The sequence below is a fragment of the Pseudomonas rhizozeae genome (assembly GCF_031583775.1).
Classification (GTDB): Bacteria; Pseudomonadota; Gammaproteobacteria; order Pseudomonadales; family Pseudomonadaceae; genus Aquipseudomonas.
The window spans coordinates 1-57671 of sequence record NZ_JAVLSB010000037.1 but is presented as its reverse complement, the minus strand read 5'-3'; the positions used below and the strand labels follow the sequence as shown (position 1 = coordinate 57671).

46 protein-coding genes and 1 riboswitch (1 of these 47 running past the window's edge) are annotated in these 57671 nt (G+C 61.3%); of the genes, 13 read left to right on the top strand and 33 right to left on the bottom strand.

Annotated elements, in window-relative coordinates; translation table 11 throughout:
* The 5 genes from parE to RG836_RS11825 all read right to left on the bottom strand — a co-directional run.
* Window positions 1-1276, bottom strand: partial view of a DNA topoisomerase IV subunit B gene (gene parE / locus RG836_RS11845; protein WP_310845617.1) — the 5' portion only. It extends 629 nt beyond the left edge of the window; only the first 1276 of its 1905 coding nucleotides appear in the window; its start codon is at window positions 1274-1276; its stop codon lies off the left edge, out of view.
* Between the two features lie 42 nt (window positions 1277-1318).
* Window positions 1319-1927, bottom strand: coding sequence for a YqiA/YcfP family alpha/beta fold hydrolase (locus RG836_RS11840; protein WP_310845616.1), 609 nt, complete (start codon window positions 1925-1927; stop codon window positions 1319-1321).
* Window positions 1928-2114: 187 nt separating this feature from the next.
* Window positions 2115-2930: a 3',5'-cyclic-AMP phosphodiesterase gene (gene cpdA, locus RG836_RS11835; RefSeq protein ID WP_409078079.1), complete on the bottom strand. Its 816-nt coding sequence runs from the start codon at window positions 2928-2930 to the stop codon at window positions 2115-2117.
* Window positions 2931-3019: 89 nt separating this feature from the next.
* Window positions 3020-3472: a DUF1249 domain-containing protein gene (locus tag RG836_RS11830; protein ID WP_310845613.1), complete on the bottom strand. Its 453-nt coding sequence runs from the start codon at window positions 3470-3472 to the stop codon at window positions 3020-3022.
* Window positions 3463-4080, bottom strand: a complete 618-nt coding sequence (locus tag RG836_RS11825; protein ID WP_310845612.1) for an NUDIX domain-containing protein — start codon at window positions 4078-4080, stop codon at window positions 3463-3465. The genes RG836_RS11830 and RG836_RS11825 overlap by 10 nt, the downstream gene beginning before the upstream one ends.
* 214 nt (window positions 4081-4294) lie before the next feature.
* Here RG836_RS11825 and RG836_RS11820 point away from each other — a divergent pair, with 214 nt between their 5' ends.
* The gene (locus tag RG836_RS11820) at window positions 4295-5041 is read left to right on the top strand and encodes an RsiV family protein (protein WP_310845611.1); all 747 of its coding nucleotides are present in this window, start codon (window positions 4295-4297) and stop codon (window positions 5039-5041) included.
* On the opposite strand, the gene cytX is transcribed toward RG836_RS11820, so the two are convergent.
* Both cytX and thiC read right to left on the bottom strand, forming a co-directional pair.
* Complete coding sequence (cytX, locus tag RG836_RS11815; RefSeq protein ID WP_310845610.1) at window positions 5010-6302, bottom strand: putative hydroxymethylpyrimidine transporter CytX; 1293 nt, start codon at window positions 6300-6302, stop codon at window positions 5010-5012. The two genes, RG836_RS11820 and cytX, sit on opposite strands and share 32 nt — an antisense overlap.
* Before the next feature lie 129 nt (window positions 6303-6431).
* Window positions 6432-8321: a phosphomethylpyrimidine synthase ThiC gene (thiC, locus tag RG836_RS11810; protein WP_310845609.1), complete on the bottom strand. Its 1890-nt coding sequence runs from the start codon at window positions 8319-8321 to the stop codon at window positions 6432-6434.
* A gap of 149 nt (window positions 8322-8470) precedes the next feature.
* A riboswitch (TPP riboswitch) is annotated at window positions 8471-8576 on the bottom strand.
* 178 nt (window positions 8577-8754) lie between these two features.
* Between thiC and RG836_RS11805 the strand changes: the two genes are divergently transcribed.
* Complete coding sequence (locus RG836_RS11805) at window positions 8755-10188, top strand: TolC family outer membrane protein (RefSeq protein ID WP_310845608.1); 1434 nt, start codon at window positions 8755-8757, stop codon at window positions 10186-10188.
* 52 nt (window positions 10189-10240) lie between these two features.
* Here RG836_RS11805 and waaA read toward each other — a convergent pair whose 3' ends face one another.
* Window positions 10241-11515, bottom strand: coding sequence for a lipid IV(A) 3-deoxy-D-manno-octulosonic acid transferase (gene waaA / locus RG836_RS11800; RefSeq protein WP_310845607.1), 1275 nt, complete (start codon window positions 11513-11515; stop codon window positions 10241-10243).
* A gap of 22 nt (window positions 11516-11537) precedes the next feature.
* Window positions 11538-12425, bottom strand: a complete 888-nt coding sequence (locus RG836_RS11795) for a LysR family transcriptional regulator (RefSeq protein WP_310845606.1) — start codon at window positions 12423-12425, stop codon at window positions 11538-11540.
* A gap of 104 nt (window positions 12426-12529) precedes the next feature.
* On the opposite strand from RG836_RS11795, the gene RG836_RS11790 reads away from it, so the two are divergent.
* The 4 genes from RG836_RS11790 to RG836_RS11775 all read left to right on the top strand — a co-directional run bounded on the left by RG836_RS11790 (window position 12530) and on the right by RG836_RS11775 (window position 16063).
* The gene (locus RG836_RS11790) at window positions 12530-12862 is read left to right on the top strand and encodes a DMT family transporter (protein WP_310845604.1); all 333 of its coding nucleotides are present in this window, start codon (window positions 12530-12532) and stop codon (window positions 12860-12862) included.
* Between the two features lie 214 nt (window positions 12863-13076).
* On the top strand, window positions 13077-14252 hold the full coding sequence (locus RG836_RS11785) for an NAD(P)/FAD-dependent oxidoreductase (protein ID WP_310845603.1): 1176 nt from the start codon (window positions 13077-13079) through the stop codon (window positions 14250-14252).
* Window positions 14249-15061 carry an aldo/keto reductase gene (locus RG836_RS11780; protein WP_310845602.1) on the top strand — a complete coding sequence of 271 codons (813 nt, stop codon included), beginning with the start codon at window positions 14249-14251 and terminating at the stop codon, window positions 15059-15061. The genes RG836_RS11785 and RG836_RS11780 overlap by 4 nt, the downstream gene beginning before the upstream one ends.
* Before the next feature lie 36 nt (window positions 15062-15097).
* Window positions 15098-16063, top strand: coding sequence for a metal ABC transporter ATPase (locus RG836_RS11775; RefSeq protein WP_310845601.1), 966 nt, complete (start codon window positions 15098-15100; stop codon window positions 16061-16063).
* Window positions 16064-16162: 99 nt separating this feature from the next.
* On the opposite strand, the gene hldE is transcribed toward RG836_RS11775, so the two are convergent.
* Window positions 16163-17584, bottom strand: coding sequence for a bifunctional D-glycero-beta-D-manno-heptose-7-phosphate kinase/D-glycero-beta-D-manno-heptose 1-phosphate adenylyltransferase HldE (gene hldE / locus RG836_RS11770; RefSeq protein ID WP_310845600.1), 1422 nt, complete (start codon window positions 17582-17584; stop codon window positions 16163-16165).
* Window positions 17585-17731: 147 nt separating this feature from the next.
* On the bottom strand, window positions 17732-19534 hold the full coding sequence (gene msbA / locus RG836_RS11765) for a lipid A export permease/ATP-binding protein MsbA (protein WP_310845599.1): 1803 nt from the start codon (window positions 19532-19534) through the stop codon (window positions 17732-17734).
* Window positions 19535-19688: 154 nt separating this feature from the next.
* On the opposite strand from msbA, the gene RG836_RS11760 reads away from it, so the two are divergent.
* Together RG836_RS11760 and RG836_RS11755 are read left to right on the top strand one after the other, a co-directional pair.
* Window positions 19689-21554 (top strand): O-antigen ligase family protein, encoded by a 1866-nt coding sequence (locus RG836_RS11760; protein WP_310845597.1) that lies wholly within the window; start codon window positions 19689-19691, stop codon window positions 21552-21554.
* Window positions 21554-22768 (top strand): acyltransferase family protein, encoded by a 1215-nt coding sequence (locus RG836_RS11755; RefSeq protein WP_310845596.1) that lies wholly within the window; start codon window positions 21554-21556, stop codon window positions 22766-22768. Before RG836_RS11760 ends, RG836_RS11755 begins: the two co-directional genes overlap by 1 nt.
* Before the next feature lie 41 nt (window positions 22769-22809).
* Here the strand turns inward: RG836_RS11755 and RG836_RS11750 are convergent, their stop codons facing one another.
* The 17 genes from RG836_RS11750 to glnE all read right to left on the bottom strand — a co-directional run bounded on the left by RG836_RS11750 (window position 22810) and on the right by glnE (window position 43203).
* Complete coding sequence (locus RG836_RS11750) at window positions 22810-23694, bottom strand: glycosyltransferase (RefSeq protein WP_310845595.1); 885 nt, start codon at window positions 23692-23694, stop codon at window positions 22810-22812.
* Window positions 23691-24845, bottom strand: a complete 1155-nt coding sequence (locus RG836_RS11745) for a glycosyltransferase (RefSeq protein ID WP_310845593.1) — start codon at window positions 24843-24845, stop codon at window positions 23691-23693. The genes RG836_RS11750 and RG836_RS11745 overlap by 4 nt, the downstream gene beginning before the upstream one ends.
* Window positions 24842-25726, bottom strand: coding sequence for a DUF6625 family protein (locus tag RG836_RS11740; RefSeq protein ID WP_310845591.1), 885 nt, complete (start codon window positions 25724-25726; stop codon window positions 24842-24844). Before RG836_RS11740 ends, RG836_RS11745 begins: the two co-directional genes overlap by 4 nt.
* Window positions 25727-25780: 54 nt before the next feature.
* Window positions 25781-27214, bottom strand: coding sequence for a PIG-L deacetylase family protein (locus tag RG836_RS11735; protein WP_310845589.1), 1434 nt, complete (start codon window positions 27212-27214; stop codon window positions 25781-25783).
* A gap of 8 nt (window positions 27215-27222) precedes the next feature.
* Entirely contained in the window at window positions 27223-28119 is an 897-nt protein-coding gene (locus RG836_RS11730) for an antimicrobial resistance protein Mig-14 (protein WP_310845588.1), read from the bottom strand.
* Window positions 28119-29249 (bottom strand): glycosyltransferase, encoded by a 1131-nt coding sequence (locus RG836_RS11725; RefSeq protein WP_310845587.1) that lies wholly within the window; start codon window positions 29247-29249, stop codon window positions 28119-28121. Before RG836_RS11725 ends, RG836_RS11730 begins: the two co-directional genes overlap by 1 nt.
* Entirely contained in the window at window positions 29233-30990 is a 1758-nt protein-coding gene (locus RG836_RS11720; RefSeq protein ID WP_310845586.1) for a carbamoyltransferase family protein, read from the bottom strand. Before RG836_RS11720 ends, RG836_RS11725 begins: the two co-directional genes overlap by 17 nt.
* A gap of 228 nt (window positions 30991-31218) precedes the next feature.
* Window positions 31219-32097 (bottom strand): DUF3800 domain-containing protein, encoded by an 879-nt coding sequence (locus tag RG836_RS11715; RefSeq protein WP_310845585.1) that lies wholly within the window; start codon window positions 32095-32097, stop codon window positions 31219-31221.
* A 29-nt stretch (window positions 32098-32126) separates the two neighbouring features.
* A complete protein-coding gene (locus tag RG836_RS11710; RefSeq protein ID WP_310845584.1) occupies window positions 32127-32459 on the bottom strand; it encodes a YceK/YidQ family lipoprotein in 333 nt (110 codons plus the stop codon).
* A 632-nt stretch (window positions 32460-33091) separates the two neighbouring features.
* A complete protein-coding gene (locus RG836_RS11705; RefSeq protein ID WP_310845583.1) occupies window positions 33092-34543 on the bottom strand; it encodes a lipopolysaccharide kinase InaA family protein in 1452 nt (483 codons plus the stop codon).
* Window positions 34543-35295 carry a lipopolysaccharide kinase InaA family protein gene (locus RG836_RS11700; RefSeq protein ID WP_310845582.1) on the bottom strand — a complete coding sequence of 251 codons (753 nt, stop codon included), beginning with the start codon at window positions 35293-35295 and terminating at the stop codon, window positions 34543-34545. Before RG836_RS11700 ends, RG836_RS11705 begins: the two co-directional genes overlap by 1 nt.
* A complete protein-coding gene (locus RG836_RS11695) occupies window positions 35292-36026 on the bottom strand; it encodes a lipopolysaccharide kinase InaA family protein (RefSeq protein ID WP_310845580.1) in 735 nt (244 codons plus the stop codon). Before RG836_RS11695 ends, RG836_RS11700 begins: the two co-directional genes overlap by 4 nt.
* The gene (gene rfaP / locus RG836_RS11690; RefSeq protein WP_310845579.1) at window positions 36026-36832 is read right to left on the bottom strand and encodes a lipopolysaccharide core heptose(I) kinase RfaP; all 807 of its coding nucleotides are present in this window, start codon (window positions 36830-36832) and stop codon (window positions 36026-36028) included. Before rfaP ends, RG836_RS11695 begins: the two co-directional genes overlap by 1 nt.
* Window positions 36829-37953: a glycosyltransferase family 4 protein gene (locus RG836_RS11685; RefSeq protein ID WP_310845578.1), complete on the bottom strand. Its 1125-nt coding sequence runs from the start codon at window positions 37951-37953 to the stop codon at window positions 36829-36831. Before RG836_RS11685 ends, rfaP begins: the two co-directional genes overlap by 4 nt.
* Window positions 37953-39014: a lipopolysaccharide heptosyltransferase I gene (waaC, locus tag RG836_RS11680; protein ID WP_310845808.1), complete on the bottom strand. Its 1062-nt coding sequence runs from the start codon at window positions 39012-39014 to the stop codon at window positions 37953-37955. Before waaC ends, RG836_RS11685 begins: the two co-directional genes overlap by 1 nt.
* Window position 39015: 1 nt before the next feature.
* Window positions 39016-40050 carry a lipopolysaccharide heptosyltransferase II gene (gene waaF / locus RG836_RS11675; protein ID WP_310845576.1) on the bottom strand — a complete coding sequence of 345 codons (1035 nt, stop codon included), beginning with the start codon at window positions 40048-40050 and terminating at the stop codon, window positions 39016-39018.
* A 213-nt stretch (window positions 40051-40263) separates the two neighbouring features.
* On the bottom strand, window positions 40264-43203 hold the full coding sequence (gene glnE, locus RG836_RS11670; protein WP_310845574.1) for a bifunctional [glutamate--ammonia ligase]-adenylyl-L-tyrosine phosphorylase/[glutamate--ammonia-ligase] adenylyltransferase: 2940 nt from the start codon (window positions 43201-43203) through the stop codon (window positions 40264-40266).
* A 382-nt stretch (window positions 43204-43585) separates the two neighbouring features.
* On the opposite strand from glnE, the gene aceE reads away from it, so the two are divergent.
* The 5 genes from aceE to msrA all read left to right on the top strand — a co-directional run bounded on the left by aceE (window position 43586) and on the right by msrA (window position 53607).
* On the top strand, window positions 43586-46234 hold the full coding sequence (gene aceE, locus RG836_RS11665; protein ID WP_310845573.1) for a pyruvate dehydrogenase (acetyl-transferring), homodimeric type: 2649 nt from the start codon (window positions 43586-43588) through the stop codon (window positions 46232-46234).
* 11 nt (window positions 46235-46245) lie between these two features.
* Complete coding sequence (aceF, locus tag RG836_RS11660) at window positions 46246-48192, top strand: dihydrolipoyllysine-residue acetyltransferase (protein ID WP_310845572.1); 1947 nt, start codon at window positions 46246-46248, stop codon at window positions 48190-48192.
* Window positions 48193-48509: 317 nt separating this feature from the next.
* Window positions 48510-49892 carry an alkaline phosphatase D family protein gene (locus RG836_RS11655; RefSeq protein WP_310845571.1) on the top strand — a complete coding sequence of 461 codons (1383 nt, stop codon included), beginning with the start codon at window positions 48510-48512 and terminating at the stop codon, window positions 49890-49892.
* Window positions 49893-50105: 213 nt separating this feature from the next.
* Window positions 50106-52796: a putative bifunctional diguanylate cyclase/phosphodiesterase gene (locus RG836_RS11650; protein ID WP_310845570.1), complete on the top strand. Its 2691-nt coding sequence runs from the start codon at window positions 50106-50108 to the stop codon at window positions 52794-52796.
* 163 nt (window positions 52797-52959) lie between these two features.
* Entirely contained in the window at window positions 52960-53607 is a 648-nt protein-coding gene (gene msrA / locus RG836_RS11645; RefSeq protein ID WP_310845807.1) for a peptide-methionine (S)-S-oxide reductase MsrA, read from the top strand.
* Between the two features lie 83 nt (window positions 53608-53690).
* On the opposite strand, the gene RG836_RS11640 is transcribed toward msrA, so the two are convergent.
* The 5 genes from RG836_RS11640 to RG836_RS11620 all read right to left on the bottom strand — a co-directional run.
* Entirely contained in the window at window positions 53691-54530 is an 840-nt protein-coding gene (locus RG836_RS11640; RefSeq protein WP_310845569.1) for a 23S rRNA (adenine(2030)-N(6))-methyltransferase RlmJ, read from the bottom strand.
* Between the two features lie 241 nt (window positions 54531-54771).
* Window positions 54772-55095, bottom strand: coding sequence for a hypothetical protein (locus tag RG836_RS11635; protein WP_310845568.1), 324 nt, complete (start codon window positions 55093-55095; stop codon window positions 54772-54774).
* A gap of 322 nt (window positions 55096-55417) precedes the next feature.
* The gene (locus RG836_RS11630; protein WP_310845567.1) at window positions 55418-55825 is read right to left on the bottom strand and encodes a hypothetical protein; all 408 of its coding nucleotides are present in this window, start codon (window positions 55823-55825) and stop codon (window positions 55418-55420) included.
* Between the two features lie 82 nt (window positions 55826-55907).
* The gene (locus tag RG836_RS11625) at window positions 55908-56324 is read right to left on the bottom strand and encodes a hypothetical protein (protein ID WP_310845566.1); all 417 of its coding nucleotides are present in this window, start codon (window positions 56322-56324) and stop codon (window positions 55908-55910) included.
* Window positions 56324-57671: RHS repeat domain-containing protein (locus RG836_RS11620; RefSeq protein WP_310845565.1), on the bottom strand; the 1348-nt coding region annotated here is incomplete at its 5' end. The genes RG836_RS11620 and RG836_RS11625, both read right to left, overlap by 1 nt.

The following is a 57671-nucleotide window of genomic DNA, read 5'->3' as shown; positions in this document are numbered from 1 at the left end:
CGGAATCACCTTCCACCAGGAACAGCTCGGACCGCATCGGGTCTTGCCCGGCGCAGTCGGCAAGTTTGCCCGGCAGTGCCGGCCCTGCGGTGATGCGCTTGCGCTCGACCTTTTTGCTGGCTTTCAGGCGCCGGCCGGCGTTGTTGATCGCCAGCTCGGCCAAGAGCATGCCGGTTTCCGGATGCGCGTTGAGCCACAGACTGAAGGCGTCCTTGACCACCCCGGAGACGAACGCCGCAGCCTCACGGGACGACAGGCGCTCTTTGGTCTGGCCGGAGAATTGCGGCTCCTGCATTTTCATCGACAGGACGAAGGCGATGCGTTCCCAGACGTCTTCCGGGGCCAGCTTCACACCGCGCGGCAGCAGACTGCGGAATTCGCAGAACTCACGCATCGCATCGAGCAAACCCTGGCGCAGGCCGTTAACGTGGGTACCGCCCTGGGCTGTGGGGATCAGGTTGACATAGCTTTCCTGGACACTGTCGCCACCTTCAGGCAACCACAGCAGCGCCCAGTCGACCGCTTCTTTATTACCCGCCAGGCTGCCGCAGAACGGCTCGTTGGGCAGGCGTTCGAACTCGCTGACTGCGTCCACCAAGTAGGAACGCAGGCCATCCTCGTAATGCCACTCGACTTTCTCGCCGCTGGCCTTGTCTTCGAAACTGACCAGCAACCCCGGGCACAACACGGCTTTGGCCTTGAGCACATGCTTGAGGCGGCTGATGGAAAATTTTGGTGAATCGAAGTATTTCGGGTCCGGGGCGAAGAACACGCTGGTGCCAGTGTTGCGCTTGCCGACGCTGCCGACCACTTCCAGTTCGGTCTTTTTGTAACCGTCGGCGAAGGTCATCTGGTATTCGTTGCCGTCACGCTTGACGCGCACCCGGACTTCGGTCGACAGGGCGTTGACCACCGAAATACCCACACCGTGCAAACCGCCGGAGAACTGGTAGTTCTTGTTGGAGAACTTGCCGCCGGCGTGCAGCTTGGTGAGGATCAGTTCGACACCCGAGACACCCTCTTCCGGGTGGATGTCCACCGGCATGCCACGGCCGTCATCGCTGACTTCCAGGGAGTGATCGGCGTGCAGGATGACCTGCACCGAGGTGGCGTGGCCGGCCAAGGCTTCGTCGACGCTGTTGTCGATGACTTCCTGGGCGAGGTGGTTCGGCCGACTGGTGTCGGTGTACATGCCGGGGCGTTTGCGCACCGGGTCGAGGCCCGAGAGGACTTCGATGGCGTCGGCGTTATAAGAGCTAGCGCTGGGAGTGGCCATGGGGTCTCGTCGTCAGTCGTTCATGAAATAGGGGGCAACACATCACAATGCGGTGAAATCGATGGCCTGGTACAGATCGGCGCCAATCCCGGCAAAACTCAACAGGGCCGGCAATTGCGCGGCAAAACCCTGGAAACTATGATCGCCGCCGGCCTGGATGCGCAAGGCGCAGGCTCGGTAATACTGCTGGGCGAGGCGATAGTCCAGGGTTTCGTCACCGGTCTGCAACCACACCTGATAGCGCTGCGGGTCCTGGGGGGCCGGCACTTCCAGTTCGGCCAGGGCCGTCACGTGGTCGTGGGTCAATTCCCAGGTCTCATCGGTATACAGGTTTTTTTGTGTCCCGAGGTATCCGTCGAACATCCGGTGCGGACTGACGGCCGGGTTGACCAGCAGCGCCTTGAGACCATGGCGCTCGGCCAAGTGAGTCGCATAGTAGCCGCCGAGTGAGCTGCCGACCAGCAGCGGCCGACCCAACTCGCTGATTGCCAGTTCCAGTTGCGCCAGCGCCTGGCGCGGATGGTGATGCAGCGCCGGCACTCGTAATTGATCGCCCAGGCCCAGCCGCTCCATTACCGCCACCAGCTGACAGGCCTTTTTCGACGCCGGCGCGCTGTTGAAGCCGTGGATATAAAGGATCGAACCGGACATTGCAGCTCCCTGAGCATCGGTAAAGAGGCGGAGTTTACAGGGAGTCGAGGGAATCGGGGATAGCGGTGGGATTTGATGTCGGCTGTGCCGGCCTCATCGCGGGCAAGCCCGCTCCCACAGGGATTTGAAGTGCCTACGCTGGCCCTGTGTGAGAGCGAGCCTGCTCGCGAAGGCCGCGACTCGGTCTTCAGTAACCGTCCGAGCCGTAATCCACGTCGAACTCGAAATCAGTCACCCGCTCCACCCCGGTTTCAATGTCGCCGTTGGCCAGCAACTTCAGCCATCGATACCCCGGCGCCTGAGTGCCGACCTTGAAATCCTGGCTGCCGGGTTCGAACTGGATGCAGGTCGAGGGTGAGGCGATCAAGCGAACGCCGTTGCGTGGGCGGTCGATCTCCTGATGCACATGGCCCCAGAGCACCGCACGTGCCTGGGGAAAGCGATCGAGTACGGCGAACAAGGCTTCTGGATTGCGCAAACCAATCGGCTCCATCCACGCACAACCGATCGGCACCGGGTGATGGTGGAAGCACACAAGGTGATGGCGTTCCGGGGCTTCGCTCAAGGCGCGCACCAGCAATTCCAGCTGTTCTTCCTGCAGATAGCCCGGCACCGAACCCGGCACCGCCGAATCGAGCAAAGTCACACGCCAGTTACCGACGTCCACCACCGGTTCCAAAAAGGCAGTGCCCATTGCCGCTTCAGCCATGATTCGCGGCTCGTCGTGGTTACCGGGAATCCAGCGGGTTGGCACCTCGAACCCGGCGGTCAGGGCACGAAATTGCTGGTAGGACTCCAGCGTGCCGTCCTGGGATAAATCGCCGGTGGCAATCAGCAGGTCGATGTCCGGCTGCTGACGCTGCACCAGTTCGATGACTTTGCGCAGGCTCTGGCGGGTATTCATGCCCAGCAGTTGACCGTCGTCCTCGGCAAACAAGTGACTGTCGGAGAGTTGCACCAGTAGCGCGGCGTCGGTGGTAGTCGGGATGCTCGGCACGGTGATCTCCCTTGATCACGGGAATAACGTCGAAGCCGCGATTATGCTGGGGGACGTGCCAAAGAAGGAAGCCGTGAACCGGACACAGTTCACAACTAACGTACGACTTCGTACTCGTGGCCCAACGCCAGGCAATGGCTCAACCACTCGCCGAGGAACATGTTCAACTGGGCTTTTTCATCGGGCTGGTGCATCGACGCGTTGGGATACGGGTAGATGCCGCGAAAGCGCCGAGCGTGTTCGGCGCTGACCACTTCGGCCATGCGCGCGTCGTGGTAAACCTGCACTTCCAGTTGTGGCACCGGCAACCACGGCAGGCTGTGTTCCTGACGCACTTGCAGGGTGGTGGTGTACGGACAGGCTTGCAGCACTTCCAGGGCCAGCACGCCGAGCATCTGTTCGCCTTGGGTCACCGCAATGCGCCGCGCCGCCGGCTCGCTGCGCATGTCGGGCAACAATCGCATCAGGCGCGCGTAATTGGCCTCGCACGAGGCTTGCAGCCCCACCAGGTCGACCCGGTAGCGATCGCGCAACTTGTTTACGACCATAACCCCCTCACTTCCACGCGATTCAATGCCAGCCATTGCAAGGCAATGATGCTGGCCGCGTTGGCAATTCTTCCGTCGCGCACGGCTTGCAAGGCATCTTCGAACGCCCAGACCGTAACGCGGATATCTTCTGCTTCTTCCTCCAGGCCGTGCAGCCCGCCCACGCCGGTGCTATCACAACGCCCCAGGTACAAATGCACGAATTCGTTGCTGCCGCCCGGCGACGGGAAATATTGGGTCAATGGCCATAACGCCGAGAACACCAGCCCAGCTTCCTCCTGCGCCTCGCGGTGAGCAACTGCTTCCGGTTGTTCGTCCTTGTCGATCAGACCGGCGACCAGTTCCACCAGCCACGGGTTGTCGGCCTTGCCCATGGCGCCGACGCGAAACTGCTCGATCAGCACCACTTCGTCGCGCTGCGGATCGTAAGGCAACACGCATACGGCGTCGTGGCGGACAAACAATTCACGATTGATTTCGCGGCTCATGCCTCCGCTGAACAGTTCGTGGCGCAGGTGCAGGCGATCGAGCTTGTAGAAGCCCTGGTAGCACTGTTCGCGGCGCACGATCTCCACGGCGGTCGGCTTGGCGTTGGCAACATCAGTCATGGGCACCCTCGTTTGCTGGCAATCGGTACGAGGCTCCGACCTCGACTTCGCGCCATCCTAACGCGCCCGCGACCTTTGATGCAGCCCCTTTACCGTCAGCGGGATGGACGGTGAGAGCGAAACCCACTCTAATTAGCTTAGTGGCGAACTGACCGCTTCGTTGAGAGTCGAAGCGGATAACTTTTCGCCTTTCCCTGCTTGATGAAGGACGCCCATGTCGCTTTTCAAACTTGCCTCCGTGGCTGCCATCGCCCTGACCCTGGGCGCTTGCCAGAGCCTGTTCCAGCCCAATTACCGGGCTCCGCTGGAAACCAAACGCGACGCTTCCGAACAGCTCAAGCCAGGCTGCTCCACCCCGGACTGCCCGCTGGTGAACATCGACACCCTGACCTTCCCCGCCGAACCGCAACTGGATGGCATCATCGAAAAACGCCTGTTGCAGATGACCCGCAGCGCGCCGGACGCCAGCGTGGCGCCGACCCTGGCCGCATACCGCGAGCAGTTTTTGCAGAGCGCCGGCCCGCGTTACAGCAGCTATTTGCAAGCCAAAGTACGCGAGCAGCATGACGGACTGGTGATCATCGAGTTTTCCAGCTACCTGGACACCGGCGGCGCCCACGGCACCCCGGGCCGCAGCTTTATCAACTATTCGCGCCAGCAACATAAAGTGCTGACCCTCAGCGACATGCTGCTGCCGGGGCAGGAAGAGGCGTTCTGGAAAGCCGCGCAAGTGGCGCACAACAGTTGGCTGATCAGCACCAAGCTCGATCAGGAAGCGGAGTTCGTCAAGAGTTGGCCGTTCCTGAAAACCCCGAACATTGCCCTGACCTACGGCGGGGTGATCCTCAAGTACGACGTGAGCACCATCGCGCCTTACGCGCTGGGCCACGTCGAACTGAAAATCCCTTACCCACGCCTGAACGGCATCCTCAAGCCCGAGCTGTTCCCCGGCCGTAACTGAAGACACGTCCGAGCAATAGCTGCAGCAGCCCTGCCACCACCAGCGCCGGCAGGGTTGCGCCGACATCCGGGTAAAGGTTCGCCAGCAAGTGATAGGTGCTGACCCCACCCAGCCAGGCCAGCAGTGCCGGCCAGCGCAATGCGGCCGCCGCCACTTGGGCGCTGCGCTTGCGCAGGATGAAGTGATCCACCAGCACCACGCCGAACAGCGGCGCAAACACCGAGCCGATCAGCAGCAGGAAGTTCTGGTACTGCGCCAATGGCGCCAGGCAGGCGATCACGGTGCAGAGCACGCCGATGGCCAGCGCCAGGTGTTCGACTTTCAGGCGCAACAGCATCCCGGTGGAAACCGCCGCCGAGTGAATGTCGGCGAAAGCGTTTTCCGATTCGTCGAGCAGGATCAGCAACAGCGGAATCCCCAACCCGGCACCGGCCAGTGCCAACAGTAAGGCATTGACTTCACCGCTCGGCGCAAACGCCAGGGTATAGGCGACACCCAGGCTCATCAGCCAGAAATTACCGATGAAGAAGCCGATCGCGGTGCCGCCGAAGACGTTCTTCGCGCGCTTGCCGAACCGTGAGTAGTCGGCAATCAGCGGCAGCCACGACAGCGGCATGGCGATGGCAATGTCAAAACCCACGGCGAATGGCATCGACCCGTCACCGGCCTGGGCCCACAACGCGGCCAGGTCGGCTTTGGCGAACAGGTTCCAGGTCAGCCAGATGCACGCTGCCAACAGCAACCAGATGCCCCACTTGCGCAGGATCTGCCGCACGAAGGTCAACGGGCCGCTGACCGCCAGCAAGGTCGCCAGCCCCCCGAAAAACAGGGTCCAGAGCAGCGGGCTCGCCAGCACGCTGCCGTCGCTGAACGCCCGGGCGCCCAACAGGCTGGCGGCGTCGCGCATAACGATGATTTCAAACGAGCCCCAACCGATCAGTTGCAGCAGGTTGAGCACCGCCGGCAGACTCGCGCCGTGCTTGCCGAGGCTGAGTTTCAGGGCGGCCATGGCGGACAGGCCGGTGTCGCTGCCGATCACCCCGACACTGGCCAGCAGCAACACGCCAACCAGGGTGCCGAGAAAAATCGCCAGCAACGACCCCGACAGGCCCAGGCCCGGCGCCAGCAAGGCCCCGGTCTGCAACACCATCAGGCCGATGCCGAGGGAAAACCACAGGGAAAACAGATCGCGACCGCCGAACACCCGCTTGTCGAGCGGGACGGCGATGTCGGGTGAATACGTGCTGGGTTGAATGCTCAAGGGTGCTATCTCTGAGGGGCATTTGTTGTTGTGTTGATCTGCCCTTATGGCGAGGGAGCTTGCTCCCGCTGGGCTGCGAAGCAGACCCAACGGGGGCAAGCCCCCTCACCACAGGTGATCAGTGCGCGATCAAACCTTCTTGTACAACTGACTGCCTTCCTGCTTGAACCGCTCGGCCTGTTCTGCCAAGCCTTGGGCGACTTCGGCATCGACGGTTTCGATCCGCTGGTTGGCCGCGTACTCGCGGACTTCCTGGGTGATTTTCATCGAGCAGAATTTCGGCCCGCACATTGAGCAGAAATGCGCCACCTTGGCCGAATCCTTCGGCAGCGTCTCATCGTGATACGAACGAGCGGTGTCCGGATCCAGGCCCAGGTTGAACTGGTCTTCCCAACGGAACTCGAAGCGCGCCTTGCTCAAGGCGTTGTCGCGGATCTGCGCCCCCGGATGCCCTTTGGCCAAGTCAGCCGCATGGGCGGCGATCTTGTAGGTGATGATCCCGGTCTTCACATCATCCTTGTTCGGCAGGCCCAAGTGTTCCTTTGGCGTGACGTAGCAAAGCATGGCGCAACCGAACCAGCCGATCATCGCCGCGCCGATACCCGAGGTGATGTGGTCGTAGCCCGGCGCAATGTCGGTGGTCAGCGGGCCGAGGGTGTAGAACGGCGCCTCATCGCAGCACTCCAGTTGCTTGTCCATGTTCTCCTTGATCAACTGCATCGGCACATGGCCGGGGCCTTCGATCATGCACTGCACGTCGTGCTTCCAGGCGATCTTGGTCAGTTCGCCCAGGGTTTCCAGCTCGCCGAACTGCGCGGCGTCGTTGGCGTCGGCAATCGACCCCGGACGCAAGCCATCGCCCAGCGAGAAGCTGACGTCGTAGGCCTTCATGATTTCGCAGATTTCGTCGAAATGGGTGTAGAGGAAGTTCTCTTTGTGATGCGCCAGGCACCACTTGGCCATGATCGAACCGCCACGGGAAACGATGCCAGTGACCCGCTTGGCGGTCAGCGGCACATAGCGCAACAGCACGCCGGCGTGGATGGTGAAGTAATCAACGCCCTGCTCGGCCTGTTCGATCAGGGTGTCGCGGAACAGCTCCCAAGTCAGGTCTTCGGCGGCGCCGTTGACCTTTTCCAGGGCCTGGTAGATCGGCACGGTACCGATTGGCACCGGCGAGTTGCGGATGATCCACTCGCGGGTTTCGTGGATGTGCTTGCCGGTGGATAAGTCCATCACCGTGTCCGAGCCCCAACGGATGCCCCAGGTCAGTTTCGCCACTTCTTCTTCGATGGACGAACCCAACGCACTGTTGCCGATGTTGCCGTTGATTTTCACCAGGAAGTTACGGCCGATGATCATCGGCTCGAGTTCGACGTGGTTGATGTTGGCCGGGATGATCGCGCGGCCGCGGGCGATTTCTTCGCGGACGAATTCGGCAGTGATTTCTTTCGGGATGCTGGCGCCGAAGCTGTGGCCGGCGTGCTGCTGGGTCAACAGACCGGCGGCACGGGCTTCTTGCAGCTTCATGTTTTCGCGGATGGCGACGTATTCCATCTCGGCGGTGATGATGCCCTGGCGGGCGTAGTGCATCTGGCTGACATTGGCCCCGGGCTTGGCGCGGCGCGGGTTGTTGACGTGGGCGAAGCGCAGCTTGGTCAGCTCGGCATCGGCCAGGCGTTGCTGGCCGAAATGCGAACTCAGGCCGGCCAGGCGTTCGGTGTCGCCACGGTCGTCGATCCACGCCGAACGCACATCGCCCAGGCCTTTGCGCACGTCGATGATGACGTTGGGGTCGGTGTACGGGCCCGACGTGTCGTAGACGGTGACCGGTGCGTTGATCTCACCGCCGAAATCGGTCGGCGTCACGTCGAGGGTAATTTCACGCATCGGCACGCGGATGTCCGGGCGCGAACCCTGGACATAGATTTTTTGCGAACGGGTGAAGGGCTTTACAGATTGCTCATCGACCTTGGCCGAGTCGCTGAGATTGATCGCAGTTTTTAGTGTTGTACTCATCACGGGCTCTCCAGACAGCATCCAGCAGTGGATTGTCGGAGCAGAACCTGAAAGGCACGGACGCACCAGGACTGGTGCTGTGCAGCGTCACCACGGCATTGTTCGAGGCTCGAACAACATCCCGGACGAAGCACAAGAGGACTCGCCGGGTGACGAGAAATCTTGTTCCCTACGCAGGCGTTAACCTGATCAGGTTCAACGGGATCCGAAATTATTCGATCTCAGCCTCATAGCAAGGCACCCCGACAAGAACCCGGCCAGTCTAGACACAACGACCCAAGAACGCCAACACCGGTGCAAACACCGTGATGAATGGCGCAATTACAGGATTGTTGCCATCACGGCGCGCAACTACACTCGCTGATCGGCGCGCGCGCTCGGCGTTTGGCGCCCGCCTATTTTTTCCGGACCACCAATTTCTAGGGATAGCCTCATGCTGCGCAAACTCTCACTGGCCGTCGCGGTGTCTTGTGCGTCCAACGCAATGGCCTGGGCAGCAGAAGCGCCCTTATCCACCCGCACCGACCTGGTCAGCGTCTACCAGGAAGCGGTAGACAACAACGCCGACCTCGCCGCCGCCCGCGCGCAATACGGCGCGCAGAAAGAAGTGGTGCCGCAGGCCCGCGCCGGCTTGCTGCCGAATCTGTCGGGCGGTGCCAACCTGAGTTCAGTGCGCACCCAGCTCGACCAGCCTTCGGGCACGGCCAACCGCAATGCCCAGTCGTATCAGGCGACGCTGGCCCAGCCACTGTTCCGCGCCGATCGCTGGTTCCAATTCCAGGCCGCCAAGGACGTCAACGAGCAAGCGTCGCTGCAGCTCTCTGCCACCGAGCAGAACCTGATCCTGCAATCCGCCGAAAGCTATTTCAACGTGCTGCGCAGCCAGGACAACCTGGCCTCGACCAAGGCCGAAGAAGCGGCGTTCAAGCGTCAGCTCGATCAGTCCAACGAGCGCTTCGACGTCGGCCTGTCGGACAAGACCGACGTGCTGCAATCTCAGGCCAGTTACGACACCGCGCGGGCCAACCGGATTCTCGCCCAGCGCCAGGTGGATGACGCCTTCGAAGCGTTGATCACCCTGACCAACCGTCAGTACAACTCGATCCAGGGCATCGTCCACACGCTGCCGATCCTGCCGCCGGCGCCGAACGACGCCAAGGCCTGGGTCGACACCGCGGCCAAACAGAACCTCAATCTGCTGGCCAGCAACTACGCGGTCAGCGCCGCCGAAGAAACCCTCAAGCAGCGCAAGGCCGGCCACGCGCCGACCCTGGACGCGGTAGCCAAATACGAAAAAGGTGATAACGACGCACTGGGTTTCAGCAACCCGAGCGTGTTTGGCCAGCCCTATGGCGGCAAGGTCGAGCAGACCACGGTCGGCCTGCAGGTGAACATCCCGATCTACAGCGGCGGCCTGATCAACTCGCAAGTGCGCGAGTCCTATGCGCGCCTCGATCAGACGGAACAACAGCGCGAGCAACTGCGCCGGCAAGTGGTGGAAAACACCCGCAACCTGCACCGCGCGGTCAACACTGATGTCGAGCAGGTGCAGGCGCGCAAGCAGTCGATCATCTCCAACCAGAGCGCGGTGGAAGCCACGGAAATCGGCTATCAGGTTGGCACGCGCAACATCGTCGACGTGCTCGACGCCCAGCGCCAGCTGTACACCTCGGTGCGCAATTACAACAATACCCGCTATGACTACATCCTCGACAACCTGCGCTTGAAGCAGGCGGCCGGGACGTTGAACCCGGGGGACTTGCAGGATTTGGCGCGTTACCTCAAGGCTGATTACAACCCGGACAAAGACTTCCTGCCGCCGGATCTGGCCAAGGCGGCCGAAGCGCAGCTCAAAGCCCGGCCTTAACGCTCATCCCGTGGCGAGGGAGCTTGCTCCCTCGCTACAAAAAGCCCGATCTTCAATCGATCAGTTTGCCCAAGCCATCCAGCAACCGCTGCAACGCGCCCTGATTGCGGCGCATCACTTGCAGCCCTGCTTCTGCCATGCGCTGGGCATCCCGGGGCAATTCGAACAAGCGCTGCACTGCGATGGCCAGGCCTTGGGCGTCGTCCACTTCGACCAATGCCCCGGCGCTGCGCATTTGCGCGGCGATCTCGAGGAAGTTGAACAGGTGCGGCCCGCTTAAAACCGGTTTGGCCAGCGCCGCCGGTTCCAGCAGGTTGTGCCCGCCGTTCGGTACCAGGCTGCCGCCGACAAAGGCGCTGTCGGCCAGCGCATACAGAAACAGCAACTCGCCCATGGTGTCGCCGAGCAGTACAGAAGTGTTCGCATCAACCGGTTCACCGCTGGAACGCCGGACCGTGGCAAAGCCCTGTTGCTGGCACAACTCGAACACCGAGTTGAAGCGCTCCGGATGGCGCGGCACCAGGATCAGCAACGCATCCGGATGATTCGCCAGCAACTGCCGCTGGGCCGCCAGTACCACTTCGTCCTCACCTTCGTGGGTGCTGGCGGCGATCCAGACCGGTCGCTCCAGCGCTTGCCACTGCCCGCGCAGTTGCGCCGCGCGCGCCAGCAGTTGCGGGTCGATGGTCAGGTCGAACTTGATCGAACCGGTGACCTCCACGGTTTCCGGCCGCGCACCGAGGCTGCGGAAGCGCTGGGCTTCGGCTTCGGTCTGCACGGCGAACAGGCTCATCTCTGCCAGCATCGGCCGGGTCAGCTTATGGAAACGCCCGTAGCCCTTGGCCGAGCGCTCGGACAATCGCGCGTTGGCCAGCGCCACGGGAATCCCGCGCTTGGCGCATTGGTGGATGTGGTTGGGCCACAGTTCGGTTTCCATGATCACCGCCAGGGTCGGCTTGACCCGATCGAGAAACCGCGCTGCCGCGCAGGGTAAATCGTAGGGCAGGTAGCAATGCTGAATGCGCGGCTCGTCGGCGAACAACGCCTGGATGCGCTCCGAACCGGTGGGCGTCATGCAGGTCACGGTGATCGGCAAGTGCGGATAGCGCTGCAACAAGGCGCGGATCATCGGCGCGGCGGCGATGCTTTCGCCCACCGACACCGCATGCACCCAGATCCCGCCCGGCTGCATCACCGGCAGGCCCCAGGAAAACCGTTCGCCGATGCGCCTGGCGTAGGCCGGCGCCTTGCGCGAACGCAGCCACAGCCGAATCGCCACCAGTGGCAGCCCCAGGTAAAACAATGCGCTATAGAGAGTTCTGTTCATGGCGGCGGAGTTTATCGGGTTTTCAGGTGATGGCCAGATGCACCGCAAAACGTTCTGCCAGCCAGCGGGCCGCCGGGCCCAGCGGTTCGTCACGACGCCAGACCAGTTCCACCACCAGCGCTGGCGGCGTCCATTCGCTGACCAGCTCGACCATCTGATTGTTGAAGCCGGAATACTGCACGACATTACGCGGCAACCAGGCCCAGCCGAGGCCGCGCAGCAGCAGTTCAGCGATCACATAGAAACTGTCGGCGCGCCACACCTGCGGGCTGGCCGGTTCGCTGCCGGGGTAGACACTCGATTGCGCCGCCATCAGCAGTTGCCGATGTTGCGCCAGTTGCTGGCAGGTCACGTCTTTCAATGCGGCCAGCGGATGATCGACGCCGCACACCGTGACCATCTCGATGCTGCCCAACACCCGGCGTTCGAGGGCTTCGGGCATGTGCTCGTGATAGAACAGCAGGCCCAGGTCGGCGCGACGCTCCAGCAGTTTGCGCGCGACATCGCCTTGTGTGCCGTTGGATAGCTGCACTTCCAGGCTGGGGAATTGCTCGGCCAGGGAGTCCAGGCTGTCGATCACCGGTTGAAACGGCATGGCTTCATCCTGCGCCAGGCGGATCCGCGCTTCCTGTCCACGCATCAAGGCCAGGGCGCGGCCGTTCAAGCGCTCGCATTGACGCAGGACTTCCCGCGCTTCCTCCAACAAGGCCTGTCCGGCGATGGTGAGACTGGGCTGGCGACCGCTGCTGCGCTCGAACAAACTGACGCCGAGGTCCTCTTCCAGTAGAGCAATCGCGCTGCTGACCGCCGATTGCGCCTTGCGCTGCTCGCGAGCCACCGCCGAGAACGAGCGCTGCTCGGCCACACTGACGAACACGCGAAGTTGCTCCAGATTCCACTGCACATTCATGACTTAACCCATCTTTAAAACAGATAGGTAATGACTTTACCGCATCTGGGCAATCGCTAGAATGCCGAACTCAGCAAGCAACCGTACACCCGAGGATTCAAACCATGACCGCCTACTACTACCTGGCCATTGCCATCTGCGCCGAAGTGATCGCCACCGTTTCAATGAAAGCGGTCAAGGGTTTCAGCACTCCATTGCCGCTGGTCCTGGTCATCGTCGGCTATGCCATCGCCTTCTGGATGCTGACGCTGGTGGTACGAACCGTACCGGTGGGCGTCGCCTACGCAGTGTGGGCCGGCATGGGCATCGTGATGGTCAGCGTCGCGGCGCTGTTTATCTACGGGCAGAAGCTGGACGTGCCGGCGATGCTGGGGATGGCGTTGATTGTGCTGGGGGTTGTGGTGATCCAGCTGTTTTCTAAAACGGCGGGGCACTGACTGATACAACCGCAGCCCTTGTGGCGAGGGAGCTTGCTCCCGCTCGAGTGCGCAGCACTCGCAAAACCAGAGCATGCGGTGGATTTGCTAAAAAGCGGGGGCGGCTTCGCCACCCAGCGGGAGCAAGCTCCCTCGCCACTGGTGTTTGCACCCGCCTTCACAACCGATTTGAGTCTGTATACTGCGCCCTCGTCTTCAACATCGAGGTCGCTGCATGCCATCCGTAATTTCCACCGACGTGCTGATTGTCGGCGCTGGTGTCGCCGGCCTCTGGCTGAACGCGCGCTTGCGCCGCCAGGGTTTTTCCACCGTGCTGGTGGAGAACTCCAGCCTCGGTGGCGGGCAGAGTGTGAAATCGCAAGGCATCATCCATGGCGGCGCCAAGTACGCGTTGCACGGCGCGCTGACCGGCGCCTCGGAAGCCATTGCCGACATGCCGCGCCGCTGGCGTGAAGCCCTGGCGGGCGACGGCGAGCTGGACCTGTCCGGCGTGCGTCTGCTGTCCGAGGCGCACTACCTGTGGTCGCCTGGCACGATTGCCGGCAACCTCACCAGTTTCTTCGCCAGCAAAGCGGTGCGCGGCAGGGTCGACCAGGTCAAGGGCGATCAGTTGCCACCCGCGCTGCAAGACAAACGCTTCAAAGGCAAGGTGTACCGACTCGCCGAACTGGTGGTCGACGTCCCGAGCCTGGTCCAGCGCCTGGCCGATCTGGGCGGTGACGGCTTGCTCGCCGGTACGCAGATCGAACCGCTGCTGGAGGATGGCGTGCTGGTCGGCCTGAAAGTCGATGAACGGGAGATCCGCGCGCAACGTATCGTCATCAGCGCCGGCGGCGGCACCGCGACCCTGCTCGAAGCCCTCGGCCTGAGCCGCCCGGCCATGCAGCGCCGGCCGCTGCACATGATCATGGTCAAAAGCCCCAACCTCAAACCGCTGTACGCCCACTGCCTGGGCGGCGGCACCAAGCCGCGCATCACCGTGACCACCCACCCCGCCGCCGATGGCCAATGGGTCTGGTACCTGGGCGGCGACATCGCCGAAGCTGAAGGCGTCACTCGCGAGCCGGCGCAACAGATCGCCACCGCGCAAAAAGAACTCGGCCAGTTGCTGCCGTGGATCGACCTCAGCCAGGCGCAATGGGCAACCCTGCGAGTGGACCGCGCCGAGCCGCTGCAAACCGGCCTGACCCGCCCGGACAACGCTTTCCTTGCCGAAGAAGGCCGGCTGCTAGTGGGCTGGCCGACCAAACTGGCCTTGGCACCGGACTTCTCCGATCGAGTGCTCAGCGCCCTCGACCGTGATGGCATCCGCCCGAGCCACACGGCTCCGCTGCCAATATTGCCAAAACCACCCATGGGCATCCCCGCCTGGGAGCAACTGCTGCCATGAGCCAACCGACCTTGCACGACTTGCATCGCCCCCTCGGCAACACCGGCCTGTCGGTCTCGCCGCTGGGCCTGGGCACGGTCAAATTCGGCCGCGACCAAGGGGTGAAATACCCTCAGGGCTTTCAGATTCCCGGGGACGATGACGCGCGCAGGTTGCTGAAAATGGCCCGCGACCTCGGTATCAACCTGATCGACACCGCGCCGGCTTACGGCCATAGCGAAGAACGCCTCGGTCCGTTACTGCGCGACCAGCGTCACGACTGGGTGATTGTCAGCAAGGTCGGTGAGGAATTTGCCAATGGCCAGTCCAGCCATGATTTCAGCGCGGCGCACACTCGACGCTCGGTGGAGCGCAGCCTGCAACGCCTGGAAACAGACTTTATCGACCTGGTGCTGGTGCACTCTGACGGCAACGATCTGGCGATCCTCAATGACAGCGAGGTGTACCCGACCCTCGCCGAGCTGAAACGCGAAGGCAAGATCCGCGGTTTCGGCTTTTCCGGCAAAACCGTCGAAGGCGGATTGCGCGCGCTGGAGCAAGGCGATTGCGCGATGGTCACTTACAACCTGAACGAACAAAGCGAGACAGCGGTCATTGACTATGCTGTGGCGCATGGCAAAGCGATTCTGGTGAAAAAGGCGTTGGCCAGCGGCCACGTGATCCTCAGCTCCGGTGTCGACCCGGTGCGCGCCAGCTTCGAATTGTTGTTTGCGCAAACGGGCGTGGCCAGTGCTATTGTCGGGACCATCAATCCGCTGCACCTCGCCCACAACGTGGCGACTGTTGCCAACGTCCTACGCAGTCTCTGACGCCGCCCGCGGCCGACGCCAACGCAAGGAGCCGACATGCCGCGTACGCTGATCCGCAAGAACCCGAGCAACTTCAAGACCCTGCCGTTATTCGTCGAAGCCACCCCTGAAGGCCTGAGTTACCAGAGCGTCGGGATGCCGCTGAATTTCTCCCAGACCCTCCAACGCCGGCGCCCGGTGAGCGTGCCCGATGCCGAGCGGTTTGCCCTGGAACTGGCCAACCTCGGCGTCTCGGTGCGCCTGACCCTGCATTGGCAAAACCGCGATTACTGGGTGCTGGTGCGCCAGCGCCGCCAGGACCGTGGCGATGTGGTGCTGAAGCTGATTTCCGGCTACGTGCCGGCCCAGGAACTAAACCTGCCGTTGCACACGGCGATCCAGGAGATCGCCGAAGAATGCTTGCTGGAAACCCCGGAAGGCTGGCTCGGCGGGCGCTTCAACGACACCTGGCTGCCGGCGCCCTACGCCAGCGCCCTGCATTATCGCGAAGCCCTGCCCTTTCGCCTGACGCCGCTGTCCGGCTCGGCTCGGCCGGTGCGCTGCGCCAACCTGCAACTGATCGAGCGGCCGCGGGCTTATGTGCATTTGCCCACCGCGTCGCTGCAACTGATCTATGACTTGCGCCTGGACGTGCCCAAGGAAGCCAAGTCCCTCAGCCTGTTTCATGTCGATGAACGGCTCGAAGGTGACCAATTGGTCGCGCGACTGGACCGCAAGCGTCCGGACTTGTACCTGATGCCGTTGCACGACGGCCAGCCATTGGCCGAGCTGTACACCTTGAAGAAGGATCAGCTCTACCCGGCCAGCACCCGCGGCTTGTACCTGGCGGAAAGCTTCGCCAAACAAGACGGCTGGCTGGTGCGCGACGAGCGCATTCGCTGGAAGGACTGGGTGCGCGAGCAAGGCCTGGCGCCACCAAAGAAAGTCACCGGGTTGGCACGACTGCGGGGCAAGGCCAAGCAACTGCTGAAGAAAATCGTGCCGCGTAAGGCGGCGCGGTAACAAGCCCAACGCAATTTTTGGGGCTTAGATACCTGTGGCGAGGGAGCTTGCTCCCTCGCCACAGAAGCCTCGCTACTACAGAGGCTTTCTTGCCACAGCTCAGTTATTGCGAATCTTCTCGACAATCGCCGTGGTCGAGCTGTTTTCCACCAGCCCCAGCACTTTCACGGTGCCACCGTAGGCGCTGACGATATCGGCGCCAACCACTTGCTCGATACCGTAATCGCCGCCCTTGACCAGCACATCCGGCTTGACCTCGCGCAGCAGGTTTTCCGGGGTACCTTCGGCGAAGCTGATCACCCAGTCCACCGCACCGAGCCCTGCCAGTACCGCCATGCGCCGGTCGACGCTGTTGATCGGCCGCCCCGGGCCTTTCAAGCGGCTGACCGACGCATCGTCGTTCACCGCGACGATCAACCGATCGCCCTGCGCCCGGGCCTGTTCCAGATAGGTCACATGACCGGCATGCAGGATATCGAAGCAGCCGTTGGTGAAGACGATCCGCTCTTTGTGCGCCCGCGCATCATCGACGGCCAGCAGCAGTTGCTCCAGGCCCAGTACGCCGCGCTCGGAACCTTCCTCACGCTGGATCGCCCGACGCAGTTCCGGGGCGCTGATCGCCGCAGTACCGAGTTTGCCGACCACGATGCCCGCCGCCAGGTTGGCCAGGGCCACCGCGTGGGGCAGTTCTTCACCGGCGGCTATCGCTGCCGCCAAAGTGGAAATCACTGTGTCGCCGGCGCCGGTCACATCAAACACTTCACGGGCCCGGGCCGGCAAGTGCAGCGCCGGGTGATCCGGGCGCAGCAGGGTCATGCCGTGCTCGCCACGGGTCACCAGCAAGGCGCCGAGGTCGAGTTCCTGCATCAGCGCCGCGCCTTTGCTCACCAGTTCATGCTCATCGGCACAGCCGCCGACGATGGCTTCGAACTCGCTGAGGTTCGGGGTGATCAGACTGGCGCCGCGGTAAATCGAGAAATCCTTGCCCTTGGGGTCCGCCAGTACCGGAATGCCTCGGGCGCGGGCGGCCTGGATCAGCACCTGATGGTTTTTCAGCGCGCCTTTGCCGTAGTCGGACAGCACCAGCACTTTGATGCCATCTAGCAACTCGTCAACCTGATTGCCCAGGGCCAGGGCGTCGGTGGCGAACGGTTCTTCGAAATCGATGCGCAGCAATTGCTGGTGGCGGCTCATGACCCGCAACTTGACGATGGTTGGCTGGTGCGCGATGCGCTGGAACAGCGCCTTCACGCCCGCACCCTTGAGGCTGTTGCTCAGGCTGTCGGCAGCTTCGTCATCACCGGTCACACCGACCAGGGACGCCGGCGCACCCAGCGCGGCAATGTTCAAGGCAACGTTGGCGGCACCGCCGGGGCGATCCTCGATCTGCTCGACCTTGACCACCGGCACCGGCGCCTCAGGGGAAATCCGTGAGGTACCACCATGCCAGTAACGGTCGAGCATGACATCGCCGACCACCAAGACAGGGGCTTGATCGAATCGCGGCATGGACAACTTCATGGAGCATCCCACATACAAAATGAACAGGGGCGCGATCTTAGCACAGGGTTGGCGAAGGCTTGCGCGGCGGCTTTAAGTGGACAGGTCACAACACATGACAAACCGCCGAGCGCCTTGCGCGCCCGGCGGTAGACACGGCGATTGGCCTCAGGCGATGTCTTCGGCCGGAGCGTCGAGGCCCATGGCGTTGAGGCGCGCGTAGTAACCGTTTTGCGCCAGCAATTGGCCATGGGTGCCACGCTCGACGATGCGCCCCTGGTCCATGACCAGGATCAGGTCGGCCTTCTCGATGGTCGACAGACGGTGGGCGATCACCAGCGTGGTGCGGCCCTTCATCACTTGGTCCAGTGCTGCCTGAATGTGCCGCTCCGACTCGGTATCGAGTGCCGAAGTGGCTTCGTCGAGGATCAGCACTGGCGCGTTTTTCAGCAGCGCGCGGGCAATCGCCAGACGCTGGCGCTGGCCACCGGACAGCAGCACACCGTTTTCGCCGACCTGGGTGTCCAGGCCTTCGGGCAGTTGTTCGATGAAGTCCATGGCGTAGGCATCGCGGGCCGCGCGCTCGATGTCTTCGCGGGGCGCGCCGGCCAGGTCGCCGTAGGCAATGTTGTTGGCCACGGTGTCGCTGAACAACGTGACGTGCTGGGTCACCTGGGCGATGTGGCGGCGCAGGTTCAGCAGTTTGTACTGCTCGATTTCCACGCCATCGATCAGGATTTCACCCTTGTCGTGGTGATAGAAGCGCGGGATCAGGTTAGCCAGGGTCGACTTGCCGCTGCCGGACCGCCCGACCAGCGCCACCATCTGCCCCGGTTCGACCGAGAAGCTGATGTCATCCAGTACCTGACGCTCGGTGTCCGGGTAGGTAAAGCTGAGGTTACGCACTTCGAGGCGGCCGGAGACCGACTGGCGCTCGACGGTGCCGGTGTCGACTTCCGGGGCGACGTCCAGTTGCTCGAAGATGCTCTCTGCACCGGCCACACCTTTCTGGATGGTCGAGCTGACTTCGGACAACTGGCGGATCGGTTTGGGCAGCAGGCCGGCCAGGGTGATATAGGCCACCATGTCGCCGGCCGAGGCATCACCGCGCAAGTAAAGTACGAGGAACATCAGCACGGCCATGGCGGTGTAGATCACCAGTTGCAGCAACGGCGTGTAGATCGCCCCGGTGCGGGTCATGCGCAGTTGTTTGTCGGTGTTGCCCTGGCTGGCGCTGAGGAAGCGTTTTTCTTCGTAGATTTCGCCGCCGAAGCTGCGGACCACGCGGTAGCCCTGGATGGTTTCCGAGGTCACGTGGGTGACATCGCCCATGGCCGACTGGATCTTTTTACTCTGCTTGCGGAATTTCTTGCTGGCGGTGCGCACCATCACGGCGATCAACGGCAGGATCGCCACCATCACCAACGTTAGCTTCCAGTTCATGAACAGCAGCGAGGCAAACAGGAAGATCACCGTCATGCCTTCGCGGATTACGACCTTGATCGCATCTGTCGCCGCCCCGGTGACCATGGTCACGTTGAAGGTGATGCGCGAAATCAGATGACCCGAGTTATGCTTGTCGAAGTAACGGTTGGGCAACACCAGCAGGTTGTTGAAGAGCTGTACGCGCAAATCATGCACCAGGCCCAGCGAGACCTTGGCCAGGAAGTAGTTACCGAGGTACGAACCCAGACCCTGCCACGCGGCGATCAGGATAATCAGCAGCGGCACCGCTTGCAGTAACTGCAAGTCGCGCAGGTACGGCACGCTCGGGAACAGCACGGCTTGTGGGTTGGACAGGCCATCGACGAAATACTTGAGAATGTAGCCGAGCATCGGTTGCGTCGAAGCGAAGATCAGAAAACCAACGATGCTAATGAGGAATAGACTGATGTACGGCCGCACATAGCCGAGCAGGCGGAAATAGATTTTCAAGCTCGAAGGGCTTGCGGTGAGACTGGAGTCGGTCATATCACGCGAAAGTCGATAAAAAGGACGCTGACTTTAGCACAGCTCGACCAGAGTTCTGGCAATCCCCTAAAGGCTGTTATTGTTACGTGCTTACGACCACGACAAACGGCTATTACCTCCGAATGACCACCACTTGCGGAATGAATCTCCCAGCATGCAACTGAGCGGCTTCAACAACACGTCCAATCGAGTCTTCGATTTCATTTGCCTGTGGATTCTTCCCCTCGGCTATCTTTTGCTGCTATGTGCGCTGTTTTTCCTGCCGGGACGCAGCCTGCACCACAAGCTGTTCTACGGCTTGTTCAGCATCCCGACATTGATCGCTATCTGCCTGCGGCCGCGGGTAATGCGTGAAGTGCTGCGCGAGCCGATCTTCATCGCGATTCTGCTGTTCGTCGCCTGGGCCCTGACCAGTCTCTGCTGGGGGCCGGGCAACGAAAGCGTCGGCAGCCAGCTCAAGCCGCCACTGCATACCTTGCTGCTGTTTGTCGGCTGCTATCTGCTGGTGCGCTTCCGCAGCGACATCTTGCAGCCGCTGTTGTTTGTCGCCGGCATCGTGGCAGTGATCGCTACCGCGGTCAGCCTGGTGATGTTTGCCCGGGTCTATGAGCCCGGCATGCGCCTGATTGGCGGTGGCGCGTTCGATAATCCACTGCTCAGTTCGCACCTGTTCGGTTTTTTCTGCGCCTACTGGCTGAGCCTGAGCATGACCTGCAAACGGCGCAGCCTGCTGTGGTTGAGCCTGCCGGCGATGGCCATCATGTTTGCCGCCGTGATCGCCACGGGTTCGCGTACGCCGCTGGTGGCGCTGGTGATGACGTCATGCTGGCTGGTATTCATCTTGTGGAACCGCCGTTCGCTGGTATTGCTCGGCTGCATGCTCGTCAGCAGTGCCATGGTGCTGATGCTGTTCTCGAAAATGATCATCGAACGCGGCGACTCGTTCCGTCTGGAAATCTGGCAGATCGTGCTGCAAAAAATCGCCACTCACCCGTGGCTCGGCCATGGCTACGACGCCACCCTGAGCATCGACCCAGGCACCGGTTACAACCTGATGGAGCCGCACAGCTTTACCCTCGGTGTGCTGTATTACGTCGGCATCATCGGCTTGCTGCCCTGGCTGTTTTTCCAGGGTCGGGCCCTGTGGAGCAGCTGGTATCACCGTGCCCAACCGCTGTTCATCATCGCCTCGGCCTGGATGGTGTTTGGCATCGGCGCCGGGCTGACCGAAGGCGGCGGGATTATTTCGCGGCCCAAGGAACACTGGTTTCTGCTGTGGATTCCTTTGGCGCTGATCGCCGCGCTGGCGATCAATCGTCGCGCCGGTCGCTTGTTGGGCATGCGCGTCGAGCCCTTGCCGACGACCGAGATGCAGCGCCTGAGTGCCAACGCCCAGGTCATTGAACAGGACGGCCTCGGTCCCAAGGTCCTGCGCCTGGAAGATGGCAGCTTCCTCAAGCTGTTCCGCCGCCGCCGCTGGTACACCTCGGGCACCTTCAATCCGTACTCGGAGCGTTTTGCCGTCAACGCCGATCAAGTGCGCGGCCTCGGCATTCCGACCCCGCACATTCTCCATCTGTATCGACTGGCGGACGGCAGCAGCGCGGTGCACTACGCGCCGTTGCCGGGTCACACATTGCGCCAGGTTTTACAAAGTATTCAGGCCCCGGCAGTGCGCGAAGCGTTAGTGGAGCGTTTCGGCAAGTTCATGGCGCAGTTGCATGAGCAAGGGATCTACTTCCGTTCGCTGCACCTGGGCAATGTGCTGGTGCTGGAGGACGGCGAATTCGGCTTGATCGACCTGGCCGACATGCGCCTGTATCCCTCAGCTCTCAGCCTGTCACTGCGCCAGCGCAACCTGCGGCATATGCAGCGCTACACCGAGGACAAGCGCTGGCTGTTCGAAGATCACCTCAACGCCTTGCTGCAGGGTTACGCGGCCACCGCGCCTCAGTCTGCCGTCGACAACCTGCACAAACAGGTGTTGCTGGGCAACGTTGCTACGCGGGTACATGGATGATGAAAGAGACCAATCCATTATTTGCCCTCGGGGCCTATGCGTTGGCCATCGTCACGGCAGCGGTTCTGGTACGCGTGGTGCCGGCGATCGGCCGCCACCTGCAGCATTCCGGGGAAAGCCGTTTCAGCAGCATCGACGGCTTGCGCGGCTACCTGGCGTTCGGCGTATTTATCCACCACTCGCTGATCACCTGGATCTTCCTGCAAACCGGCGTGGTGGACTTCCCGCCGAGCAATTTCTACTCGCAACTCGGCCAGGGCAGTGTCGCGCTGTTCTTTATGATCACCGGGTTCCTGTTCTGGGGCAGGTTGCTCCAGCAAGGCCGGGCGTTCGATTGGCAAGCCTTTGCGGTGTCGCGGATCTTTCGCCTGTACCCGCTGTACCTGCCGCTGATGCTGGTGGTGTTTGTCACCGTGTTCTACCTGCAGGGCTGGCAGTTGCTCGACTCCACGCCTGAGTTTATCGGCCAGGTGCTGCGCTGGCTGAGCTTCGACCGGCCCGACATCAACCAGTACCCGCAATCGGGGATGTTGATTTCCAACGTCACCTGGACCCTGGCTTACGAGGTGTTCTTCTACCTGTCGTTGCCGCTACTGGGCCTGGTGTTCATCTATCGCGGTAGCTGGGTGCAAGTGGTGCTGTGCCTGATCGGCGTGTACACGCTGTACCAGGTTATCGGTTGGGAGCACTCGCTGAAAAAACACTTTATCGCCGCGTTCCTCGGTGGCGTCGCCGCCGCGTACTGGGTGCGCCGGCCGAACCTGGTGGCGTGGGGCAAGACGCCCTTGGCCGGGATCATTGCCCTGCTGGCACTGCTGATTGTGTTTACCCTGTTCCGCCGCAGTTTCAGCCTGTTTCCGTTGCTGCTGCTGACTCTGTTTTTCGTGGTCGTCGCGTCCGGGCACCAGTTGTTTGGCGCACTCAAGCCGCGGTGCATCCGCTGGCTTGGGGAAATCAGCTACAGCACCTACTTGCTGCACGGCTTGCTGATCTGGGCGATGGTGCACCGAGTACCGCCGATGATCGGCGTCGACGCCAACCAGCCGCTGCCCTTCCTGCTGCTATTGGCGGCCAGCAGCAGCCTGTTGATCGTGATCAGCAGCCTGTCGTTCCTGCTGATCGAGAAACCGGGCATGAACGCCGGCAAGCGCTTCACCCAGTGGCTGCGTGATCGCAAGAAACAGCAGAAGGGCCTGGCCGCTCAACAGCGGTAAGTGAATACAACGAGGCCGCGATAAACGCGGCCTCTTGGTATTCAGCTCTTTTCCCGCCGGGCAAAGAAGAAGCGCCCCAGGCCACGCCAGGTCTTCTTATTCCACGCCCTGAACGGAATCTGCGCCAGCACCTCGCGCGCCAGTTTGCGGTCACGGTTGGCGGTCTTGAGGAACATCGAGTTGAGAAACTTGTAACGCACCTCGTCGTACAGCGGGTGATCGCTGAACTTCGCATAGATGCGCAGGATGCTGTCGATCATGAAGCGGTGGTTCTTGTAGGAGTTGGTGGCGTGCTTGCGGTAGCGTGCCATCACCACGTTCAAGCCGTCGATGAAGTACCCGGCATGGGTGATTTGCAACTCGATCATCAAGTCTTCCAAGCGAATGTCCGGATCGAACCCGCCGACCTTATCCAGCGCTTCCCGGCGAATCATCAGAGTCGGGGCCGGCGGATAAGGCTTGCGCTCGAGGAACATGTCGTCGAAGTCCAACCGACGAAACGGCACGTCGCGGCGCTGGCGCTTCTCGGGAAAGAGATTGCCGTCGGAATCGATCAGCTCGATGTTGCCGGCGCAAATACCGACTTCCGGCTTACCGTCCATGTACTCGACCTGGATCGCAATGCGCTCGGGCAGCATGATGTCGTCCGAGCCGAACGACACGATCAAGCTGCCGCTCGAGCGGGCGATCGCGCCGTTGAGCGTGTTAGTCAGGCCCTGGTTTTTCTGCACCTGGAAATCAAAACCGTGCTGCGCTTGCAAAGCGCGAATGCGCTCGACGCTGTCATCGGTCGAGCCGTCGTCGACCACCAGCAGTTCGATATTCGGGTAGGTCTGCGCCAGCACGCTGCCGATGCTTTGCTCGATGTACGGCCCGTGGTTGTACGACGCGATGATGACCGTGACGAGGGGTTGTGCTTCGCTCATGCGGACACCTTGCGCGCCTGCTGGAGGCCGGAGTCGATCAGGTCGAGGTATTCCTGACGGAACACTTCGATGTCGTGTTGTTCTTGCAAATAACGATAGGACTGTTCGCCCTTGGCCTTGAGCTCGTCATCGGACAAGCCCAGGTACGTGTCGAGCGCCGTGACCAGCGCTGGCACATTGGCCGGCTCCACCGCCAGACCGCCCGCGCCGGCAATCAACGGCACCATGGCCGGCACGCTGGAAGCGATCACCGGCAAATGCCCGCTCATGCCTTCCAGCAGCGCCAGGCCCAGGCCTTCGGCCAGGGATGGCATGGTCCAGATATCGAAGGCGCGCACATATTGCAGGGCGTTCTCTTTAAAGCCGAGTAAATGCACCCGGCCGCTCAGGCCCAGGCGCTCGATCTCCGCTTGCAGCGGCGCCTGCTCGCGGCCGGCACCGATGATCGCCAGTTGCGTGTTCGGGTATTTGTCCTTTAGAGCGGCAAAGGCCTGTAGCAAATAGGTGTGGCCCTTGACCCGAACCAGACGACCGAGGGCACCGATCAGCCGCACTGACGGATCGAGCCCCAGCAACTCACGGGCGCGCTCGCGGCTGTGCTGCAAGCCTTCGGCCTGCTCGATGTCGATGGCGTTAGTGATGGCGTAGGTATTCTGGTCAGTGAAGCCGCAGTCGCACTCCAGCAGGTACTGCTTGACCGCCGGCGATACGCCGACGAAGCGCCAGTGACTGTCGATCAGCCGTTGGGTCTGGCGGCGTCGATAGAAGCGGTCATACTCGCCAAAGCCGTGGGAGATACCGATGCACAGCGGCACTTTCAGCCAGCGATTGAGCGCCAGCATCATGTTCACCGGTTTGAAGCGGTTGCAGATCACCACATCGAACTTTTCCTGGCGGCAGAACTTGTACAACTGCCACATCGCCCGCAGACGCATGCCTTTGAGGGACTTGTCGGAAAATTCGAAATACACCGAGCGGTCGGCGCGGCTCACCGCTTCCCCCGGCTTCGGCCGCCCGCGCAGGAACGCCGCGGTGACCTCGTAGCGATCGGTGGGCAAGGCCTTGACGATCTGCTCGGCAAGATCGGCAAAATCATGGGCTTTTACGTTGTAGTCAGGCTGCAACTGCAGAACCTTGAACCGCTGACTCATAGTGCTCCTTGGTGGAAACCTGTTGCGTCGATCACCCAATCCGGCTCGGCGGCCAAGCGCCTGACGGCGGCGGGATCGGGCTCGGGCAACGTCGACCATTCGTTGCGTTTCCAGCACACGAAATGAAAGTACGGAAACGTGCGATCGCCATCGCGATCATTACTCAAGCAGCCGTTGCGCCAATACCAGCGGCGTGGAAAATTCTCCGTGCCGTCGTGCCATTTGATGCAGCCACCGGGGGTGCTGAACGCCTCGGTGAACTCGCTGCGTCGGCGCCATGGGTTGAGCCTGGCCACCAGCTTGTGCAACGGCTTGGGAAAATTCTTGCGCCAGATGAAGATCCGGCTGAAGGCCTTTTCGTCCAGCGCGTGATGCTGTTGATCGGTAAATCGCTCCTGCCAGCCCTTGATCTGCATGAACACTTGACGCTTGCGCGCGGTGTTGCGCATCAGGCACAGATGCCCCGCCACTCGCCGCTCATGGGTCGAAAACAGATCGTAACCGGCCAACCGATCCGGCGTGAAGTAGCGGCGCAGATCACCATACACCAGATCAATGTCGCCGAACCCCCAGAAATCATAGCCTTGCAGACGATCCGCGTGCACATGGCCGAGGGCCGGCTTGATGTCGCACAGCTTGTACGCAGCCTGCGGCGAAAAATCGATGCCCAGGCGCATCGACACCAACTGGCAATACTCACGAAAACTGATGACGTCCACGGTCACGTTCGGCGGCAAGGCATCGGGGATGCCGCAGTCGCTGAACAGTAACCAGTCGATGTCCGGGTTGCGCCGACAACTCTCAAGAAAGAACGGCATCCAGAACGGCCAGCGACCGAAATAAGGAATCAAAAACAGAATACGGGGACACGGATTGATCACTCGCAACTCACTTTGCGACAAAAAACACGAGGCAATCCTAGGCCTCGTTTTGCTTCATTTGTGTTGCTTTTGTGCTTCAACATGCTTCAAAAGCCACAACACTTCATGGCGGCGCACGGCCTTGCGGAAGAACTCATTCTCGCCGTAACGCGACGATCTGCGCCCGGCCAGCGCACGCTGGATCACGCGGCGTAACCGGCGCTTGAACGGCATCGGCGGTTGCAGGTCGTGCATCATGCCCAACGCCATGGCTTTGTCGCGCTGCAGCTCAATGGCCAGCGGCAAGCACACCGGTTGCATGGCCTGCGTCGAATCGAAAGCCGGCGGCAGCGCGATTCCGGCGCCGCTGTCGCCCATTGGCCAGCGATCATTATCGTGCAGGTGGTTGGCGTAGCCGAGCAATGTGGTCGGTTGCCACGACAGTCCGTCGAGGGCTTCGATCACCGCGTGGTAGGCACAGACATGGTCGGGATGCGGGTCGAGGGTCGGGTGCGGCAGCACGATCACGTCGGGCTGGGCGCGCAGCAGCAGTTCGCGCAGATCCGCCAAGAGGTTGTTCCAGGTCGGCGCACCGTCGGCGTCGCCGGGCAGCTTGAACGGATTCAACTGGCGAAACAGCCGCGTATCGGCGAGGTCCGCTTCCCGCGAGCCGACCGCTTGGCCGGGCGCTTTCTGCATGGTTGCCAGTTGCAGACAAAAGTAGCCCAACTGCACGCTCTGAGCGTCTGGCACGCCGGCCCAGCGCGGTACGGCGATGCTGTCCCAAGCGCGCAAACGGCCCTTGAGCCGCGCGGCCTCGACGCTGTTGAGGCCCATCTGCTGATAGTGCTCGGCTTCAATTTCGCCGGCGGTCAGGGTCACGACCCAGGCGTCATCGGCCTGGCTGTACAGCCCGTAAGCCGCCAACTCAGCATCGTCCGCATGCGGCGCAATCACCATCACCCGCTGGCGTCGGTAGTCCGGTTGCTCCAGCGCCCACAATTGCGGCTCGCCGAGCAGCCGACAGAAACGCCCACGCAGGCGCAACTCGCCGCGCGAAAGCACCTGGGCCTGGCCGCTCAGATTGAGGTAACGCAAACCATTGACGCCACGTTCGAAGGTCTGCCGATCCGGACTGTCGCCTCCAAGCAGCTCCACCACCGGGTCGATAAAGCGCCCGAGCCAGGTGCTTTTGATCCGCAGCGCCAGAATGATCGTCGCGTCGTCCAGCAGCATCACGCCTTCGTCGAGGCGCAGGCGTTCGCCGTGCAAATGGACCTTGGGCTTTTGCGTAAACGCCGGGAAGCTGTACTGGTAATCGTCTTTGGGCGAATAGAACAAATGGTCGGCGAACCAGGCTTCATGAGCGATCCAGCCAAGCAACGCGAGCACCAGCGGCAACCACCACGCCACCAGCACGCCGGTGACGATCAGCACCACCAGCGCGATCAGCAACCCCACGCGCTTGTTGCGACGGTGACGCTTGAGCAACTGCTGTTTGCGGTTCATGTCCTGACTCATACGTTGAACACCGGTACCGGGTTGCACCAACGGTCCTTGTACTCACGGTCGGCGCGGCCGAAGGAGAATCGCAGCGGTTTACCCGCCGCCCGGGCGTGCTCCCAGGCACTCTGGGTGTTAAGGAAACTCAAAACGCTGCCAGGGCTGAAGTCGCGAGTCTCAGGGTCGACACCGCCGTTGATGTACTCCACGCTGATCCACTGCGGCGCTTCCACTCGATACACCAGTTGGATAGCGATTGGCGCGTTGTTAAGAAAAATCACCGAGCCGATCAGCAACTCACGCAGCAATTCGATGACCTCGGCCATGCGCTCGGCGCCCGTCGCCGGGAAGCCCCAGCGGCGTTGAAACAGGTCGCAGTAGATTGCCGCGAGCTCGACACTGCTGAACTCACTGACTGGCCGCACCACACCGCCCGCCTCTTCCAGCAAACGCAGTTCGCGGCGCTGGTTGTAGCGGAATTTTTTCGACAGTTCCTCCGGGGTGCGGGCCATGGCGAGTTGTTCGGTCTGCAACTTGAGACCGGTGAAACGGCTTTCATTGAGTGCCGACAGGTAACGCCCGCGATGACGCAGAGCAGCCTGGGCATCGGCGGCGGCCGGCAGGATCAACTCGGCATTGCCGAGGTCGAACAGGCCTTTTTTGCCGCGGCGCTTGAGCACGTCCTTGGACAACGCCAGATCGCGGCCCCAGGTCGGGATCGCGGCGGTCAGTTCGCCGTCGTGCTCCCAGGCCAGGTATCGCACCGGAATGTTTGCCAGGTTTGCCAGGCGTTCAACCACCAGCGGGTGGGTCGCGACGCTGCCGCCAAAACGCTGCCAGGCCTGTGCATAAGTCGGCGCGTCGACCACGGACCAGCCGCGTTCGCGCCAGCCTTGGAATCGGTTGAGCATCAGCCCCTCGGTGCCAGTTCGATGACGTGCGGCAACTGCCAGAAGGCGTCCCGCACGGCGCGGTCGGAGAACCGCTCGCGCAGGCGATCGAGCATCAGCTCGGCGCATTGCCGACACTGCTGATCGTCCATCGCCGCCAGGTGTTGCAGCCCTTGGGCCATGTGCTCCGCATCACCCAGCGGGAACAGAATGCCCACGCCTTCGACCACTTCTTTCGCACCGCCGCAAGCGGTGGCCAGCAGCGGCACGCCGGCGGCCATGGCCTCGAGCAGCACCATGCCGAACGGCTCGTGATCGGAACTCAGGGCAAATACGTCAAACGCGCGGAAGTACCGCCGAGCCTCAGCCACTTGCCCGAGCATCAGCACACGATCGCCGATCCCCAGTTCCCTGGCCAGTTCCTTGAGGTCTTGTTCCAGACGACCGCTGCCAAGAATCACCACCTGACTGTTGCCCGGCAGATACGGCAGCGCGGCGGCGAAACCCCGAAGCAGCGTGGCCTGATCTTTGTCCGGGTGCAGCCGGCCGACGTTGCCGACAATCCAGGCATCCGCGTCCAGGCCGAGGGTCTGGCGCGCTTCATCACGGGGCACCTGACTGGCCTGCAGTGCCTCGACATCAATGCGGTTGTACAGCGTCTGAATCCGCCCCTTGGGCCAGTTCGGCAGGCAGCGACGCATGTCGTCGCGCACCGCGTCACTGACGCCGAGCAGGCTCAAGCGCTTGCGGAAAATATGCGCAAACAGCTTGCGCGTGCGCCGCTGATAATCGCCGAACGCGTGGTGCACGCCGATGACTGGCAGCGAGGTGCCGAGCAGCGCGATGTAGATGGGTTTAAAACGGTGGGCGATGCAAAAACTGAAATTGCGCGACGCGGCGATCTTGCGCAAATCGGCAATGGCGCCCAGCTTCAGGCCACGAATGGCCTTGGAGCTGTATTCCATGAACAGCACGTCGTCCGACGCGCAGGCCGCCGCGACTTCGGCATCGGCGACCCCGGTGAGAAACACCGTGGTCACGCGGTAACCGCTGCCGGCGAACAGGCTGGCGTACTGACGGGCGCAGTCGAGGAACGGCCCGTCATAGCCGTGGCAGAATTGCAGCACATGACGCTCAGCCGAGCGTGTCATAAGCGTCCGCGCCGTCTTTGACCACCAGGATGTCTTCCATGATCAGGTACTGCAGGTCCGAGCCGAAAAACATGTTCAGTGCGTCGGTCGGCGAGCAGATCATCGGCTCGCCACGGCGGTTGAGCGAGGTGTTCAGCGACACGCCGTTGCCGGTCAGGACTTCCAAGGCCTTCATCATGTCGTAGTAGCGCGGATTGTACTCGCGCTTGAGCACCTGGGCGCGGGAGGTGCCGTCTTCATGCACCACTTCCGGTACACGGGTTTTCCATTCTTCCGCGACTTCGAAAGTGAACGTCATAAACGGCGCGGGATGGTCGATCTTGATCATCTGCGGTGCCACGGTGTCGAGCATCGACGGGCAGAAAGGCCTCCAGCGCTCGCGGAATTTGATCTGGTGGTTGATGCGGTCGGCCACCCCAGGAATGCTCGGGCAACCGATGATCGAACGACCGCCCAAGGCTCGCGGACCGAACTCCATGCGACCCTGGAACCAGGCCACCGGGTTACCGTCGACCATGATCTTGGCGATCTGCTCCGGCATGTTGTCGAGCTTGCGCCACTTCGGCTTGTCGGCATGGCGGGCGCACGCGGCGATCACGTCTTCGTTGCTGTAGGACGGGCCGAGGTAGACGTGCTCCATCTTCTCGACCGGAACGCCACGGGCGTGCGACACATAAGCCGCCGCGCCGACCGCAGTGCCGGCATCGCCGGACGCCGGCTGCACGAACAACTCTTTGATGTCGTCGCGGGCAATGATTTTCTGGTTCAGCTTGACGTTCAACGCACAGCCGCCGGCGAAGGCCAGTTTGCCGGTTTCCTTGAGCACGTCACCCAGGTAATGGTCGATCATCTGCAACGCCAGTTTCTCGAACAGCGCTTGCATGCTGGCGGCGTAGTGGATGTACGGCTCGTCGGCGATGTCGCCTTCGCGCTTCGGACCCAGCCACTCGATCAGCTTCGGCGAGAAGTAAAAGCCCTTGCCCTTCTCTTTATAACGACGCAGGCCGATGACGTTGGCGTAGTCGGTGTTGATCACCAGCTCGCCGTTCTCGAACGAGGCCAGGCGCGAGAAATCGTACTTGCTGGCATCGCCATACGGCGCCATGCCCATGACCTTGAACTCACCGTCGAGCATCTCGAAACCGAGGAATTCGGTGATCGCGCCGTACAGGCCGCCGAGGGAGTCCGGATCGAAGAATTCCTTGATCTTGTGGATCTTGCCGTTTTCGCCGTAACCAAAGAAGGTCGTGGCGTACTCACCCTTGCCATCGATCCCGAGGATCGCGGTTTTCTCTTTGAAACCGGAGCAATGGTAGGCGCTGGAGGCGTGAGCCAAGTGGTGCTCGACCGGCTCGATCTTGATTTTTTTCGGATCGAAACCCAGTTGCTCGAGGCACCAGACGATCTTGTTGCGATAGCGCTTGTAGCGACGGTTGCCCATCAGGATTGCATCGAGGGCGCGGTCCGGGGCGTACCAGTAGCGCTTGGCGTAGTGCCAGCGCGCCTTGCCGAACAGGCTGATCGGGGCAAACGGGATTGCCACCACATCAACGTCGGAAGGCTTGATTCCGGCCTGCTCCAGGCAGAACTTCGCCGATTCATAAGGCATGCGGTTCTTTGCATGTTTATCGCGCACAAAGCGCTCTTCTTCAGCCGCCGCGACCAGCTTGCCGTCGATGTACAAGGCTGCGGAAGGATCATGGCTAAGGGCGCCGGACAGGCCAAGAATCGTCAATGCCACAGGGGTCTAGCCTCTTTAGTCTGCATACGGGCGCAACGCGCCGCGAGAATTAATGTGCCCGGCGCACAGGGCGCGGGGCAGCTAAAGGGCGGGATTATAGCTTAAAAGCCGTTCGAAGCCTCTAGCGGTAAGTGGTGTGCGCCTGCGTTGACTCTCTTAGGCCGCCGACATAGACTCTGGCGCAAATGGACTGGGAGATCCCGGTCGGCGTTCTAGCCTCGGTGAGTGTCATCGGGGCTTTTCGCTTTCTGAGCGCGGGAAAATCTTCAAACCCCAATTCTCAAAACCTTCTCCCACATTGCTGCGACCACCGCTGCAGTAAAACTTACGCTTGAGCACGTCAAACGCTCGATTTTCCTGCCCAGACCGCAAAACGCTCATACCGATAGGTCGAGCAACAAGATCTGCCAACTGCAGCCCCGTGGAATTCACTTGTTTGGTTGCAAAAACGATTTCGAACGGCAACTGAATGCCCAGCCGGTTTGCGCCATCGCATGTACGGCGAAACTCCAACTCAAGCTCGTTATCCTCTCTCTTCCCCCGTCGCTCAAAAACCACATGAGTCAACACCCTTTGCTGGTTTTTTTCCTGTAAAAACTCATGAAGTGTTTCCAGGCAAAAGCCGAGCGCGATGTGATAAGGGTTATTAGCAATACCTTCTTTTTCGCGGAGGGCGGCCTTGTCGATCACGCAACTGATCAGGACAAAATTGCTTGCCTCAATGATGCTTGTGAGCTCATCGAGGAAGGCATGTTTATGCTGTCTTGAGATGAAGAGACCGGAGAACGCACCCTTCTCCTTCCGTATTTCGAGTTCATGCAGACCTATCAGGTCGTGCCCCATGTGATTGAATTTAAATTTTTGGAGGGCAGGAATGACCTTCTCGCAGTAGTGCTTTTTGTGGAAAACACAGAATGCCAACACAAACAGTGGATAGTGCGGATCCAGTGTCTGCATTCCATGGTCGCCGCTTTCATCGACATAAATGATGAAGTCACTGTAGCGCCCGAACGGCACTGAAAGATTTTCGGCTCCAACGCTCGCCTGGACATCGCGATCACCTGCAAAAAGAACGAACTGGCAAGCGGTCAGATTCGGGATCGACACGGTGGTATTTATCCTTCGCGTTGAAAAAGCTATCCACGCCCCGGCCGCCAGTAGATGCGGATATTGCCGTCGGTGCTTTGGCGGTAGAGCGTGTACGGCAACACCACGGTGTCGAAGGCGCCGGACAGGGTCAGGTCGAGTAATACCAGCGGCACCAGAATGCCGGTGGGGTCGGGTGGCGCGTTCAAGACGCAAAAGTCATAAGCCAGGCCGCTGTAGACGCGGGGGATGGACTGGCAATACGTCTTCTGCTTCCTCAACGCCCGCGCGGCTTCCGCATCATCTTGCAGCACCGTCACCGCAGTGCCGCAACCGCTCAATACGAGAAAACACACGCCCAACAAAACCGCCCGCCTGCTCATCAACACCTGCCTCATAAAAAACCTGAAGCAAACTAACACCGCGGCTTTTTGCCGGGCAGTTCATGGGCTCGCGCAATTGCGTAGGACATTTCACAAGAGTTTGTGCGCTGGTTCTTGGAGGGAGTGCGGCACTGGGATCGGGGCTATTCTTTAGTGGTTGGGTCGGCCGATAGTGAGTCATCGCTGGCAAGTCGAACCGTCGCACCGCAGCTCCCACAGTGTCCGCGCATATCCACAGAACTGCGTACACCATCAGGCCGAGTGTCAGCTCGCCGCGCTTTTGATTTTGATCCACCCGCCCCGTCGGGAGGCTGAGTGGAGGCGTTTATCCGGGGACTGGCGCGCAGCGCCGCATGACGCAGTCATGCTCATTGCATGGAGGTGCAGCGAAGCCAACCGGAGGGCAATGCCCCCGGATGAATGCCGGAGCGAAGGTACTCCGAGCCTAGGCGAGGAGCCGTACGTCAGGGGCGAGACCTTTGGTTCCTTTGGGGCGTTTGCCAAAGGGACTCGCCGTAAGGGCGAAACCCTAAGCAGCCGTTACCGCAGCAACGGATATGTACACCAGAAAAACCTGGTCGTCTGTTAGGACGCCATCGCTGGCAAGCCAGCTCCCACAGTGAGAAGGCGATTCAGGCAGCGCTGGAGATATCCTTGGGTAAACGCTGATCGATCACCTGATACAACGCACTGCTTTCAGGCCAATTACGCATAAACCGCGCCCGATCCCGCGCAAAGGCTGGGGCAAAACTCCCCAGCGTGGCGTGCTGACACATCGAATCCAGATCAATCAACGCCCAACGATCCTCCTGCCAAAACAGGTTATGGCCCTTGAAATCCCCATGACTGATGCGCTCGCGAATCAGTTCGGCAAACAAGTGATCCAGCGCCAGCAACTCGGCTTCCGGCGCGTCACCGTTTTCCACGTAGGGGGCAAATCGCTCGATGATGTCCGGCCCCGGCAAATACTCGGTCACCAGATACGCCCGCGTTCGCAGCCACAGGAAGCGCTTTTCCAGCAGCGCCAGAGGCTTGGGCGTAGCGATGCCGAGGAACGCCAGGCGATTGCCTTCGCGCCAGGAATGCCAGGCGCGACTCGGGCGCCAGAAGCGCTTGAGCCAATGGGCAAAGCCCTTGATGTTGTAGCGCTTGACCACCAAGATGCGCCCGGCCACTTCAACCTTGCCGACACTTGCGGCGCCGCCGGTCTTGTACAAGTGCCCCTGATCGAGCAAGGCATCGGCTTGTGCCAGCACCGGCAACATGGCGGCTTGTTCTTCGCGGCGGATCGCCTGCAACGCGAACGCCCCACGCTGCACACTGAACAGCGTGCACTCGCGCCCAACCTTGTTGAGGAAATCCTTCAAGCGCCAGCGCCGCACCTTGTCGATCTGCTTTTGCAGCGCTTCCATGGGCAACGCGTGCTCGCCGTTGCTCAGCAAGTAATACACCAGCAACTCTTCGGTATACGGCTCCAGCGACTTGGGCAATTGGGCAAAAAACACCCCGAGGTTTTCCAGGACTTTTTGCCGCGACAACGGTTGGCCGGCGGTTTCGACGCAGATCCCCGCGCCGTCGATCAAATACAGTTGGCCGCCGTGGCGCAGCAGGTTGTCCAGGTGCAGGTCTTCCTGCCACAGGCCTTTACCGTGCAACTGGCCGATGGCACCCAAGGCTTCGGCCAACACCGCGCTTTGCTGATCCGCCAGCGCTGGCAAATGCTCGATCTGTTTCCAGGCATCACCCAGGCTTTCAGCGCCTTCGAGAAACTCGAACAACAGCCAACCGCCCTCGCCGTCCTGCAGGCCATCGGCCAACAGCCGCGGCGTGGTCAGGCCTTGGGCAGCGAGCAAGCGCACGCCATCGAGTTCGCGCTGAAAATGCCGCGCGGCTTTGCTGCCCACCAGCAACTTGGCCAGCACCGGCCGCCCACGCCACACGCCGGCACCGACATAGCGCTGGCCCGGCAGCACGCGCAACAAGCTCAGCAGTTGCAACTCGGCGGGGCCGGCGGCATCGGCCAGGGAGAGGCTCAGCGGCAAGCTCGGCTGACGTCCGGCATTCTTCAGTTCGGATAACCGCATCAGCGCTTCTCCTTGTGGCTGCGACGTGCGGTCAGGCGATTGAGCCAGGCATCCACCAACGAGCTATCGGCCGGCTGATCCAGATAAGCCGCGAGCAATAGACGCAACTGTTCGCGAGTCCACTCAGGGGCGCGGCGCACCAATGGCTCAAGGTCTTTAGCGCGATCGCGCTGACCGAACAGCAGCGCCCGGGTTTTCTCCAGGTCAATCAGTTGCGCCTGGTAACCGTCGCCGCGAGCCTGCACGAAGATGTGTTTGGGGTAGAAGCAACCGTGCACCTGGCGCACGCCGTGCAGACGCCGCGCCAATTGTCCGCAGGCTTGGAGAATGCCGGCCTGCTGCGCCGGGCTCAGTTCCGACCAGCGCTGCAACAGCGAATCCAGGTCATCCCAGCCATCCAGCGCGCGGGTCAGCAGCACCGCACGGACTTCGCCGTCGACCTTACGCTGGCCGAAGAACGCCGCTTGCAGCGCCGGGATCCCGAGCTGCCGATAGCGGCTGATATTGCGAAACTCACGGGCGAAACTCGGCTCGCCCAACGGGTGATGCCAAGTGCGGGTCAGGTAGTTGCTTTGGCGCTTGAGGTAATAGCCGTGGCCGTCCAGCTCCAGGCGAAACACGCTGCTCCAGCCGTCGCCGCTGGTGTTGGGTTCGTCCACCGCGTCGAGCTGTTTGGCCCACAGGGCATCGAACGTGCCGAGGCCGTGGCGCTCCAGCAGCGCACGGTCTTCAGCGGCGAGGAAATCAGTCATTCGCGCCCCTCGAAAAAACGCACGACGTGGCGGATGCGCTGTTTGTCAGCGGCATTCAGACGGTCGCGTTGCCGGTATTGCAGATAGAAGCGCAGGCGCTGGGTGTTGGACAAATGGTACTTGGCCACTTTGTCGAGACAGGCCAGGTCCTTGGTGATCCGGTACTTGAGCCAGAAACCGCGCCAGAAATCGCCATTCGGGCAATCGATCAGAAACAACCGATCCTGATCGTCGATCAGCAAGTTGCGCCACTTCAGGTCGTTATGGGTGAAGCGGTTGTCGTGCATGGTCCGGGTGTAACTGGCGAGCTGCAGGCTGACACCATCGACCCAGGCACGGTCCTGCAACTTGGCATCATGCCGGTCGGCCAGCGCCGAGAGGTCTTCGGTATGCGGCAACTCACGGGTGATCATCGCACCGCGATCATAAGCGGCGCCACGCCGCTCCAAGCCCCAGGCAACGATTTCCGCCGTAGGAATGCCCCATTTGGCGAAGCGCTTGAGGTTCTGCCATTCCATTTTGACCCGTGGCTTGCCGATGTAGCGGCGCAAGCCCTTGCCGGCGCCGCTGTAGCGTTTGACGTAGTAATTCACGCCGTTGCGTTCGACGCGGATCACTTCAGACAACGGGTCGCGGGTCAGACGTTCACCCTGTAGGGCGAACACCGCTTCGAGGCTGCCGAAATCGTCGGCCAGGTCGCGGTAAGCAGGTTCCAGATTCCAACCCGACATCAGAGCGCATCCCCGTACCGCTGTTTACGTTCGTAAAGCTTGTTGGCCTTGCCTTCCAGCCAACTGAGCAACGGCGCTTCCTCGGCGAGGATCTGGCGCAGCGGCTGCTGGAAGTAGCCTTTGAGGAAACGCAGCTTGTCGCGACGGGTCAGACCGATGTCCAGCGCCGAGAAATACAGCGCGGCCAGGTCTTTATTACGCCAGCGCTGGGTGATCGCCGGGCGGGTTTGCGCGCGGTGCAGGTCGATCACCGAAAGCTTGAAATCGTCGGGCGTTACCGGTTTATCGGTGTGCAGCAAGAAGTGGCAGATGTAGCAATCGCGATGGTTGACCCCGGCGCGGTGCATCATGCCGGTCATGCGCGCGACTTCGGCGATCAGCGCACGCTTGAGGGTCGGCTCGGGCGGGTTTTTGACCCAGTCGATGCTGAAATCTTCGAGGCTGACGGTCGGCGCCAGTTCTTCGGTGACGATGAACGAATGCTGGTCCGCCGGGTTGCTGCCCTTCTCGCCGTAGGCCACGGCGGTCATGGTCGGCACGCCAGCCTGATGCAGACGCTGGATCGCTTGCCACTCTTGGCCGGCACCGAGCACAGGCAGTTTGGCGGTGAGCAGGTTTTTGAAGATTTCGCCCCAGCCGATGCCACGGTGAATCTTGACGAAAAAGCCCCGGCCGTCGACCTCGGTGCGCAAGGTGCGCCGGGCTTCCAGCTCGCGGTACACCACGCCCTGCAGGCCTTCGACTTCGGTAAACGCGTCGCGTCCGGCCCAACGGCTTTTGAACGGTTCAGCCAGCATCAACTTCATTGCGCGTGCTCCGCCAGAATCACATCCGCCGCGTGCTGCGGCATGCTGTAGAGGTCGGCCGTCTCGGCGAAGGCCAGACCATGACGGCTCCAGGCCGCCCGTGCTTGCGGGTCATCCAACATGTCGTTCAGGTACCGGTTCAGTTGCGCCTGCTCGAACGGCTCATCCAGCACCCGGCCGCTGTCGGCCTCGGCGATGTAATGCGCGTAGCCGCACACTGCGGTGACCAGCACCGGCAACCCGGCCACCAAGGCTTCGAGCAGCACGGTCCCGGTGTTTTCGTTGTACGCCGGGTGGATCAACAGGTCGGCGCCCAGCAGGAAACGCGGAATGTCACTGCGGCCCTTGAGGAAGGTCACATTGTCGCCCAGGCCCAGCGTCGCACTTTGCATCTGGAACAATTTGGGGTCGTCCTGGCCGATTACAAATAGCCGGGTGCGTTTCTTCAGATCAGCGGGCAACGCTGCCAGCGCCTTGAGGCTGCGGTCCACGCCTTTGGTCTTGAACCCGGAGCCGATCTGCACCAGCAGCAATTCGTCGTCTTTGAGGTTGAATTCGGCACGGAACTCGGCGCGAATCTGCGCCGCATTGGCCGGTGCGCGGCGGTCCTGCGAGATGCCCGGCGGCAGCAGATGAAAGCGCTGCAGCGGCGTGTCGTAGTGTTTGATGAACAGCGGCTGCTGCACTTCGGAAATCATCAGCACTTCGGTTTTCGCTTCTTTGGCGAACACCGCGCGCTCGTACTCGGCGAAGTGCCGGTAGCGGCCCCAGCGTCGGTACAGCGAGTTGCGCAGGTTTTGCGCCTTGTCTTCGAAACAGCCGTCGGCGGCGTAGTAAACGTCCAGGCCCGGCATCTTGTTGAAGCCGATCAAGCGGTCCACCGGGCGCTTGGCCAGATCGGCTTCCATCCAGGCGCTGAGTTTTTCATTGCGCCGATGGTTGAAGAACGCCTTGACCGGCGCCACCAACACCTCGAAACCCGGCGGCACGTCACCCTCCCAGATCAGCGTGTAGACGCGAATCTGATGCCCGCGCTGCTGGCACTCCAGGGCGATGCGCATGAAATCGCGCTGCAAGCCACCAAACGGAAAATACTTGTACAGAACAAAAGCCAATTGCATCAGCGCAGCTCCTCAGCCAGTAACAACGTGCTCAGTCGGCTGGCGACACGCTGGGGATTCACACGCGTGAAGCACAAGGGCTGCTCGCGTTTAAGGTCGAACTGACGGGCGTCTTCGGCCGTCGGCTGATAGGTGCATTTCTTTTGCAGGCACGGCGCGCAGGGGAAGTCGCTGGCCAAGTGGATCTGCACTTTGCCGTAGGCGCCTGTGAGGCCGGGGTTGGTCGGGCCGAACAGCGACAGGGTCGGCACGTCCAGCGCGGCGGCCAGATGCCCGAGTCCGGTGTCGACCGCGACACAGGCCTGGGCGCCGGCCAGCACTTTGCCGACCCCGGCGAGATTGAGTTTGGGCAGCACTTCAGCGTTGCGCATGCCTTGGGCGATGCGCTCGGCGCGGGCCTTCTCCTGTGGATTGCCCCACGGTAGTTTCACCGCCACGCCCAAGTGGCCGACCCGCTCGGTCAGTTCGCGCCAGTAGGCTTCCGGCCAATGCTTGGTGTCCCAAGTGGTGCCGTGCAGGAACACCACGTACGGGTTCTTGCGCGGCAGCTCTACCAGACGCTCGATGTTCAAGCCGTAATCGCCCAGGCCTTTAGGCAAGTCGTAGCCCAAGGCCACGGCGAACAACTGGCGCACCCGCTCCACCGCATGCTGCCCGCGAGCCACCGCCAGGCGTCGGTCATAGAAGCGCGAGGCCAGGGGTTCACGAGCGGAGTCTTTGTCCAGGCCGGCGACCGGCGCCTTGACATAGCGGGTCAGCCAGGCACTTTTCACTAAGCCCTGAGCGTCGATCACCAAGTCATATTTGGCTGCGCGCACGCTTTGCTTGAAGCGCTTCCACTCGCCGCTCTTGATGGTCTGCCAGATATTTTTGCGCCAGCGGCGGATCGCCACCGGAATCACCTTGCCCACTGCCGGATGCCAGGTCGGGATTTCGGCGAAGCCTTCTTCCACCACCCAGTCGAACTGGATGCCGGGGATCGCCCGCGCCGCGTCGGTGAGCGCCGGCAACGCGTGAATCACGTCGCCCAGCGAGGAAGTCTTGATCAGCAATACCCGCAACTTAATGGACCTCAACCGGGGTGCCTTGCAGGCGAGCCAGGGCTTCGTTGACCGGTTGCGGCAGCAGTTGGCGCAAGCAGTTGTAATGGCCGAAACGGCAGGTGCGCTCGAAGCAGGGGCTGCATTCGAGGCCGAGGCGGACGATTTCGACCTTGTCCGCCAGTGGCGGCGTGAAACCTGGCGAGGTTGAACCGTAGACTGCCACCAACGGGCGATTCAGCGCAGCGGCCACGTGCATCAGCCCGGAGTCGTTGGACACCACCGAGTCGGCGCAGGACAGCAAGTCGATGGCCTCGGCCAGCGATGTGCCGCCGCTGAGATTGACCGCTTCTTCGCGCAGCCCCGGGATCAGACGGGCACGAATGTCTTCGCCGACCGAATGATCGTTTTTCGAGCCGAACAGCCAGACCTGCCAGCCTTCACGGATCTTCGCCTCGGCGACCTGGGCGTAGTGCTCGGACGGCCAGCGCTTGGATTCACCGAACTCGGCGCCGGGGCACAGGGCCAACACCGGGCGATCGAGTTGCAGGCCAAACTTCGCCAGCGCGGCGTCGCGGGTTACCGGGTCGATTTGCAGGCTCGGGCGCGGATAGGGTGTCGGCAGTTCGGCGCCTGGCTCGTAGGCCAGCGCCATGAAACGCTCGATCATCAGCGGGTAGCGCGCTTTATCAAGGGTGCGCACGTCGTTGAGCAGCACGTAGCGAAACTCGCCGCGCCAGCCGGTGCGTTTGGGAATGCCGGCAAAAAACGGCACCAGCGCGGATTTCAGCGAGTTGGGCAGCAGGATCGCTTGGTCATACTGGCCAGCCAGCGACTGGCCGATGCGCCGGCGGGTCGCCAGTTCCAGCGCGCCGTGGCCGAGCGGAAAGCTCAAGGCCTGACGCACTTCGGGCATGCGCTCAAGAATCGGCCGGCTCCACTCGGGGGCCAGCACGTCGATTTCGCACTGCGGGTGGCGCTGCTTGAGACACTGGAACAGTGTCTGGGCCATCACCATGTCACCGACCCAACTGGGCCCAACGATCAGAATATTCATGTGGTTTCCAAAAACGAACCGGGGAGGCTAATGCCTCCCCGCTCACGCAACATAATCTTGTGGCGAGGGAGCTTGCTCCCGCTGGGCTGCGAAGCAGCCCTTAAAACAGGCACTGCCCATCATCTGGCTGGCATCGCCCGAAGTGGGAGCGCTGCGCACTCCAGCGGGAGCAAGCTCCCTCGCCACAAAAGCCCGCCACATCCGGGTCGTACTTCAGCCCAACCCCAACTCACGCCAAATCCGCATCACCTGCCGCCGTTCGTCAACAAACTGGTCACCGGCGATCACTCCGGGGGCCTTCTGCAGGGCCTGGCGGTGAGCGGCGGAGCGGTAGGCTTTATAGGCCTCTCGCAGCAGGCTGGCATCCTCGGTCGGCATCAGCCCGGCCTCCTCCAACCCTTCCAGAATGCGGATATTGTCGGTATAGCGCAGCAACGAAGGGTGCGCCTGTGACCACGCCAAGGCCGCGTATTGCACCATAAATTCAATATCGACGATACCTCCGGCGTCCTGCTTGAGATCGAACGGCGCCGTGGATTCAAAGGCATTCGCTGCGGTACCGGCGGCAGTGCTCTTGCTGCCGAGGTTATCGCGCATCTTGGCGCGCATCTCGCCGACCTCCTGGCGCAAGGTCGGCAGATCCCTGGCTTTGCCGAGGATCGCCGCGCGCACTTTCTCGAACGCCTGACCGACATCCTGGCTGCCCACTAACACCCGTGCGCGCACCAATGCCTGGTGCTCCCAGGTCCAGGCTTCGTTCTCCTGATAACGGGCAAACGCCCCCAGGGAACTGACCAGCAAACCTGAGGCGCCGGACGGTCGCAGACGCATGTCGACTTCATACAACTGGCCGGAGTTGGTTTGCGCGGTCAGCAAGTGAATGATTCGCTGCCCCAGCCGAGTGAAGAACTGCGCACCATCGATGGATTTCGGCCCGTCGGTTTCCGCCTGTGGATCGCCATCGTGGATGAACACCAGGTCCAGGTCCGAACCATGCCCCAACTCCAGGCCGCCGACTTTCCCGTAACCGACAATAATGAAGCCGGGATCGCACAGGGTGCCGTCGTTACGCAGTGGCGAACCGTACTTGGCGACGGTCTGGCGCCAGGCCAGGGCCAGCACTTGCTCCAGAATCGCCTCGGCCAGCCAGGTCAGGTAATCGCTGACTTTCATCAGCGGCAGGCTGCCGGAGATTTCCGAGGCGGCGACCCGCAGGCGGTGCGCCAGTTTGAAATGGCGCAGGGCTTCCATTTGCTGCTCGAGGTCATCCTCGGGAATCCGCGTCAGGCGCTCGCGTAATTCGGCGGCCAGTTCCGGCGCCAGGGGTGGCTTGAACAAGCGCCCTTCATTGAGCAACTCATCAAGCAACAGCGGGAAGCGAGTGATCTGCTCGGCGATCCACGGACTGGCCGCGCACAGGGTCAACAGACGGCGCAAGGCACTCGGGTTTTCGGTCAACAACACCAGGTACGCGGAACGCCGTGCCACGGCTTCTACCAGCGGCAACACCCGTTCGAGGACCAAATCAGGATTGGCGTGCTCCACCGCTTGCGCCAGCAGGCGCGGGATAAACGCGTCGAGCCGCTCGCGACCCAGGCGCTGCATGGCCCGCAACTGCGGACTGCCGCGCAGGCTGGCCAAGGCTTTCAAGGCCTTGGGCGCATCGCTGAAACCGCCTTCCTGGAGTTGCCGGCAGGCGGCCTCCTCGTCCTGTGCCTCTTCCCACAGCGGCAGCCATTCACCGCCGACCACCACTTCGCTGGTTTCGCCTTCGTCTTCATCCGGGTCGGCAATCACTTGGCCGAAATGCCAGGCCACGCGGCCGCGCCAGTACATCAGGCGTTCGTGGAAGGCGTCCCAATCGGCGAAGCCGAGCATAAAGGCAATGCGCGCCTGGTCCTGGGCGCCATCCGGCAGCATTTGCGTCTGCCGGTCGGCGATCGCCTGGATCGCGTGCTCGGTGTAACGCAAAAATTCATAGCCTTCGCGCAGCTCGGTAATCACCTTCGCCGGCAAATAACCCTGGCCTTCCAAGGTGCTCAGCACTTTCAACAACGGACGCTGTTGCAAGCTCAGGTCGCGGCCGCCATGGATCAACTGGAACGCCTGGGCGATGAACTCGACTTCGCGAATACCACCGGAGCCCAGTTTGATGTTGTCGGCCATGCCCTTGCGCCGCACTTCCTGCTGGATCAACTGCTTCATGGTGCGCAGCGCTTCGATCGCCGAGAAGTCCAGGTAACGCCGGTACACGAACGGCCGCAGCAAATCGAGCAACTGCGCGCCGGCCGCTTGATCACCGGCCACCACCCGCGCCTTGATCATGGCGTAGCGTTCCCAGTCGCGCCCCTGGTCCTGGTAATACTGCTCCAGCGCGTTGAAGCTCAGCACCAGCGCCCCGGATGAACCGTAAGGCCGCAGGCGCATGTCGACGCGGAACACGAAGCCGTCGACGGTCATCGGGTCCAGCGCTTTGATCACCCGCTGGCCGAGGCGGATGAAAAATTCCTGGTTATCCAGCGAGCGCTTCACCCCAACGGTTTCGCCGCCCTCGGGATAAGCGAAGATCAGATCGATGTCCGAAGACAGGTTCAACTCCACCGCGCCGAGCTTGCCCATGCCGAGGATGACCATTTGCTGCGGCTCGCCGCTGCGGCGCCCGGTGGGCACGCCGAACTGCTGGCAATGCCGGGCGTACAGCCATTGATAGGCCTGGTCGATGCTGGCGTCGGCCATGTCCGACAGATCGCGGCAGGTTTGCACCAGGTCGGCGCGGCGGTTGAGGTCGCGCCAGATGATCCGCACTTGCTGGCGGGTGCGTTGGCGGCGCAGAGCGCGGCCCAGTTCATCCTCGGTCTCGGCGGCCTGCACCGCCGCGGCGATCTGCCCGCACAGTTCACCGGGGGCGAAGCTGCGGTCGAGCTCGCCGGACTGTGCCAGCTCGAGCAACATCAAAGGGTCACGAACACTCTGTTCAATCACGAAATCGCTGGCGGCGCTGACCCGGGCGAACTCGGCCCAGCGTTCAGGGGGCCAGGCGGACAGGCCGTGGTCGTCATCAAGGGCAGCCACGGCGGCGCGGAACGACTGCTCCGCACGGCTGACCAAAGGCAAGAGAATCGCCGGCAATTCGGCAAGCGTGGGCAGGCTCATGGTCTATCCTTGATCGGCGTGTAAATGACTGTATGTAGTGATTTTTGCAAACACGCTACGTGGAGGACTGTCGAACAAAAGTTAGAAATAGCTGAATTTTTGTATTTATTGGCAGCCAGCATCAAGCTTTTACCTTTCTTTGTTGGCAAAAGACCAACCTTAACGATTATTCTCACAACGCGGCGGCCGGCCATAAGCCGATCCGCTGTAGTTTTACTACTCGTATATACATTCGTAGGGCTGAAATGGCGGAAGATTTGTAGTAAAACTACACGCCGCCGAATCAACCACCGGCAATCCAAGAATTTATAACGTCTGCCCACAAGGCCAGTCGCTAACTCAGGCAACCGATTCTGGTAGCCTTTCCGCCCTGGAGCAAGCCATGCAAGACCTCGATCCCGTCGAAACCCAGGAATGGCTGGACGCCCTGGAATCGGTTCTCGACAAAGAAGGCGAAGACCGTGCTCACTATCTGATGACCCGTATGGGCGAACTCGCGACCCGCAGCGGTACGCAACTGCCCTACTCGATCACCACGCCTTACCGCAACACCATCCCCGTTACCCGCGAAGCACGCATGCCCGGCGACCTGTTCATGGAACGCCGCATCCGTTCGATCGTTCGCTGGAACGCCCTGGCGATGGTCATGCGCGCGAACATGCAAGATCCCGATCTGGGCGGCCACATTTCCACCTTCGCCTCCAGCGCGACGCTCTATGACATCGGCTTCAACTACTTCTTCCAGGCCCCGACCGAAGAACACGGCGGCGACCTGATCTACTACCAGGGCCACGCCTCGCCAGGCATCTACGCTCGCGCCTTCCTCGAAGGCCGCTTGAGCGAAGAGCAGATGCTCAAGTTCCGTCAGGAAGTGGACGGTGGCGGCCTGTCGTCGTACCCGCACCCGCACCTGATGCCGGACTTCTGGCAGTTCCCGACCGTGTCCATGGGTCTGGGCCCGATCACCGCGATCTACCAGGCGCGCTTCATGAAGTACCTGGAAAACCGCGGCTTCATCCCGGCCGGCAAACAGAAGGTCTGGTGCTTCATCGGCGACGGCGAGTGCGACGAGCCGGAAACCCTCGGCGCCATCTCCCTGGCCGGCCGTGAAAACCTCGACAACCTGATCTTCGTCATCAACTGCAACCTGCAGCGCCTCGACGGCCCGGTTCGCGGCAACGCCAAGATCATCCAGGAACTCGAAGGCGTGTTCCGTGGTGCGCAGTGGAACGTCACCAAAGTGGTCTGGGGCCGCATGTGGGACCCACTGTTCGCCCAGGACGAAGACGGCCTGATGCAGCGTCGCATGGACAAAGCCATCGACGGCGAATACCAGAACTACAAGGCCAAAGACGGCGCCTACGTGCGCAAGCACTTCTTCGGCGACGATCCAGAGCTGCTCAAGCGCGTTGAGAACCTGTCCGACGACGAGATCTGGAAACTCAACCGTGGCGGCCACGACCCGTACAAGGTCTATGCGGCGTACCACCAGGCGGTCAACCACAAAGGCCAGCCGACCGTCATCCTCGCCAAGACCATCAAGGGCTACGGCACCGGTGCGGGCGAAGCGAAGAACACCGCGCACAACACCAAGAAAGTCGATATCGAGTCGCTGAAGAAATTCCGTGATCGCTTCGACATCCCGTTGAACGATTCCGAGCTCGAATCGCTGCCGTTCTACCGTCCGGCCGAAGACAGCGCGGAAATGAAGTACCTGCGCAAATGCCGCGAGAAGCTGGGCGGCTCCCTGCCACAGCGCAACCGTGGCAACATCAGCATCCCGACCCCGCCGCTGGAGACCCTCAAGTCGGTCCTGGACGGTTCGGGCGATCGCGAAATCTCCACCACCATGGCGTTCGGTCGTATCCTCGCCTCGATGGTCAAGGACAAGGAACTGGGCAAGCGCATCGTTCCGATCCTCGCCGACGAAGCCCGTACCTTCGGTATGGAAGGCATGTTCCGCCAGTTGGGTATTTACTCGCCAGTCGGCCAGCTCTACGAGCCAGTCGACCGTGACCAGGTGATGTACTACCGCGAAGAGAAAGACGGCCAGATCCTGCAGGAAGGCCTCAACGAGGCGGGCGCGTTCTCCTCGTTCATCGCGGCGGGTACTGCCTACAGCAACTACAACACGCCAATGCTGCCGGTCTACATCTTCTATTCGATGTTCGGCTTCCAGCGTATCGGCGACCTGGCCTGGGCCGCTGGCGATGCACAGACTCGCGGCTTCCTACTGGGCGGCACCTCCGGGCGCACCACGCTGAACGGCGAAGGCCTGCAGCACGAAGACGGCCACAGCCACATCCTGGCCAGCACCATCCCGAACGTGCGCAGCTATGACCCCGCCTACGGCTACGAGCTGGCGGTGATCATGCACGAAGGCACGCACCGGATGATGGAGCTGCAGGAAAACGTCTACTACTACATCACCGTGATGAACGAGAACTACCTCCAGCCAGCGATGCCGGCCGGTGTAGAGCAAGGCATCATCAAGGGCATGTACCTGCTCGAAGAAGACAAGCGCGAAGCGGCTCATCACGTACAACTGATGGGTTCGGGCACGATCCTCAACGAAGTGCGCGAAGCGGCGAAGATCCTGCGTGAAGAGTTCAACATCGGTGCCGACGTGTGGAGCGTGACCAGCTTCAACGAACTGCGTCGCAATGGCCTGGCCGTTGAGCGCAGCAACCGTCTGCACCCAGGCCAGAAGCCTCAGCTAAGCTACGTCGAAGAGTGCCTGACTGGCCGTAAAGGTCCGGTCATCGCCTCCACCGACTACATGAAACTGTTCGCCGAACAAATCCGTCAGTGGGTCCCGTCCAAGGAATTCAAAGTCCTGGGCACCGATGGTTTCGGCCGCAGCGACAGCCGCAAGAAACTGCGTCATTTCTTCGAAGTCGACCGTCAATTCGTGGTGTTGGCAGCCCTGGAAGCATTGGCTGACCGTGGTGACATCGAACCTAAGGTTGTGGCTGAAGCCATCGCCAAGTTCGGTATCAACCCGGAAAAACGCAACCCACTGGACTGCTGAGGAGAGATTCTGTGAGCGAACTCATTCGCGTACCTGACATCGGCAGCGGTGAAGGTGAAGTAATTGAACTGTTTGTGAAGATCGGCGACCGTGTCGAAGCCGACCAGAGCATCCTGACCCTTGAGTCTGACAAGGCCAGCATGGAAATCCCGGCGCCGAAGGCCGGGGTAGTCAAAAGCCTGAAAGTGAAAATCGGCGATCGCCTGAAAGAAGGCGACGAGCTGCTGGAACTGGAAGTCGAAGCAGACGCTGCGCCGGCCCCTGCGGCCGCCGCTGCTCCAGCGGCTAAGGCCGAAGAGAAGCCTGCCGCCGCCCCGGCTGCGGCGGCACCTGCTGCCCCGGCAGCGGCTGCGTCGGTGCAGAAAGTGCACGTGCCGGACATCGGTTCCGCAGGCAAGGCCCAGATCATCGAGATCCAGGTCAAGGTCGGCGACACCGTCGAGGCTGATCAGTCGCTGATCACCCTGGAATCCGACAAGGCCAGCATGGAAATTCCATCGCCAGCCGCCGGCGTGGTCAAGGCCATCAGCGTCAAGCTCAACGATGAAGTCGGCACTGGCGACCTGATTCTGGATCTGGAAGTGGCCGGTGCTGCGGCACCTGCTGCTGCCGCGCCCGCCGAGGCTGCTGCTCCGGCGGCCGCTGCTGCGCCTGCCCCGGCCGCTGCTCCGGCTGCCCCGGTGGCGGACAGCGTTCAGGACATCCACGTCCCGGACATCGGCTCGGCCGGCAAAGCCAAAATTATCGAAGTGCTGGTCAAGGCCGGCGACACGGTTGAAGCCGACCAGTCGCTGATCACCCTGGAATCCGACAAGGCCAGCATGGAAATCCCATCGCCAGCCGCGGGCGTGGTGGAAAGCGTTTCCATCAAGCTCGATGACGAAGTCGGTACCGGCGACCTGATCCTCAAGCTGAAAGTCAAAGGCGCTGCTCCGGCCGCGGCTCCAGCACCGGCCGCTGCGGCACCTGCTCCAGCGGCCGCGGCACCTGCAGCCGCTGCACCGGCCGCGCCTGCCGCGGCACCGGCCACACCGGGCGCCAAGGTTCACGCCGGCCCGGCAGTTCGCCAACTGGCCCGTGAATTCGGCGTCGAGCTGAGCGCAGTCAGCGCCAGCGGTCCGCACGGTCGCATCCTCAAGGATGACGTGCAGGTTTACGTCAAAGCCATGATGCAAAAGGCCAAGGAAGCACCGGCCGCTGCAGGCGGCGCTACCGGTGGCGCGGGCATTCCGCCGATCCCGGTGGTCGACTTCAGCCGCTTCGGCGAAACCGAAGAAGTGCCGATGACCCGCCTGATGCAAATCGGCGCGTCGAGCCTGCACCGCAGCTGGTTGAACATTCCGCACGTCACGCAATTCGACTCGGCGGACATCACCGACCTGGAAGCCTTCCGTGTCGCGCAGAAAGCTGTTGCAGAAAAGGCCGGCGTCAAGCTGACCATCCTGCCGCTGCTGCTCAAATCCTGCGCGCACCTGCTCAAGGAACTGCCGGACTTCAACAGTTCGCTGGCACCAAGCGGCAAGGCGATCATCCGCAAGAAATACGTGAACATCGGCTTCGCCGTCGACACCCCTGAAGGCCTGCTGGTACCAGTCATCAAGAACGTCGATCAGAAGAGCCTGCTGCAACTGGCTGCCGAAGCTGCCGCACTGGCTGCCAAGGCCCGCGACAAAAAGCTCACGGCTGACGACATGCAAGGCGCCTGCTTCACCATCTCCAGCCTTGGGCACATTGGCGGCACCGGCTTCACGCCGATCGTCAACGCGCCGGAAGTGGCGATCCTCGGTGTTTCCAAGGCAACCATGCAGCCAGTCTGGGACGGCAAAGCCTTCCAGCCGAAACTGATGCTGCCTCTGTCGCTGTCCTATGATCACCGTGTGATCAACGGCGCCGCGGCCGCTCGCTTCACCAAGCGTCTGAGCGACCTGCTGGCCGACATCCGCACCATCCTGCTGTAACGCTCGACGGCCCTCCTTCACCGGAGGGCCGCTGTTGTGGCAATACGTTTTCCGAGCGCCACGCTCGTACCTCAACCCCGCTCATTTGGCGGGGCTTTTTTTGCCTGGCATTGACTGCTGGCCGATCCTGGCGTCAGCCGTTTTCCTACCAGAGCGCGTGCTAACGCCTACACGTCTGGCCTCCTTCCCCTACACACCGTGTCGACTCCCGCATCAATCTTTCTCGCCCCCGCGACTTTAGGATGGGCGCCGCAAACCCAGGGTTTGCCCTCACCTATCTGATTTTTCATCTGCCACACTTCGAATGGATTCGAATTATGTTCAAGCCAACCGTTGGCCCGATCCTCGGCCACACCACCCCGCATCGCGCGCGGATTTTCCTGCGTGGCGCCCCGCAGAACGAAGACCCGGTGTTCGCCGCCCTGCGTTATCGCCGTCGCGGTGACCCGCACTGGACGCCCGGCCCGCTCAGCAAACTCAGCGCAGCGCGAGACATGTGCGATGTGCTGACCCTGGATGACCTGGCAGAGGACACCGCCTACGATTACCAGGCCGGCTGGTTCAGCACCATGAACCCGGTGCATACCGTGGACTCGGTGGCCGAACTGCCGCTGCAATGGCCGCGAGAGGTGTACGCCTTGCGCACCCCGTCCAAGGACCTCGCGCGCCCGCGGGCCTACATCGTCGGCTCGTGTCGCTACCTGCGCATGACGGCGGGCATTCCTCTGATGCCGCAATGGGGCGACCGCATCTTCGGCGCCATTCGTGAGCTGGCGGAACAGGCCGAGCCGCCGATCAGCGCCCTGCTGATGACCGGTGATCAAGTGTATGTCGATGACTTGAATGTGATCGCCCCGGACCGCGAGTACGAGGACATTCTTGCCAAATACCGCGCGGCGTTTTCCCAGCCGCAAATCGCGCGGTTGATGGCCGCAGTGCCCACTTACATGATCCTTGATGACCATGAGATCGAGGACAACTGGCCGGCCAACGCCAGCCCCTCCGATCAACAGCTCTACAGCAACGCCATCCGCGCTTATGAGATCTACCAGGCCAGCCATGGCCCGAACCGTGCGTTGACCGCCAGCGGTGCGCTGAAGCAGCTCTGGTACAGCTTCAGCGAAGGTGATATCGGCTGGTTCGTCACCGACAGCCGCACACGCCGCAACCTTGCCGCAGATGACCGGCGCATCCTCAATGAGCAGCAGGAACAGGCGTTGCTGGATTGGCTGATCAACCACCCCGCGCGGGTCAAGCTGCTGGTCACCAGCGTGATGTTTTACCCGGACCGTAAAAGCAACGGTGACGACGCCTGGCAAGGTTTCCCCGAGCAACGTCTGCGCCTGTTGGAGACCATCCGCCAGCACGGGATCAAGAACGTGATCATTGTCTCCGGCGACGTCCACGGCTCGCTCACCAGCCGGCTCCGCCACAGCGCCGACCCGGACTTCGAGGTGCACACCATCGTGTCGTCGCCCTTGTGCAACAGCAAACTGCTGCCCTACGCCAAGGCCTCGACCTTTGTCCTCGATCAACCGCTGGCGCGAACAGCGGCCGGCGAGTACCGCCACGAGCTGACCAGCCCGGTGCTCAGCCGCGACAATTTCGCGCACCTGCTGGTGGATGCCGAGGACATTCAAGTGACCTTTCATGCCCGCGACGGGGAGGTGCTGCACGCGGTGCGCATCCCGCTGCGCTGAGGATTGCTGCGCCATATCCGGTCGGCGCAGGTCGGCCGGGTATTTAGTTTCGCCCGCCGATTGCAGTTTTCTTACATTCGGCCGACATATTCTTATAGCACATGGCCTTCATCTCTCTTGTCAGCCCGTGCCGCATGATGCAACCTTGCCGCAGGCAACAGTTAAGAGGGGCGTCAGCCCAGCGCGTTCAGCATTTTCGAAGCGAGTTTCCCCATGAAAAGCCAACCCGATGCCGCCAGCCGTATGGTGGCCGAGGTAGTGACGCAATTGCCGGTGCCCTCGCGGCTCGGCATGCTGCGTTTCGAACGGCTGAATGAAGCGAGCTGGGCGCTACTTTTTCTCGATCCCAATTGCGAACGCCAATTCGGCTTGCCTGCCGTGGAGCTCTGCGCACTGGTGGGTTCGCCCTATGCCAGCCTGATGGAGCCCGAAGCGCGCTATCAGCTGCACGACGCCGTGCAACTGCAATTGGCGGACAGTCCGCACTATCAAATCCGCTACACCCTGCACACCGCCCAGGGGCCGTTGAACCTGCTGGAAGTCGGCGAAGCCTACAAACAACACAATCGGCACCTGCTGCGCGGCTACCTGATGGTGGTCGATGGGCTGATCGGCGAGCCGCCCGCGCCAACGCTAGACCTGGAAACCCAGAACTCGCGCCTGCAGATCGCGTTGGAACTCAACCAGCGCGCCCAGCAAGAACAACTGCTGCACCTCGAGCGCGTGCGTGCGCAACAGGACCTGATTCTGCTGCTGACCCGCCAGCGCTACAGCAGCAACAACTCCTTGCAGGAAGCCGCCGAGCTGATCACCCGCAGTGCCTGCGACATCTACCAGATCAATTGCGCCAGCTTGTGGCACCTCGAAGGCAGCAAACTGGTGCCGATCTCGGCCTACCACCGCGATACCCAGCAATACCAATTGCCCGAGCCGATCGACGCCAGTGGCTTTCCGGACTACCTCGAAGCCTTGCACAGCAGCCGCGCCATCGATGCGCATAACGCGATCCGCGACCCGCGTACCCGCGACATGGCCGAGAGCCTGCGCCCGCGCGACGTCAACGCCATGCTCGACGCCAGCATCCGAGTCGACGGCCAGGTCGTCGGCGTGCTGTGCCTGGAGCAGACCGGCGCCACCCGCGCCTGGCAGTCCGATGAAATCGCTTTCGCCGGTGAACTGGCCGACCAGTTCGCCCAGGTCATCAACAACCACAACCGCCGCACCGCCACCAGCGCCCTGCACCTGTTCCAGCGCGCGGTCGAGCAAAGTGCCAACGCCTTTCTGCTGGTCAATTGCGATGGCGTGGTCGAGTACGTCAACCCCAGCTTCACCGCGATCACCCAGTACAGCACCGACGAGGTCCACGGCCAGCGGCTCTCGGAATTGCCGGCGCTGGAGAACCTCAGCGAGCTGCTGTTCGACGCACCCTCGGCGCTGGCCAAGAGCAACAGTTGGCAGGGCGAATTCAAGAGCCGGCGCAAAAACCTCGAACCCTACTGGGGCCAGTTGTCGATCTCCAAGGTGTATGGCGACAACCGCGAGTTGACCCATTACATCGGCATCTACGAAGACATCACCCAGACCAAGCTCGCGCAGCAGCGCATCGAACGCCTGGCCTACACCGACAACCTGACCAACCTGGGCAACCGGCCGGCGTTCATCCGCAACCTCGACGAACGCTTTGCCCGCGACAGCGACACGCCGATCAGCCTGCTGCTGGTGGACATCGACAACTTCAAGCGAATCAACGACAGCCTCGGCCACCAGACCGGCGACAAACTGTTGATCAGCCTCGCTCGGCGCCTGCGCAACAGCCTGAGCCCCGGCGGCAGCCTGGCACGGTTCGCCAGTAACGAATTTGCCGTGCTGCTCGACGACACCGACCTGGAAACCGGCCAGCAAGTCGCCAGCCAGTTGCTGATGACCCTCGACAAGCCGATGTTCGTCGACAACCAATTGATCAGCGTCACCGGTTCCGTGGGCCTGGCCTGCGCGCCGCTGCACGGGCGTGATCCGCAAACCCTGATGCGCAACGCCGGCCTCGCGCTGCACAAGGCCAAGGCCAACGGCAAGCATCAGGTGCAGGTGTTCACCGAAGCGTTGAATGCCGAAGCCAGTTACAAGCTGTTCGTCGAGAACAATCTGCGCCGCGCCCTGACCCAGAACGAGCTGGACGTGTTCTACCAGCCCAAGCTGTGCTTGCGCAGCGGTCGCTTGTTGGGCATGGAAGCGCTGCTGCGCTGGAACCATCCGGAAAAGGGCATGATCCGCCCGGACCAGTTCATCAGCGTCGCCGAAGAAACCGGTTTGATCATCCCCATCGGCAAGTGGATCGCCCGCCAGGCCTGCCGCATGAGCAAGCAACTGACGGCCGCCGGCCTGGGCGACCTGCAAGTGGCAATCAACCTGTCGCCCAAGCAGTTCTCCGACCCGGACCTGGTGGCGTCGATCGCCAACATCCTCAAAGAAGAGCAACTGCCGGCCAATCTGCTGGAGCTGGAGTTGACCGAAGGCCTGCTGCTGGAAGCCACCGAAGACACGCATTTGCAACTCGACCAGCTCAAGCGCCTGGGCCTGACCCTGGCCATGGACGACTTCGGCACCGGTTACTCGTCGCTCAGTTACTTGAAAAAATTCCCGATCGACATCATCAAGATCGATCGCAGCTTCATCCATGAAATCCCGGACAACCAGGACGACATGGAAATCACCTCGGCAGTGATCGCCATGGCCCACAACCTGAAACTCAAGGTGGTGGCTGAAGGCATCGAAACCGCTGAACAATTGGCGTTCCTGCGCCGTCATCGTTGCGATGTCGGCCAGGGTTACCTGTTCGATCGTCCGATCCCCGGCGCCGAGCTGATCGACAAGCTCAAACGCTACCCGCGTGGCCCGCTCGTCTGACGCCATACACCTGTAGGCGCGAGTCTGCTCGCGAATCCAGCGTGCCAGTCGCCGTCGATGTTCATGGTCGTAACGCCTTCGCAAGCAGGCTCGCTCCCACGCACATAATTAGGCACACTTGCGCCCTGTGTCTTTAGAACTCAACTGACTGAGGGGACTGATGATGGTCTTGCGCTCGGAAATCCTGGTGAACAAAAACGTGCTGCCGACTCAAGAACAAGCCCTGCCGGGCCGTGAAACCCCGATGAACCTGCCGGAACGCCACTTCGTCCACGACGCCCCGCTGCTGGGCCCGTTTTTGACCGATGTGGATTTCGCGATTTTTGGCTTGGGCTGCTTCTGGGGCGCGGAACGCCGGTTCTGGCAACGGGAAGGTGTGGTCAGCACGGTGGTGGGTTACGCCGGCGGCTTCACCCCGAACCCGACCTACGAAGAAGTCTGCTCCGGCCTGACCGGCCACAGCGAAGTGGTGCTGGTGGTCTACGAGCCGGCGAAAGTCAGCTACGAAGAATTGTTGAAGATGTTCTGGGAACTGCACAACCCGACCCAGGGCATGCGCCAGGGCAATGACATCGGCACCCAGTACCGCTCGGTGATCTACGCCACCAACCCGACCCAACTGGCCGCCGCCCAGCACAGCCGTGACGTGTTCCAGGCCGAACTGACCAAGGCTGGCCAAGGCACCATCACCACCGAAATCGGCGAAGCCCCGACCGTGTACTTCGCCGAGGCTTACCACCAGCAATACCTGGCCAAGAACCCTGAGGGTTATTGCGGGATTGGTGGCACGGGCGTGACCTGCCCGATTTGATCGACAGGCCCTGAAAAAGCTCTCACAGGCCACACCATCCCTGTGGGAGCGAGCTTGTTCTGGTCAAGTTTTCCCAGACACCCTCAACTCTCGGCAATCAACCAGTCCATCTGCCAGCCACCCTGCGTCTGCCCCAGTTTCTTCGACAGCCACGGCAGCAATTCACGCAACTCCTCCTCCAGCCCCCACGGCGGATTGGCAATCGCCAGCCCTGACCCATTGAGGCTGTTGGGCGTGTCCAGCGGATGCACCAGCAACTCCACCCGCAGCAACTTCGGCGCGCCGGTGCCGGCCAGGTCTTGATAGAAACGCCGCAGCATCCGCTGATCCTTCACCGGGTACCAGATCGCTGCGACTGTCTGGCGCATCCGGCCAATCGCCTCTTTCAGCGACGCGGCGCAGCGCTGCATCTCGTCGAGCTTCTCGAACGGTGGATCGATCAGCATCAGCCCACGCTTCTCCGGCACCGGCAGCAACGCCCGGGGCACATGCCAGCCTTCGCCGAGGTGAACCTTGACCCGCCGATCGCCCTTCATGTTGTCCTTGAGCAGCACGCCGTCTTCCGGGTGTTTCTCATTGAGCAACACACGATCCTGCGGCCGCGTCAGTCGCCGCGCCAACTCCGGCGAACCGGGGTAGTAGCGCAACTGGCCATCGGGGTTCATCTCATGCAGCACGCGCATGTAATCGGCGGTCAGCGCTGGCAGATCGGGCTGATCCCACAACCGCGCGATGCCTTCCAGGTACTCACCGGTACGACTCGCCTGATCGCCCTGCAAGTCATACAGACCAATGCCGGCGTGGGTGTCGAGGTAGGCGAACGGCTGCTCCTTGCGCGACATCAGGGCGATGAGGCGGGTCAAAGTCAGGTGTTTGAACACATCGGCGTGATTGCCGGCATGGAAGGCGTGACGATAATTCATGGCTGCTCCTGCGAAGGCCCGGCAGTTTACCCTGTACCGCACCGAACGTCAGGGCCCCACAGCCGAGCGGCTTGCACATGAAGCACACAACCCAATGCTGAGGCGGCATGCCCCCGTCGGGCTGCGCAGCAGCCCTAAAGCCTGAGCACCCGATCCGTCAGTCACACCGCATCAACCGGATTGACGACTGCTGCGCAGCCGAACGGGGGCAAGCCCCCTCACCACAAATGCTCTCCAGCCATTACTCCGAAGACATCCCCCGCAACCGCCGGCCAATCACATCCAGCAAATCACAGCCATCGCGCAGCGGAATCGCACAGAGCAAAGCAAAGTCATTCAGCATCACCGAATCACTGGCAACCTCGGCACGCATCGCCAGGTTCTCCAGCACTTGGGTCACCGCTCGAAGGCGATAGCGGGCAGCGTCGGACAAGACGTCCAGTGGCGCGTGGGTGTCAATGAATAGGGTCGGCATATCGCTGCAATTGCCGGTCAGGGCCATGTAGCGATTGTTGGGGTGTGGGGTCGGGCGGGTATAGGGTGGATCGGGATGAAGATTAGTCATAGTCAAAAACTCTGGTAGCCAAAGGGAGCTACCGCCAGCCTTCCTACAGGCTTGGGTGGCAGCTATGCACGGGGTAGGAATATCGAGACCAGAGCAAACTCGACCACACCGAAATGTGCCCGCGCATAGCCGCCGCAACAACTGCCGAAGCCATACCTCTCTGGTGGTCTTGAGGGTTCCTACACCCTGTCGCTGATTTGCAGCGACCACCAAAGGCTATCGATGAAGCGAGGTTTGCGACAGTTCATGGAAGCCGCCGCGGGTTGAAGGAAATTTCCGAAGGACTTGTCCAGAAATTCCCCTCATTTTCCTAGAAGAACTATTACCAAGTAGACGGATCTTCCAGGAGTGCTTTTTGGAGATCTTCTTTCCACTTAACGGCTGCCAGTCGATAAATCTCCTCAAAGAAACCCCTGGCATTTTCTATTTCATCCCAGCCATCAGGAAAAGAAGAATATTCTTCCGGGTCATGCTTAAACAATGACTGAAAATCATATTCCTTATCCTGAAGCGCCTCACGCAAGCACTTATAAAGTAAAAAACGGTGTTTATAAGTGCGATTCCTCACTAGGCAGTAATTGAGTATCAGCTGCTGTCTATGCAATGGATCATTTGGATTAAATTGCTCCAACTCCTCACCAAGCGTTTCTTCGCGATCATAAATATTGAAACAGCCTAGGAAATATGAAGGCGTAGGCAAATATGGGAGTCTGGTTCCTTCATCAATCATGCGCCATCCTTATTTAATTGGATTGATCGCTCCCACGCTCCGCGTGGGAAAGATAAAATGTTCCGTTACTGCTCAATACCATTCACCACTTACTGCGATCTTCGAGGCTCGCCTTGAGAAGTTCTTCAGCCCAAACCTCATTTGCTAACGTATAAACATCACTTAGAAACGCCCGCGGATCATCTAATTCATACCACTCATTTCTTGGCCAGCACGATGTTTCTGCTTCGTCGATTTCGAACAAACTCTGAAAGTCATAAGTTTGATCTCTCAACTTTTTCCCTAGCTCTTCCACCAATAGAAACTTATGCCTGTAAGACAGATAAGGGAGATTCAAACCATATTCTATAATAAGTTTGCGCCTCTCAAGCTTATCATTTGGATTATAGCGACCAAATTTCGCACCAAGTGTTTCTTCTCGATCATACACATCGAAAACCCCGATAAACCACATTAAATCCGGCTGAAAATCTTCATCAACAAATGGATTTCTTAACATTATTTTCTCTCCGACGGAAAAGCCGTAAACGGCCGACCTACATACTCTTTATCAAACTTAACTTCAAACCAGTTCATATTTTCGTTCAACGTGGGGCTACCCTGATTTTTTTTGTTTGGTTTGTATCCTCTGCCTGCACCAGGTAGTTCCATTCGGACAATTGGGTTATTCTTATGATCTATCCCGGTATGCGAGCTCAAACCTAATTGCTCTCGGGTCATTCCTTTATTTAGCGCACTCAAATGCATTCTCCAACTTCTAAATTGAGAACTGAGATTCGCTTTCGATCCATATTTCGGTAGCGCCCCTGTATGCGGATTTGCACCATTAATTGCACGTTGCTTTAGAGCCTGATCAGTTATTTCCGGGCTGTGCTTCTCAACAGTATGCATTCCATATTGTTTTTCCATTTTAATGACCCGGCCCTTCGCATTCGCCTCCGCCAATTCATCTATCCTCGCCCTCCGCTGCTCCGCCGTCATCTTCGGCAGTTGCGGCTCTCCTGTATCAACCTTGGCATTCCCTGCCGGATCGTCAACCCCTCCCGTCGACTCGCACCCCGTCCCACCCGGACAGCCATTCAACCCCAACGGATCCACCCACCCCGTCGGATTCGGCACGTAGCGATACGCGTTGATCCCGCCCGCCAATTTGATCGGGTCGGGTGTCAGGTAGCGCCCCAGGTCCGGGCTGTAGTAGCGGTGGCGGTTGTAGTGCAGGCCGGTTTCGCCGTCGAAGTATTGGCCCTGGAAGCGCAGCGGTTGGTCGATGACTTGCAGGGTGTCGCGGGTCAGGCGGGTGAGTTTGCCGTGGGCGGTGTATTGCGCGGCCCAGACGATTTCGCCGCTGTAGTCAGTGAGTTCCTGCGGCGTGCCGAGGTGGTCGAGTTGGTAGTAGAACGGGCAGGCCTGTTGCGGGCCGTGGCCGTCGAGCAGGGCCAGGGGGCGGAAGCTGCCGGGTTCGTAGACGTAGCTGCGGTGGTGCTCGCGGCTGTGTTCGGCGACGAGTTGTTCACCCTGCCAGAAAAATTCCGTGGTGCTGTCGGCCACGATCTTGCGGGTGCGTCGGCCAAAGGCGTCGTAGGCGTAGGACGCCTGGCTGCCGTCCGGCAGGGTGACGCCGGTCAGCCGGTGCTGGCAGTCGTAGCGGTATTCGGTGACGAGGCTGTGCCCGCGGCCGCGACGCTCGCGGATCAGGTTGCCGTAGGCGTCGTAGTCGTAATGCCGGTCGCCCTGCATCAGCAAGCGATTGCCCTTGACCGTGCTCGGGCCTGGGCGGTCCTGCATCAGCAGGTTGCCGGCCGGGTCGTGGGCGAAGCTTTCCGGCACGTCGTTGCGGCTGTGACGG

Coding starts and splice junctions, on each gene's coding strand:
- RG836_RS11705 (WP_310845583.1), bottom strand. CDS start 34,543: ATGCGGTTATCCGAACTGAAGAATGCCGGACGTCAGCCGAGCTTGCCG.
- waaA (WP_310845607.1), bottom strand. CDS start 11,515: ATGAACAGAACTCTCTATAGCGCATTGTTTTACCTGGGGCTGCCACTG.
- RG836_RS11700 (WP_310845582.1), bottom strand. CDS start 35,295: ATGACTGATTTCCTCGCCGCTGAAGACCGTGCGCTGCTGGAGCGCCAC.
- RG836_RS11745 (WP_310845593.1), bottom strand. CDS start 24,845: ATGAGTCAGCGGTTCAAGGTTCTGCAGTTGCAGCCTGACTACAACGTA.
- rfaP (WP_310845579.1), bottom strand. CDS start 36,832: ATGAAGTTGATGCTGGCTGAACCGTTCAAAAGCCGTTGGGCCGGACGC.
- RG836_RS11695 (WP_310845580.1), bottom strand. CDS start 36,026: ATGTCGGGTTGGAATCTGGAACCTGCTTACCGCGACCTGGCCGACGAT.
- RG836_RS11805 (WP_310845608.1), top strand. CDS start 8,755: ATGCTGCGCAAACTCTCACTGGCCGTCGCGGTGTCTTGTGCGTCCAAC.
- waaF (WP_310845576.1), bottom strand. CDS start 40,050: ATGAATATTCTGATCGTTGGGCCCAGTTGGGTCGGTGACATGGTGATG.
- RG836_RS11785 (WP_310845603.1), top strand. CDS start 13,077: ATGCCATCCGTAATTTCCACCGACGTGCTGATTGTCGGCGCTGGTGTC.
- msrA (WP_310845807.1), top strand. CDS start 52,960: ATGGTCTTGCGCTCGGAAATCCTGGTGAACAAAAACGTGCTGCCGACT.
- RG836_RS11655 (WP_310845571.1), top strand. CDS start 48,510: ATGTTCAAGCCAACCGTTGGCCCGATCCTCGGCCACACCACCCCGCAT.
- aceE (WP_310845573.1), top strand. CDS start 43,586: ATGCAAGACCTCGATCCCGTCGAAACCCAGGAATGGCTGGACGCCCTG.
- hldE (WP_310845600.1), bottom strand. CDS start 17,584: ATGAAGTTGTCCATGCCGCGATTCGATCAAGCCCCTGTCTTGGTGGTC.
- msbA (WP_310845599.1), bottom strand. CDS start 19,534: ATGACCGACTCCAGTCTCACCGCAAGCCCTTCGAGCTTGAAAATCTAT.
- RG836_RS11735 (WP_310845589.1), bottom strand. CDS start 27,214: ATGAACCGCAAACAGCAGTTGCTCAAGCGTCACCGTCGCAACAAGCGC.
- RG836_RS11830 (WP_310845613.1), bottom strand. CDS start 3,472: ATGGTCGTAAACAAGTTGCGCGATCGCTACCGGGTCGACCTGGTGGGG.
- RG836_RS11775 (WP_310845601.1), top strand. CDS start 15,098: ATGCCGCGTACGCTGATCCGCAAGAACCCGAGCAACTTCAAGACCCTG.
- RG836_RS11750 (WP_310845595.1), bottom strand. CDS start 23,694: ATGAGCGAAGCACAACCCCTCGTCACGGTCATCATCGCGTCGTACAAC.
- RG836_RS11625 (WP_310845566.1), bottom strand. CDS start 56,324: ATGTTAAGAAATCCATTTGTTGATGAAGATTTTCAGCCGGATTTAATG.
- RG836_RS11825 (WP_310845612.1), bottom strand. CDS start 4,080: ATGACTGATGTTGCCAACGCCAAGCCGACCGCCGTGGAGATCGTGCGC.
- RG836_RS11780 (WP_310845602.1), top strand. CDS start 14,249: ATGAGCCAACCGACCTTGCACGACTTGCATCGCCCCCTCGGCAACACC.
- RG836_RS11755 (WP_310845596.1), top strand. CDS start 21,554: ATGAAAGAGACCAATCCATTATTTGCCCTCGGGGCCTATGCGTTGGCC.
- RG836_RS11790 (WP_310845604.1), top strand. CDS start 12,530: ATGACCGCCTACTACTACCTGGCCATTGCCATCTGCGCCGAAGTGATC.
- RG836_RS11635 (WP_310845568.1), bottom strand. CDS start 55,095: ATGACTAATCTTCATCCCGATCCACCCTATACCCGCCCGACCCCACAC.
- glnE (WP_310845574.1), bottom strand. CDS start 43,203: ATGAGCCTGCCCACGCTTGCCGAATTGCCGGCGATTCTCTTGCCTTTG.
- RG836_RS11795 (WP_310845606.1), bottom strand. CDS start 12,425: ATGAATGTGCAGTGGAATCTGGAGCAACTTCGCGTGTTCGTCAGTGTG.
- RG836_RS11710 (WP_310845584.1), bottom strand. CDS start 32,459: ATGAGCAGGCGGGCGGTTTTGTTGGGCGTGTGTTTTCTCGTATTGAGC.
- RG836_RS11650 (WP_310845570.1), top strand. CDS start 50,106: ATGAAAAGCCAACCCGATGCCGCCAGCCGTATGGTGGCCGAGGTAGTG.
- RG836_RS11760 (WP_310845597.1), top strand. CDS start 19,689: ATGCAACTGAGCGGCTTCAACAACACGTCCAATCGAGTCTTCGATTTC.
- RG836_RS11685 (WP_310845578.1), bottom strand. CDS start 37,953: ATGCAATTGGCTTTTGTTCTGTACAAGTATTTTCCGTTTGGTGGCTTG.
- thiC (WP_310845609.1), bottom strand. CDS start 8,321: ATGAGTACAACACTAAAAACTGCGATCAATCTCAGCGACTCGGCCAAG.
- RG836_RS11630 (WP_310845567.1), bottom strand. CDS start 55,825: ATGATTGATGAAGGAACCAGACTCCCATATTTGCCTACGCCTTCATAT.
- RG836_RS11840 (WP_310845616.1), bottom strand. CDS start 1,927: ATGTCCGGTTCGATCCTTTATATCCACGGCTTCAACAGCGCGCCGGCG.
- RG836_RS11820 (WP_310845611.1), top strand. CDS start 4,295: ATGTCGCTTTTCAAACTTGCCTCCGTGGCTGCCATCGCCCTGACCCTG.
- RG836_RS11725 (WP_310845587.1), bottom strand. CDS start 29,249: ATGACACGCTCGGCTGAGCGTCATGTGCTGCAATTCTGCCACGGCTAT.
- RG836_RS11640 (WP_310845569.1), bottom strand. CDS start 54,530: ATGAATTATCGTCACGCCTTCCATGCCGGCAATCACGCCGATGTGTTC.
- RG836_RS11730 (WP_310845588.1), bottom strand. CDS start 28,119: ATGCTCAACCGATTCCAAGGCTGGCGCGAACGCGGCTGGTCCGTGGTC.